Raw genomic sequence first — 57,010 nt, 5'->3', positions numbered from 1 at the left:
TTGGTTTTGGCATCCGTTATGATTCCGCTCAAAATAAATTTTTCCTGAGCGTAGGATGAAAAACAGCAAATGAAAAGGATAAGGAATGTAATGGATGTTTTCCTGAGTATCATGTTGTTACCTTTAGTATGAATTGGCTGTAAATTTCGAGTTTTTGTAGCGAAACAACTGTTAAGATGAGGTTAATAAAAAAGACGATCCTTCCGAATCGTCTTTTTTTTGTAGTCTGATAAAAAATCAGATTATGCTAATTTCTTTAAAATTGCGTTTAATGTTTCACTTGGACGCATTGCTTTTTCAGTCAGAGCGAATGAAGGCTGATAATACCCGCCAATGTTTTGCGGTTTGCCTTGTGCTCCGATTAATTCAGCATCAATCTTCGCTTCGTTTGCTGAAAGTTCTGCAGCGATAGGAGCAAATTTTGCTTGTAATTCGGCGTCTTTGGTTTGGTTTGCCAATGCTTCTGCCCAGTACATTGCCAAGTAGAAGTGCGAACCTCTGTTGTCAATCTGGCCTACTTTACGCGCCGGCGATTTATCGTTTTTAAGGAATTTATCGTTTGCTTCGTCTAAGGTTTCTGCCAATACCAATGCTTTCGGATTGTTTTGTGTTTGTCCTAAATGCTCTAAGGATGCGCCTAAAGCCAAGAATTCACCAAGAGAATCCCAACGTAAATAACCTTCTTCTAAGAACTGCTCTACGTGTTTTGGTGCAGAACCTCCGGCTCCGGTTTCGAATAAACCTCCACCATTCATTAACGGAACGATAGATAACATTTTCGCCGAAGTTCCTAATTCTAAAATTGGGAATAAGTCGGTTAAGTAATCACGCAATACGTTTCCGGTTACTGAAATAGTGTCTAAACCGTTTTTCAGTCTTTCCAATGTGAAATTCGTAGCGTCAACGATATTCATGATGCGGATGTCTAATCCGGTTGTGTCATGATTTTTTAAGTATTTTTCAACTTTTTTGATCATTTCGCGGTCGTGTGCGCGTTGATTGTCTAACCAGAAAATAGCTGGAGTATCGGATAATCTTGCTCTGTTTACGGCTAATTTAACCCAGTCCTGAATTGGAGCGTCTTTAGTCTGACACATTCTGAAAATGTCACCAGCTTCTACAGTTTGCTCCATGAAAGTCGTACCGTTTCCATCATGTACTCTGATGATTCCGTTAGCAACTGCCTGGAATGTTTTGTCGTGTGAACCGTATTCTTCCGCTTTTTGCGCCATTAAACCTACGTTTGGAACCGATCCCATTGTTTTTGGATCGAAAGCACCGTTCTTTTTGCAGAAATCTACAGTCGCTACGTATAAACCAGCGTAGTTTCTGTCCGGAATTAACGCTTTAGTATCTTGTAATTCGCCTTTAGCGTTCCACATTTTTCCTGAAGTACGTACAAAAGCAGGTACAGAAGCATCCACAATTACATCAGAAGGAACGTGGAAGTTGGTAATTCCTTTATCAGAATTCACCATTGCCACTGCCGGACCGTTGTTTAAAGCAGCTGTAAGAGCGGCTTCGATTTCAGTTTGTTGCGGGTGACCTGCGATTTTTGCATACACATCGCCTAAACCGTTTTTAGTATCGATATTTAAAGACTCGAAAACGTCTGCATATTTTGTGAAAACGTCTTCGAAATAAACATCAACGATAGCAGAGAAAATAATCGGGTCAGACACTTTCATCATCGTAGCTTTTAAATGCACGGATAACAATTGTCCTTTGGCTTTAGCATCTGCGATTTCTTTTTTGGCGAATGCTTTTAAAGCCGATAAACTCATAACTGAAGAATCAATTACTTCGCCTGCTTTTAATTTGGAAGCCGCTTTTAAATTGGTTACGTTACCGTTGGCATCAATGAAATCAATTACAAATTGAGAATCGTTTTCAACCGTAACTGATTTTTCGCTTCCGTAGAAATCACCGGCATCCATGTGCGCGATTTCTGTTATTGAATCTGAAGACCAAGCACCCATAGAATGTGGGTTTGCTTTTGCGTAGTTTTTAACTGATTTAGGAGCACGACGATCAGAGTTTCCTTCACGTAAAACCGGGTTTACAGCCGATCCTAATACTTTAGCGTATTTTGCTTTGATTTCTTTTTCAGCATCGTTTTTTGGTTCTTCCACAAAGTTCGGAATAGCGAAACCGTGTGCCTGTAATTCAGCAATAGCTTCTTTTAACTGAGGAACTGAAGCGGATATGTTTGGTAATTTGATAATGTTTGCTTCCGGAGTAGTGGCTAACTGACCCAATTCTGTCAAAGCATCTCCGATTTTCTGATCGTCTTTTAAGAATTCCGGAAAATTCGATAAAATTCTTCCAGCCAGAGAAATGTCTCTCAATTCAATATCAATATTTGCCGGAGCGGTGAAAGCCTGAACAATCGGTAAGAAAGAATGTGTGGCTAACATTGGTGCTTCATCCGTCAGGGTGTAATGGATTTTAGATTTCTGTGTCATCGTTGTGTATTTTCAGAATAAATAATTTGATGTATAAAATGCTGCTTAAAATGCAAGGCAAATATAAGAAAATCAGTCCGAAAAGCGATGTGGATTTAATCAGATTTAAGCGAATTATCAGATTGTTATTTTGGCGACTTATAATTATGAATCTGATAATTTGAGTGTATTTTTTTTGCATAAAAAAAGCCCCAATAGAATTGGAGCTGATTTTATAAACTTCGGAAAGTGAATTATCTTCTTCTTTCTTTGATTTTTGCTTTTTTACCAGTAAGTTCTCTGAAGTAGTAGATACGAGCTCTACGAACTTTACCTCTTTGGTTCAATTCAATTTTTTGTAAAGCCGGCATGTTTACAGGGAAGATACGCTCTACACCTACAGCACCAGACATTTTACGGATAGTGAACGTTTCCGTTGCACCAGCACCTCTTCTTTGGATTACAACTCCTTTGAAGAACTGTGTTCTTGTTTTTTCACCCTCTTTAATTTCGTAGTACACAGTGATAGTATCACCTGCAGAAAATTCAGGGAAATCTTTTCTTGTTACTAATTCGTCTTGAACAAATTTTAATAAACTTGACATGATTATTAATGTTAAATGTTTGAATCAGAGCAACATTCACGGTTATCGTCAGAGGTTGGGCTGAATTTGGCTGCGAAATTAATAAATAATTATGAATTATGAATTATGAATTGTGAGTTTTTTTGACTGTCCACTCCAATTTATTTCAATTTCAAAGTTTTTTTGGCTTTTGAAAGACAAGAAACAAGTTGATTTTACATCTCAAACGTTTCTTTACAGTTCTTTAGTAATTGTGTTTCTGATTTGTTCTTGCAATATGCTCACTGCTTTCTGCAATCTTACTTCTGCTCACTATTCCTCCAATAAATCCGGTCGGCGTGTTTTGGTATGTTCATACGCCATATTCTCCCGCCATTTTTCGATTTCGGCAAAATTTCCGCTCAATAAAACATCCGGAACTTTGTGTCCTTTGTATTCTGCCGGTCGTGTGTAAATAGGAGGAGAGAGTAAGTTGTCCTGAAAACTGTCTGTCAATGCCGAGGTTTCGTTACTTAAAACGCCGGGAATCAGTCGGATAATGGAATCGCATAAAACCGCTGCGCCCAATTCGCCTCCCGATAAAACATAATCGCCAATCGAAATTTCTTTGGTGATGAATAAATCACGAACGCGTTGGTCTACACCTTTATAATGTCCGCAAAGGATGATGATGTTTTTTAACATCGACATCGAATTTGCCATTTTCTGGTTCAGCGTTTCGCCATCAGGAGTCATATAAATCACTTCGTCGTACTTGCGTTCGCTTTGTAATTTTTCAATACAGGCTGCAATCGGTTCGATACTCATTACCATACCGGCACCGCCACCAAACTGATAATCATCCACATTTTTGTGTTTGTTGGTACTGTAATCGCGAAGGTTGTGCATATGTACTTCCACCAATCCTTTGGCGATGGCTCTTTTCAGTATGGAAGCTTCAAACGGACTTCGGATGAGTTCTGGTAAAACGGTAATGATATCGATGCGCATTTTTTAAAAAAGGTTCTGAGGTTCTGAGGCGCAAAGGTACAAAGTTTCTGCAAACTGACCACTGTAGACGGATTACTGAATTAAACCCCAAACTGTCTCAAATGATGATCCAAATGTTTCCATTGTGCCACATCCCATTCGTTTTCAGTCATGTGTCCGAAGAAAGGATGTTTCAGGTTTTTAATGGCTGAAGGTCCTTGGCTGAAACGGGTAACGTCTTTAATTAATTCGGCTTTTGCTTTTTCAAATTCCGGTTCGTGGGTAACGACGAATTCTTTGGCAGTAGGCAGATTATGGTCGAAAGGTTTGTTGTTTACCAAAGTTTTTTTGGCTAATTTTCCAAAAAGGAATCCCATGAGGTTTCGTTTTAAAACCAAATCGCCAAACGCTACTTTTAACGGAGCCTGACAGTGTTCCAACATTTGGCTTACCGTCATTTTACCCCATTGGGACAGTGTAGTAGGTTGTAGTTTTTGAATTCGGTCTATAATGTTTTGATTGCCTTGCGGATTGAATAAACTTTCCATAAATAGTATTATTTTTTGATTGCTGTTAAAGAATAAACCATCGGAATTTTATTTTTCAAATGTTTGATTCTGAATTTTCCTTTTTCAAATTCTTCCGTTTCGTTGAAACAGTTGTAAGGAGAATAGTCGTATTCATTAAACGACTGAATTTCCATTTTGTTACAGAGTAATGCGTTTAAAATTTCGCTCGTCGGGTGGTTCCAGGTAACAGTTTGTGTTGCAATTTCCGCATCCCTGTCTGCATACGTTCCGGATTCGGCTTCTACAATGGGTTCGACATTAAAATAACTGTAAAAAACTTCTTTGAAATTATCGTCGAACATCCAAACTACAGAATGAAAATCGGCCATGACAAATTTTCCGCCCGGTTTTAAAAAATGCGAAACCACATTGGCCCATTTGTTCAAATCGGGTAGCCAACCAATGGTTCCATAACTGGTAAAAACGATGTCGAATTGTTCCTCGAGGTGATTCGGTAAATCGTAAATATCGCAATTGATGAATGTAGCATCGAGTTGTAATTCGGTATTGAATTCACGGGCTCTTTCGATGGCTTTATCGGATAAATCCACTCCGGTTGCTTTGGCGCCTAATCGTGCAAACGAAAGTGTATCCTGCCCGAAATGACATTGCAGGTGCAGGATTTTTTTTCCCGAAACATCGCCCAATAAAGCAAGTTCAATTTCGTTTAAAGTATTTTTTCCGTTGATGAAACTTTCTGTGTCATAGAATTCGGATGCAATGTGAACGTCCGTTTTGCTGTTCCAGGTTTTTTTATTGATATCGAGATAATCTTTAGGGATTTTCATAAATGTGATTCTTTTGTTTAAAGATACAATTCCATTTGAATATCGGCACGATGGTAATCGGTTTCATCCAAAGGTGTTTCTTTAAAATTGTATTTTCGATACAGGTTCAGCGCCGGTGTTAATTTGGTGCTGGAAACCAGCATGATTTTTTCGGCATTTTTCTTTTTTGCGAAATCAATACAGGCGTCGACTAACAAATTGCTCAGTTTTTGTCCCTGAAACTTTTTATCAACCGCCAATTTTGCCATTTCATAGACCTTGTCGTTTACTTTTTGCATGGCAACAGTTCCGGCCACTTCACCATTCACCAAACAGAAAAAGATTTCACCACCCGGATTCAGAATGACTTCCTCAATATTTTCAAAAACTTTCAAATCGTGTTTTTCCACAAAGAAAAATTCTTCCAACCAGGCTTTGTTCAGTGCGATAAATTGATTTTTATATTCGGACCGGTAGGAAATTAGGGTTGCATGCATGCATTGATGATTTTCTCTTTCAAATGTAAAAAGAATCTGAATTATGCGAAAACGGAAGTCGATTATTTATGAAACTTTTTAGATTTTAAATTCGTAATTTTGCAGTTCAGAAATTTAAAGCAAAACAAAATGCAAGACGGAATTTACGCAAAATTTAATACTTCAAAAGGAGTTATTTTGATAAAACTGACTCATGATAAAACACCGGGAACGGTTGGAAACTTTGTTGGTTTAGCCGAAGGAAATTTGGAAAACGACATTAAACCACAAGGAAAACCGTATTACGACGGATTGAAATTTCACCGTGTGATTCCAGATTTTATGATTCAGGGAGGTTGTCCTTTAGGAACAGGAACAGGAGATCCGGGCTATAAATTCGACGACGAATTTCATCCGGAATTAAAGCATGATAAGCCGGGCGTATTGTCTATGGCTAATGCAGGTCCTGGTACAAACGGTTCTCAGTTTTTCATCACGCACGTTCCAACGGATTGGTTGGATAACAAACATACTGTTTTCGGACAAGTGGTTGAAGGTCAGGATATCGTGAATGAAATTGTTCAGGGCGATATTATTGAAAGTATTGAAATCGTTAGAGTAGGTGAGGAAGCGGAAAAATGGAATGCTGTGGAAGCTTTCAGAACTTTCGAAGGTTCAAGAGAAAAAAGAATCGCCGAGCAAAAAAAAATGGCCGAGGAGGCTTTGGAAAAATTAGCCGCTGGTTTCGATAAAACAGAAAGCGGATTACGTTACAAAATGATCCAAAAAGGAAACGGGAAAAAAGCTGAAAAAGGTAAAACGGTTTCGGTTCATTATTCTGGTTCATTGGAAAACGGAATGGTTTTCGATTCGTCTTACAAAAGAAAACAACCTATTGAATTCACTTTAGGTAGAGGTCAGGTTATCGAAGGCTGGGACGAAGGTATCGCGTTATTGCAAGTGGGAGACAAAGCCCGTTTTGTAATTCCGTCGTATTTAGGATACGGTTCCCGTGGTGCAGGTGGAGTTATTCCGCCGGATGCTACCTTGATTTTCGATGTGGAATTGATGGATGTGAAATAATTCGAAATCCGTTAAAAATTTATAAAAGCTCTCTTTTTGAGGGCTTTTTTTATTGGAATCATTTATTTTTGTCTGCTTAAATCCCAATTATGCGCCACTTGTTTTTTCTTTTGTTTGTTTCAGTGACTGTAAATGCACAGATTCCTGCGATGCATTGTGGCTATGATTTTACTTCATATTTGGTTTTGGACATTCACGAAGACGGGAAAAAAGAAAATATCAAGAATTTGAAAATTACAGTGGTAGACAGCTTAGGGAAAGAGGTTGTTAATCTGAACAATGTTTACAGTTTCAGAGACAGTAACAAGCCGCTTCAGTTTTCGATGAACTATCAGATTGATGAAAATGGGAATAAAATCACTACAGAAAACCCAAAGGCAAGATGGTTTTTTCCGTATGCGAAAGACAATTATCTGTTATCCATTGCGGCAACATTTCCGGCAGATAATTTCAGTGTGAAAGTGGAAGATCCGAATAAAAAGTACAAAACGCAAACCATTCAGCTTTTTGCGTTTAATATGTATGTGTTGTGTGCCTCACAAAGCGAAAAAACAGTACAGTTCGGACGAAAAGCCAACCGACCGATTGATATTGTTCTGGAGAAGAAATAAAAAAACACCTTCACAAAAATGAGGTGTTCTTAGAAAATTTAATTATCCGAAAGGTTTTCAACGGCAACAATTTTTAAGGTTTTTTTTCCTGCAGGCAATTCCCATTCTACAACATCATTTTCTTTAAAGCCAATTAGGGCAATACTTAAAGGGGCCAAAATGGAAACTTTGTTGTCTTTTACATTGGCTAACGAAGGTAAAACAATCTGAAATTTCATTTGTCTTTTGGCAGACATGTCTTCAACTGTAACAAAAGAGTTTATTCGAATGATGTTTTTTTCAATCATTCCGTCTTTTATTATAACGGCTCTGTCTAATTCACCGTTTAAAAGCGCCATGTCTTTGGCATTACTGGATGTAATACTTTTTTTAGAAAGATTGCGAAGCAATTGATATTCCGCTGCTGTAAATGTTGGAATAGGTTTCATACTATGTTGATTTAAATTAATTATTTTTTTTCCAGTAGAATTTTGGCCGATAAGTATAATCCATTAAAGCAACGGATACGATAACTATTGGAGCACCAAGGAATGCGAAGTAAGTTTTATATTGATACAACAGAGCAATTATTGCCAATAGAAATACAATGGAGAATATCCAAATAATTTGACGCACAGACGGTTTGCCAAAAAGCTTATTTCGAGCCATAATAAAAATTAGGATGTAATGAAAATTGTTGCAGAAGAATACTCTTTGCAAAAAAAAAGTGAATGTTAAAAAGAAAATCCTCCGTCTAAAGAAAAATCAGAAAGCAGACGGAGGCCTAATTGATGAAGGCCTTGTTGTGAGAAAACAATAACGTTACATCACTCTTTAAGGAAGAGTGTCCGGAAAGAACCGAAGATGTAGAGGTTATTTGCAAGGTTTGTAGATTTATGTTACAGCGCTAATGTAATAAAAGTAAATGATTTCTTTAAAATTTTAACTCCATTTTATATTACAGCCCAAACTTGGTTTCTGAATCGGATTGATACTGCGGTTGTAAATCACGCCGTCAATCGCACCGCGCAAATCACTGCCACTTAACGGAATGCCGTTTCCGGGGCGACTGTCGTCCAATTGTCCACGATAAACCAATCTGTCCTGATTGTCAAACAGATAAAAATCGGGTGTACACGCTGCATCATAAGCTTTGGCTACTTCCTGTGTAGCGTCGTAGAGATAAGGGAATTCGAAATTATGCTGAAAGGCAAATTCGGTCATTAATTCCGGTGCATCCTGAGGATAATTTACGATATCATTACTTGAAATGGCAATAATGCCCAATCCCTGCACGCGATAATCGTTGGCAATTCGAACAATTTCATCAACAACATGGTGTACAAACGGACAATGATTGCAAATAAACATGACTAGCGTACCTTTCGAACCTTTCAAATCAGCAAAGGAATAGGAATAATTGGAATTGGTGTCTTTTAGATGGAATTCCGGAGCAATCGTGCCTAGTGGAATCATATTGGAAGGTGTGCGTGCCATGGCGTGTTTCGTTTGTACCAAATTACGACAAAAATGAATTTCACGAAATTATTTTTTACTTTAGTCGGATAAAAAAATGAGTCATGAAAACATTACAGCAATGGTTTGACGAATACGAAGTCAGCCATCAGCACCCAACAAACAAAGCGATACATTTTATCTGTGTTCCGGCGATTTATTTTTCGATTATAGGTTTACTGATGAGTATTCCGACTGATTTCATCCGACGTATTTCACCACTTCAGGAACCATTAATCGACAATTGGGCAGTTGTTGCGTTGTTTTTTGTATTGTTTTTTTATTCCCGTCTTTCCCTGTTGATAGCAATAAAAATTTCGTTTTTTTCAGCGATTTGTATCTCAGTTAATTATGTTATCGGGTTTCAGTATCCGCTTTGGAAGTCGTCGTTGGTAATTTTTCTGTTGGCTTGGACCGGACAATTTTACGGCCATCAGTTGGAAGGAAAAAAGCCTTCGTTTTTAAAAGATATTCAGTTTTTGCTTATTGGTCCGGCTTGGGTAATTGAACATTTGTTTTCCACTAAAAATAGAGAATAATGCTGACTTGGGAAGAATTTGAAAAAACAGAAATGCGCGTGGGAACGATTACAGAAGTGAACGATTTTCCCGAAGCCCGAAAACCTGCTTACCAACTCACGATTGATTTTGGAGCGGAAATCGGCATCCGTAAATCATCGGCACAAATTACAAAGCGTTATACTAAAACGGAATTGCTTAACCGACAAATAGTAGCGGTGGTAAACTTTCCCAAAAAGCAGATTGGCAAGTTCATGAGCGAATGTCTGGTGCTGGGCTCCGTTGGCAATGATAACGATATTGTGTTACTCGCTCCTGATTTTAAAGTGGAAAACGGGTTGCGGATTGGGTAAATCGTTTCATTGAAAAACGCCATTATTTCAATATTCTTTTTCGTCGTCTCCATTTCAACAATTCAATCCACAATACTGAAATTCCGCTGGTTACAATGCAGTAACCCAATTGCGATACAGACAATGGTACGACTTTAAAAAACGATGCAACAGGTGGTAAATATAAAATCAGGGCCAACATGGAAAGTGTTATAACATTCAGGGTGTATATCATGTTGTTTTTGTATTTCAGTGTGGTGAAAATCGAATAGAGAAACGAACGGTTGGTTAAGGAAAGTATGCTGTTAGCAAAAACCAAAGTGGTAAAAACCATGGTGCGTGTAATTTGTTCGTTTTCATACAGATGTGCGCTGTACTGATACATGAAAAGTATTCCGATTGTAATAGCCAATCCCTGCAGAATACTAATACTCATTTCTTTAAAGGATAAAAAAGTAGTTCCCATAGCTCTCGGTGGAAGCTGCATACTGTTTTTTTCAATGGGTTCGTTTTCGTATACAATAGAGCACATCGGTCCCATAACCAATTCAAGGAAAATAACATGCACCGGAGTGAAAATATCAGGGTACTGCCACCCCAAAAATAAAGGCAGGGATACCGTTAGAATTATCGGAATATGAATGGAAACGATATATTGTACCGCTTTTTTAATATTGGCGTAAATACGTCTTCCGGCGGCAACAGCGGTAATCATTTTGGATAAATCATCGTCAATCAGAATAATATCGGCGGCACTTTTGGCAATTTCTGTTCCCTTTTTTCCCATAGCAATTCCAATATGTGAAGCTTTTAGCGCCGGGCCATCGTTTACGCCGTCGCCCACCATTGCCACCACCTGATGGTCTTTTTTCAACGCATTCACAATGGTTAATTTTGCCTCGGGAAACATGCGGGTAAGTAAAGTGGTATTGTGTATGGTGGTAATCAGTTCGGATTCGTTCAATTGCATTAAATCGGCACCATTTATAAATGCGTCTGCTTCCGGAATTCCCGCTTTTTTTGCAATGGCTCTTGTGGTGATGTTATTGTCTCCGGTAACGACTTTCACTTTAATTCCGGCATCATAAAATTGACGGATAACATGACTTATATTTTCTTTTGGAGGATCATAAAAGGCAATCAGTCCGACAAAGTGAAATGTAAATTCCTGCTGCGTTTTTGGAAAATCCATGCCTTTAAAATCCGAGAAGCCTACACCCAATAAACGAAAACCCTGCGCCGCCAATTCATCTGAAACCAATAGTACCTGTTGGCGTTGCGCTTCGTTGAGCGTTGAAGATGCTAAAAGTGCTTCCGGTGCTCCTTTGGCTGCAATAATACGTTCTCCATGATTATTTTGGAACAAATGCGTCATCATGGGAGGTTTTCCGTCAAGCGGATATTCGTGAAACATCTGAAACGATGTTCGGTCATCTGATTGGGTTATTTTTTCATACACTTGATGCAGCGTTTTTTCCATCGGATCAAAAGGAACCGGTTCACTCGCCCACATTGCCATTGTGATGACTTTTTGTATCTCGGAATCGTTCCAGTCGCCTTCCTGCGTAAGTTTGTTGTTGGCTAGTGCATATACGGCCTGAAGGCTCATTTTATTTTCGGTTAGCGTTCCGGTTTTATCGGTACAGATTACAGTCGCGCTGCCTAAGGTTTCGACGGTTCTGGTTTTTTTAACGATAATGCCTTCCTGCATCAGTCGCCAGGAACCCAATGCCATAAATGTTGTGAACGCCACCGGAATTTCTTCGGGAAGAATTGACATGGCTAGGGTTAATCCTTTTAGTAAACTGTGAAGAATATCGCGTGTTTTCCAAAAATAAACGGCCCAAACCAAAATGAAAACGGCTATTCCTATGTATGCCATTTTTTTTACAAAACGTTCTATTTGTTCTTGCAACGGAGTAGCTTCTTCTCTAATGTTGATAAGAGAGGCGCCTAATTTACCTAAAACGGTTTCCGTACCAATTTCGGTGACCTTAAAAACAGCCAAACCGGAAGCTACGAGTGTACCGCTGAAAATTTTCCGGTCTTCGGTTTTTTCAGATTTAAAAACGGAATACGCTTCACCGGTTAGTGAAGATTCGTTCACGGAAAAATCATTACTGTGCAGAATTTCGCCATCCGCATTAATCAGGTTTCCTTCTTCAACAATGACCAGATCTTTAACGACAATTTCGCTTGTGGGAATTTGTTTTATTGCTCCGTTTCGTAAAACAGTGGTTAAGGGTTCGTTCAAGGCTTCCAGTGCTTCCAAAGCTTTTCGGCTTCGGTTGTCCTGATAAAAAGAAATTCCGGAAACGGCTATAACGGCAATCAGCATAAACCAAGCTTCACTGTTTTGATCCAATATAAAATAGATTATTGCAACGGAAATGAGTAATAATAACATAGGTTCTTTAAACAGCTCCAAAAGCGCAATCCACCAGTGGTATTTTGGTTTCTGGGTTTGTGTGTTACTGCCGAATTGTTCTCGCGATTCGGTTACTTCCAGATCGTTTAAACCTTTGAAATGTTTGGGAATATTTATTTTTTCGGGCATTGTTACAGTATGTCGGATGTACTCAAATGTACGTTTTTTTGACATTATCTGCGAAAGAATCTTTAGATTTTGTAGTACTGACCGTGAGTCTTTTTGGAAGTGTTTACCTCTTTTTCCGTTTTTTTAGGGAAAGGATTAAATTCAATACCGCAATGCAAACAAGAAGCACGGATGCAATTAAGGCAATTTTCACGGAGGTATTGGGTGTGGCTTGAAATTTTTCGAAATTGTGTTTCAAAAGCCAAAGCCAAAGGATGAGGGTTGCTGAGTGAAACCAAACACCGTAGTTGTCTAAGAATTTTTTAAATGGGTTCATTCCTGTTTGATTTTAAACAAAAAGCCCAAAACCGGTTGATTTTGGACTTCTGTTTATTATTTTGAAATGCATTAAATATCATCAAAATCAATGTCGGTATAACTTCCTAAGGGTTTTGATTCGGCTTCTTCTGATTTGTCTGTGAAGTATTCCTTTTTGAAATCTTTTTGGTGTCTTTCGGAGATAACTTCTTCACCTTTATGGTTTAACACATACGAAGTCATTTCGTCTAAAATGTCTTTGAAAGCAGCAAAATCTTCTTTGTACAGGTAAATTTTATGTTTCTTAAAGTGGAAAGAGCCGTCTTCTTCGGTAAATTTTTTACTTTCGGTCACTGTGATATAGTAATCATCGGCCTTGGTTGCTCTCACATCAAAAAAATACGTTCTTCTTCCTGCTCTTAAAACTTTAGAAAAAATTTCTTCTTTTTCTAACAAATCATTTTCTCTCATAATCCTTCTGTCAAATATTAATTGTGTTAAGTAGAAACCAAAAATCTAAAAAAAAACCAAAATAACCAAGATTTTATTGCATTTCTTTTTCGGAAAGTTGTTTATAATACAATTCTTTGTAATAACCGTCCTGATTTACAAGCTGATAGTGCGATCCTTGCTGAATTATTTTTCCTTCATCCAGAATAAGGATATGATCGGCGTTTTTGGCAGAGGAAACACGATGACTGACAATGATAGTTGTTTTGTCTTTGCAAAATTCCATCAAATTGTTTAGGATTGCTTCTTCGGTCTCGGTGTCAACGGCTGAAAGACAGTCGTCTAATAATAAAATCGGTGCGTTTTTAATCATCGCACGCGCAATGGAAACACGTTGCTTTTGTCCGCCCGAAAGCGTAATGCCGCGTTCTCCCAAAATCGTTTCGTATTGGTTTTTAAACTTCACGATGTTTTTATGAACTACTGCTTTTTTAGCCGCATCAATTACTTCTTCATCAGTAGCGTCTTCTTTTCCGAATTTAATATTGTTTTTAATGGTATCCGAAAACAGGAACGCGTCCTGAGGCACAAAACCGATGTGGTCCCGAACATCATAAAGGTTGAGTTCTTTTATATTGGTTCCGTCAATTTTTACGGCTCCGTGTTGTACATCATACAATCGGCTGATGAGGGAAAGTACCGTCGATTTACCCGAACCTGTTTTTCCCAATATCGCAAGGGTTTCTCCTTTGTTTATAGTGAAGGAAACGTTTTTAAGCGCTTCTATATTGGTATCGTCATAAATGAACGAAACATTTTCAAAGGCAATTTTTCCTTGTATTTCAGATTTTTCATCGACTTCATTCTGAATTTCAGGAACTACTTTCAAAAACTCGTTAATACGTTTCTGAGAGGCTTCCGCTTCCTGTACCATAGACGAAACCCACCCTAAAGACGCTACCGGCCAGGTTAACATGTTAATGTATAAAATAAATTGCGCAATTACCCCAATATCAGGAATGGTTCCGTTAATATACATCATTCCTCCGGCGTAAATTACCACGAGGTTACTGATTCCGATCAGCAAAATCATTAAAGGACCGAATAACGACTGTACGCGTGCCAAATCAAGGTTTTTGGTTTTGCTTTCTTTGGACAGGTCAACAAAATCTTCTTGTTTTTTATTTTCAATCGCATAGGCTTTTATCACACGAATTCCGGAGAACATTTCCTGAGTGAACGTGGACAGTTTTGATAAATTCTGTTGATAGGCAGTACTGCGTTTGTTGATTTCCGAGCTGATTTTGAAAATACTGTAGGCCAGAATAGGTAAGGGTAGAAGCGAATACAGCGTCAGTTTTGGCGAAACCAGATACATCTGTACCGTAACCACAGCAAAACGAATAATGGTATTTATGGAATACATTACGGCCGGCCCAACATATTGGCGCACTTTTCCAACATCTTCGCTGATGCGGTTCATCAAATCTCCGGTACGGTTTTGTTTGTAAAAATTCTGCGTCAGTCTTTCATATTGGTAAAACACTTCATTTTTTAAATCAAACTCTATGTGGCGGGACATTACGATGAGTGTCTGGCGCATTAAGAAAGTCAGAAAACCGGCAATTAAAGTTGTGGCTAAAATGAGGAGAATGTTTTTTAACAAAGTGTCTTGCACTTCCATTGGGGATAATTTACTGTGTTCTAAAACCTTAATGGAATCGCCCACCAGTTTTGGTGTGTACAAAGTGAAGAATTGTGCTACAATCGTAATAAAGATTCCAAGAAGAAATCGGTATTTATATTTTATGAAATATTTGTTTAAATATTGAAGTTCTTTCATTGTATTTTAGATATTTTATTAAAAAACACCAAAAAGTGTTAAAAAAATGAAATAAATTTTAAAAAATCATGATTCTGATTTGAAAATAAATATTAATAAAAAATTAAAAAAAGCGATTTGTATTGAAATATTCTGAATAAAATTGTAATTTTGCGACCTGTTTTTGAATATAATTCAACCTATAAAAACAATTAAAACATGATAACAGAAGTTACAAACGCTGGTGAGCTTCATAAAATCGACCCTGTTTTCGGTCAGGTTTCATTTGATAATCATGAGCAAATCGTATTTTGTCACGACAAAGATACTGGTTTAAAAGCAATTATTGGAGTTCATAACACAGTTTTAGGACCTGCTTTAGGAGGAACGAGAATGTGGAAATATACGAACGAATGGGAAGCATTAAATGATGTTTTGCGTTTGTCTCGCGGAATGACGTTTAAGTCGGCAATTTCAGGTTTAAATTTAGGTGGTGGAAAAGCGGTTATTATCGGGGATTCCAAAACAGATAAAACTCCGGAATTGATTGCTAAATTCGGTCAGTTTGTAAATTCTTTAAGCGGAAAATATATTACTGCAGAAGATGTAGGAACAACTACAGCCGATATGGATTTAATTAAGCAGCATACCAATTATGTTACGGGTATTTCCGAATCGATTGGTGGTTCCGGAAATCCTTCTCCGGTAACAGCTTATGGTGTTTACATGGGGATGAAAGCGGCTGCGAAATACCAGTTTGGTTCAGACAATTTAGAAGGTAAAAAGATTTTGGTTCAGGGTATCGGTCACGTAGGTGAAACTTTGGTAGAGTTAATCTCTAAAGAAGGTGCTTTGGTTCAGATTGCTGATATTAATGAAGCTCGTTTACAGGAAGTTGGTGCTAAATATGGTGCTAAAGTATATTCCGGAAACGATTTGTACAGTGTTGATGTGGATATCTATGCGCCATGTGCTTTGGGTGCGACAATTAACGACGATACGATTGAAAAAATCAAAGCGAAAGTTATTGCCGGTGCTGCAAACAATCAGTTGGCTGTAGAGCAGATTCACGGTGCAAGATTACAGGAAAGAGGTATTTTATATGCTCCGGATTTCTTAATCAACGCAGGTGGAATCATCAATGTTTACGGTGAAATTGCTGGATACGGAAAAGAAGAAGCAATGCGCAGAACACAAAATATCTACAACACTACATTGGATATTTTCAATTATGCAAAAGAAAATAACATCACTACACACCAAGCGGCTTTAAGAATGGCGCAAGAGCGTATTGATGCAAGAAAAAAAGAAAACGCTGCAAAGTAGTTTTCAATAAATAATATTTCATAATTTTGCGGAGCGAAAGGCATTCTTTCGCTCCGTTAATTTTTAAAGTTCTTACAACAAGATGTTAAACAGAAGACATATCCGTGTGAAAGTGATGCAATCAATCTATGCCATGCATCAAAACAATTCCGATAATCTTGATAAGGAAGAGAAATTCCTGTTTCAAAGTATCGAAAATATTCAGGATTTATATCTTATCATGCTTTCCGCTTTGGTGGAAATCAAAAAATCGGAAGAAGATTTTATCGATAAATCCAGTAAAAAACATCTTGCCACTAAAGAAGAACGCAATCCCAATACTAAGTTTATTAAAAATAAGGTACTTGAATTATTGACAGAAAATAATTCATTAGGTATTGCTTTGGCTGACAGAAACATAACCAATTGGAAAAATAACGACGATTATATTCTGTTGCTTCTAGATGCAATTAAAAGCAGTGAACTGTATGAAAAATACATGAGCACGCCAGGAAATGATTTCGAAGCAGACAAACAGTTTGTTGTGGATATTTTTTCTGAAATCATTGCGCCAAACGAAAAATTGTACGACTATCTGGAAGATTCCAAACTAACATGGATAGACGATATTCCGTTGGTGAATACCATGATTGTAAAACAGTTGAAACAAATCAAATCGGCAGATGATACTTCGTTCTTTGTGCCGCGATTGTATAAAGATTCCGATGACAAAGAGTTTGTGAAAAATCTTTTCCGTAAAACCGTTCTGAACAATAATGAGTTAGCGAAAGAGTTTATCGATAAAACGCCAAATTGGGACGCAGAACGTATTGCCGAAATCGATACCATCATTCTGAAAATGGCTATTTGTGAATTTCTGAAATTCCCTTCGATTCCGGTAAAAGTAACTATTAACGAATATTTAGAATTAGCTAAAGAATATTCTACACCAAAAAGTAGTATTTTTATCAACGGAATTCTGGACAATTTAGTGAAAGAATACCAAAAAGAAAATAAATTAATCAAAACCGGAAGAGGTTTAATGTAATTAACTTTTTTAAAACCATGATTAGAAAAACTTTTGGAACGTTGGCAGTTGCAGCATTAGTACTGTCAACTTCTTGTAAAAAAGAAAATGCTTCGGAAAAAATTGATCCGTCAAATGTTGAGAAGGCTATGGCGGAAAGTGCAGCAACAGGAAAATTACCTGTAGTAAAATTTGATAAAGTAGAGCATGATTTCGGAACGATTGCTGAAGGCGATAAAGTAGAAACCGAATTCAAAATCACCAACGAAGGGGAAGCCGATTTAATTATCATCAACGCACAGGGAAGTTGTGGTTGTACCGTACCTGTTTGGCCAAAAGAGCCAATTAAACCAGGAGATTCTGCGCCGTTAAAAGTATCGTTTGATTCTAACGGTAAACCGGGTCAACAACAAAAAACAGTTACTTTAACAACCAATTCTAAAGAAGGTTCAGAGAAAGTAACAATTAAAGCAAATGTAACACCTAAAGCTGGCGGAGCAACTCCTGCAGCACACTAAAATAAATTATAATGGGACAAATCAGTCAGTTTTTACCGGTTATCTTAATGTTTGTGGTGGTTTATTTTTTAATGATCCGACCGCAACAGCAAAAAGCCAAAAAAGAGAAAGAATTTGAAGCCGCTGTAAAAGTTGGCGATAAAATCATAACGAAATCCGGAATCCACGGAAAAATTGCTGAATTGTATGAAGATTCAGTAGTAATTGAAACTATGGCGGGTAAAATTAAAATGGAGCGTTCTGCTATTTCTATGGAATTGAGCATGAAAGCTAACGCTGCGAAGTAATTTTCAGTAGTATATAAATAAAAAGTCCCGATTTGCGTTGGGACTTTTTTATTATCGGTATTTGTCATTCAAACCAATTCCATCTAAAATCATCGGTTTGATTTTTTCAATCCGTGTCAGTTTGGTTTTTTCCTGTTTTGCCGTTTCCACGTATTCCAAGAATTCTCGCTGTTTGTAAGGCGAAAAGGCTTCAAAAGCTTTTTTTAGTTTTGCGTCCGATTTGAATTCGTTGTTAAGCAATTCCGAAACAATCGCTTCTTTTTTTTCAGGTTTGATGGACAAACCTGCTTTTTCATTGGCTATGGCTTCGTTGATGTATTGAAAAATGTATTTTTCATTATCCTGAAGTTCTTCTTTTGATGAAAAACGCCATTGACGTAAACCTTTAGTCACTCCTTCATTGGCATTGACCAATACCTTTTTTTCGTCTTTCAGAAAGACACCATTAAAAAACCAAACGGCAACATAGGATTTAAATCCGCCAAGGCCTATTACATTTTTTTTATTAATCGTATATACAATGCCGCCCCATTTGGTCATTTCTTCCAATTCGGTCTTGGCAATGATTGACTTTATAAAATCAAGTTCTTCTGTCCACAAGTCGTTTTTTTGCCACGGATTTTTTTCTTCTTTCATGTGATTTACAATCAAAAATTAATTGATACAATTTAAAAGGAAAACCGCAGATTAGCAGATTTTAAAAGTATAATCTGCTAATCTGCGGTTAAAATTTATTAGTGTCGGTTTCTTGCAATCTGTTCACTGCCTTCTGCAATCTGTCTTCTGCTTATTTCTTATACTTTTCAGCTGTCAATTCCGCAATTTTGATGATGACATCGATAGCTTTTTGCATGCTTTCCACAGGAACATATTCGTATTTACCGTGGAAATTGTGTCCGCCGGCAAAGATATTCGGACACGGTAATCCCATAAACGATAAACGGGAACCGTCTGTTCCGCCACGGATCGGTTTGATTAATGGTTTGATGTCTAACGCTTTCATGGCTTGTTCTGCCAAATCTACAATATGTTTAACCGGTTCTACTTTCTCACGCATGTTGTAATATTGGTCTTTCACTTCAATTTCAACGATGTCGGCACCAAATTGTTTCGCGTATTTTTTGTTGAATTTATCAGCGATTTTTACCACTTCTTTTTTACGCTTTTCGAATTTCTTACGGTTGTGATCACGGATGATTAACTGCACATTCGTTTCTTCAATACTTCCATCCAAATGTACTACGTGGAAGAAACCTTCATATCCTTTTGTTCTTTCCGGCACTTCGTCTTTTGGTAATTTAGAGATGTATTTCGTAGCCAAAAGCATGGAATTGATCATTTTTCCTTTAGCATAACCCGGGTGTACACTTTTTCCTTTAAATTTCAATTTTACACCGGCGGCGTTGAAGTTCTCATACTCCAATTCACCGATTTGACTTCCGTCCATGGTATAAGCCCATTCGCATCCGAATTTCTCTACGTCAAAGAAGTCGGCTCCACGGCCAATTTCCTCATCTGGTGTAAAACCTACTTTCAGTGTACCGTGTTTGATGTGCGGATTCTGAATCAGGTATTCCATCGCGGTAACGATTTCGGTGACACCCGCTTTGTCATCGGCACCTAAAAGCGTAGTTCCGTCGGTTGTGATTAACGTCTGACCTTTGTATAATAACAAATCTTCGAAATAACTTGGTGATAAAACGATATTTTGCTCTTTGTTCAGGATGATGTCACCACCGTCGTAATTTTTAACAATTTGTGGTTTTACATTCGCCCCCGTAAAATCGGGTGTAGTATCAAAATGCGCTACGAAACCTATGGTTGGTACGTCGTAATCCAAATTACTCGGCAATGTGGCTTGTATGTATGACTTGTCGTCAATAGTTACATCCTGTAAACCGATGGCTTTTAATTCTTCGACCAATTTATTTGCTAAATCCCATTGTTTGGCGCTGCTTGGTGTTGTAGTTGAGTTTGGGTCGGATTCTGTGTCAACAGTTACGTAGCTGATGAAACGATCGATTATGTGTTGCATGTCATTTGATTTTTAAGAACACAAATATAAGGTTTATGCTTTAAAATAACGGAGTAATTATGAGGATAGAAAACAAAAAAGCCCCATTTAACGAGCTTTCTGTTTTGTGTTTTAAAAGGTGTTTTCAGGCTACCAATCGCTTTTGGCTGCGGATGATTTACTCATTTCACTTTTAATGTTTGATTTGATGGTTCCGATTTCAGCATTGATAGCACCATAGTAAGCTTTAAGATTTTCAGCTAATTTAGGTTTTTGTGCTGCTTTTTCGGAAGCAGTTTTATCAAACATTTTTTCTAAAGGTGTTTCCGAAACTTCTGTTTTGGTGAAAATGTTTTTTATTTCGTATTTGTATTTGTTGTCTTTTGACAGAATCGAAACCGTGTAAAACAATTTAACTTTTACATCGCTTCCGTTCATTTTTACAGTCATGATGGAATATTGATTGTCGCTAACCGAAAAATTAGCTTTGTCCTGTTTCAACTTATCCTGAGTTATTTTGTAAGTGTTTACAAAGAACATTTTTGAATTGTTAAACAAATCGTCTTTGGTTTTTCCGTCAGCAGAAACTACCTCTGTGAAAATAATTTGTCCGTTTTCGTTTAAAGGGAAATCGAATTTTTCCTGAGCGTTACTGCTAAAAGCAACCAATACTAATAATAAGAATATTTTTTTCATGTTCTTTTAATACTTACGTTAATAAAATTTTAATTCAATACTTTGGGTTAGGTTTATAGAATTACAATATTAATGTTTTTTTTAAATTATTTGTAAAAAAAAAGAAAGCCTTTAAAATAAAATTTAAAGGCTTTTTGTGGAGTCGGAGAGAATCGAACTCTCGTCCAAACAAGCAATCGAAGAGCTTTCTACACGCTTATTTTCTGATTGAATTTTCGACAAAAAGCAAGGCCAGAAACAGCCACTTTTTGCTTAGCTTTATCAGTGTCAGAACGGATTTAAAGCATTACCGTTCCTAGGTTTACTTTTACGGTTCCCCAAATCCAAACGCCATAAACCAAGGCTTTTGAGGAGAATCTAGCTTTCCTACCTGGTAGGAACTAGGCAAATCTTACTATAATTCAGATTAAGCAGCTAAAGCGTAATTATTTTCGCCGTGTAAAGTTGTGAAACCTTTTATTAACGAGAATTGTCCCAGTTCTCGACGTGCTTACTTCCCAATTCCACTCGCTGTCAAAACCAGTCGACCCCAGTGGTTATCACTATTAGTATAGCAAAAATCAGACCACAAAGTTAGAGTATTTAATTTTCAATTAAAACCCTCAATCGAAGAAAAATAATATTTAATTCAAATTCTTACAGAGGTTTGTAAAAACAAATAAAAAAATCGGATGAAAATTATTGCACCTCTATTCTTTAAATAGTACATTTGGGCAAGAATAAATAAAAACAAACAAAACTAACACCGAAAAGTTGCATTATTATCGGAAATTTACTCCAAATACTGATAACTTTTCAATGATTGCATAACAATGAAATTTGGAATTATCAAAGAAAGAAAAAATCCGCCGGACAGACGGGTTGTTTTCACCCCAACAGAATTAGTAAAATTAAAAGAGCAGTTTCCTCAGGCAGAGATTAAAGTGGAATCGTCTGATATTCGTGTTTTTTCGGATGAAGAATATTCAAAATTAGGTTTTGAAGTAAGTAACGATCTTACGGATTGTGATGTGTTAATCGGAGTAAAAGAAGTTCCGGTAGACGCTTTAATTCCCAATAAAAAATATTTTTTCTTTTCTCACACCATAAAAAAACAACCTTATAATAAAAAACTACTTGTCGCTTGCCTTGAAAAAAACATCCGTTTAATCGATCACGAAACCATCGTAAATGAAACCAATCACCGGTTAATCGGTTTTGGACGTTATGCCGGAATCGTTGGCGCATATAACGGTTTCAGAGCTTTCGGAATCAAATTCGAATTGTTCAATTTACCAAAAGCGGAAACTTTGGCAGACAAAGCCGCTTTAGTGGAACGTTTACGTCGTCCGATGTTACCTCCGATTAAAATCGTACTGACCGGACACGGAAAAGTAGGGATGGGCGCCAAAGAAATTTTGGATGCAATGAAAATCAAAGAAGTTTCCATCGAGGATTATTTGACAAAGACATTTGATAAACCGGTATATACTCAAATTGATGTGCTGGATTACAACAAACGCAAAGACGGAACGGTTACTACCAAAGAAGATTTTTATCAGAATCCTCAGGAATATGTGTCCGATTTTGAGCGTTTTACCAAAGTGTCGGATATTTTTATGGCGGGTCATTTCTACGGAAACGGTGCACCGGTAATCTTAACAAGAGAAATGCTGAATGCGCCGGACAATAAAATTAAAGTTGTTGCCGATATTTCATGTGATGTTGACGGTCCGATTGCTTGTACATTGCGCGCTTCCACAATTGCCGAGCCTTTATACGGCTACTATCCGAGTGAAGGAATTGAAGTTCCTGTAAGTCATCCGGGAGCTGTTGTAGTTATGGCGGTGGACAATTTACCGTGTGAATTGCCAAAAGATGCCAGCGAAGGGTTTGGAGAAATGTTCCTGGAACATGTGATTCCTGCATTCTTCAACAGTGATAAAGACGGTATTCTGGAAAGAGCCAAAATTACTGAAAACGGTCAACTGACAGCAAGATTTAATTATCTGCAGGATTATGTAGACGGAAAATAAAATAAAAAAAGCTGCTCAATTTGAGCAGCTTTTTTGTTTAAGGACGCACCGAAATGTATTTTTCAATTAATTCATCGCAAATTTTACAGTCTTTTTGAGTCAGTTTCCGGCTGTTTTGAATGTTGTCATAGGCCAGTTTAGCATCGTTGGGATTTCCATACAAAATCATGTATATCGCCGCCTGCAATCCTAAAGTATAATTGTCGAAATCCTCTTTTACCTGTCTGGAGGCCTGTTCCATGTAAAATTGTCCCAAAGAGTTTTCTAAACTGTTCGGATTGCTCATGAATTTCAAATGCGATAATAAACTCAGCGCTTCAAAATTATCCGAGTCAATTTCTCTGGCTTTTTTACACCATTCTTCCGACTGTACGAAATCATTCTCATACAAATAGAGGTAAGCCATCGATAAGTAATCGTTTATTTTTTTCTCTTCTTGCGACGATTTCAGGATTTTTTCTTTCAGTGTTTTTTTGAAATTAACGGTATCTTTTTTCAATTGATATAAACTCAACAGTAAATCATAGGTTTCATATGCATTGAATTGGATGTTTTTTTTTGATTCGGGAAATACCGCAATGGCTTTTTTTCCGTATCCAATCGCTTTGTCTTTGTTGCCAAGCATGAAATGTAAGGTGCACAAACTTTTGTTAGCGGTAAACGGATTTATTTTTCCTTTGGCTAATAATTCCTTGAATTCTTTTTCTAAGGCATTGATTTTAGTTATCTCACGCGACGAAAAATTCAGAATTATTTCATTGTCTTCATTTAAATCAAATTGATACATTCTGATAAACAATCCGAGAATTTCAGACATCTTTTTCAAATTCTGAACCTGAATACTGTTTTTGTATCTATCGGCATATTGGTAAATTAAGCTGTAGTCGACTAATTCATCATAACTTTTTTTACGGTTTGCCTCTTTTTTGGAAGGATCTAAAATGGAGTTTACATTTTCAAAAAGGATGCTCATACATAAAAAGGTGTAGGGCATTGCGGGCGATTCATTTTTTTTCTCTAAGGCGTCAATACAGATCTTCTTAGATTCGGAAAAACGATTCTGTTGTATTAAAAACATCGGATAAAATAAGATTGAAATTGAATCGTTGGGATTTATCCGTAACGCTTTTTCAATATCGGTAATAGCGCCCGACGTTTCCAGATTGGATTTCAGTATACCTCTGAAGGAATAATACTGTGCACTGTCTTTTTTTACAAATGTCTGTAACGACAAGTTGTCCAAAGATTTTTTGAAATACTTTTTGGCCAAGGGTTTGTTTCCTTTGCTAATATAATAATTCCCAAAATTGTTCAGGATTATAGCATTAAGGGAATCTTTGGATAGTTTGGTTTTTAGTTCTTTCAGATAATCATCGTTGTACTGAATTTCATCATTCATCTCTGAAAAACTCATTTCGGCATCTTTTGAGGAAAGATTGTATGAAACCTGATTGTTTATCGAGAATATTTTTTTGGTCATCCCAAGAAATGCAGTTCTTTCTTCTTTGGAGAATTTCTTTTTAAACTCGTAAGTCTGACCGAATATAAGTTGTTTTGAAAATAAAAGTACCAGAACAAGGAGTAGTTTTTGATGCATAAATAAGAATTTACAAATTTAATTCGTTTCACAAAGATGATAAAAAAACATTATGGTTATTCTTTTTTATTTCTGAAATTAAGATAAAAAAAGCCCCGATTTCTCAGGGCCTGTTGTTTTAATTGTTGTTGTTATTCCAGTCGATTTTTCTCGAGAAATACATGATTATTCCTAATATTACAAATAGTCCGATGCTTCCCACAAGTAATGCGTAATTTTCCAATTGGATGATTACATAAATGAAGGCATACAATCCGCTCAATGCTAACCCGATGAAAAGCGGGAATTTTTTGGTTTTCAGAATGGACACCGAATACAAAACAATCATTGCGATTACGGCAACCGAAGCAATCAGATAGGCCAATGAAAAACTGGAATGTTCCGTGATTGAAATCAGTAGGGTATAGAACATGATTAGTGCCAGTCCGAGCATTGTATACTGGAAAATATGAATGTTGATTTTGTTCACCGACTGAATCAGGAAAAAGATCAGAAAAGTAAGTCCGATTACCAGGAATCCGTATTTCGATGCACGTTCGTTTTGTTGGTACTCGTCTACGGTTTCAATCAGTTTCACTCCAAATGAATAATCGTTTAAATTCGGAATTTTAGAATCATATTGTTGTGAAAAAGAACGGTTAATGTGCAGAATTTTCCAATCGGCATGAAACCCTTTTTTGCTGATGGATTTTGTGGTATCGTTGGCGGCAAACATGCCTTCAAAACTTGGCGAATCCCAATCGGAATTTAAACTGATGTGCGTTGTTTTTCCAACCGGGATGAATTTCACACTGTTGCTTCCGTTGTATTTCATTGTAAAACTGAAATTCAGTTTGTTATTGTTCAGCAATGTTTTGTAATCAAAAGTGCCGGTTTCCAGCGTTCCGTAAAAATTATCCTCTTCCTCTTTGGATTCGAATGCGAACGACTGATTGTTTAATTTTACGGTTAAATCACTTTTGATGCTTTTTAAATTGGTTGTTTTTACCATTAAAGCCGCTTTCTCCCAAACCACATCTTCTTCCTTAATGCCCAGTTTTTGGAAGTTAATCTGACTGAATTCGCCATCGAATTTCATGTTGGCCGTGAAAACCACATTATTGTAAATGCCTCTTTTCAGCGAAGTGTTTTTTTTGATATCAGACGTATTGTTCAGTTTGTCCGGAAAGAAAAAAGCATAATTGATGTAGGCTCTTCGCTGTAAAGTAGTTTGTTTTGTTTTGGAATCTACAACGGCAGTTTCGGTATATGTTTTATACGGAACTTTCAGAATCGGACCATAGAAAAAGACGTCTTCGCCCCACAATTGGGTTACTTCACTAACCACTTCTTTTTTACGTTCCGATCGTTCAAAAATTAATTCCTTCACATATTGAAGCGGGATTAGCAGAACAAGCGTAAGCAGTCCTACCATTATCATTTTTGCCGTTGTTGATTGCAAAAACGAGCCTTTGTTTTGATTGTTTTGAATCGGTTGATTCTGATTTGTGTGCTCCATGGCATTGTGATTTTGAATTTCCATATTGTTTTATTGATTAGGTTAAAAGTACTTTGAATTTCAAAGTTTAAGAATAAAAAAATAGCTTACGATTGCTGTATTAATTTTTCAAGTGCTTCGATATGATTTTTAAAAGCATTGCGACCTTCTTGGGTTGCTTTGTAGCTGGTGTTGGGTTTTTTTCCGATGAATTGTTTTTCCACACTAATATAATTTTCGGCTTCCAAAGCTTTTGTGTGACTGGCCAAATTTCCGTCAGTAACACCTAAAAGTTCTTTAAGCGTACTGAAATCAGCCGATTCGTTAACCATTAAAATCGACATGATACCCAGTCGGATTCTATGGTCAAAAGCTTTGTTTATATTTTGGATGATGTTTTTCAAAATTTATACGTATCGATTACAGTTTCCAACGCTACAGCATTCGCAATTTGCGATGGGGCAATAACTTTCTCGTTATGAGGGATTGTATTGCCATATCTTTTTTTCATTATTTCCTGAACCGTTGGGTTTTCTAAATTGAAATCTTTAAGCTTTTGAAACGGACACAACTCAATTCCGGCACCTTGTTTGTAAATTTTCCAAACCAATTCAGAACAATATATTTTTTCGTCAGACCATTCAAAATACAAATCGTAGTTTTTATTTAAATAATGCTGGCCTTTTTGTTTCATCTTTAAAAGCGTGGCATCGGTTAAAACGGATTTGGCGTTTTTTAAACGTTTTACTAAAAAACTACGTTCTTTTCCTTGGGAAATCCATTCTTCCAAAGGTGTCAGTTTTACGGGCTGAACTGCTTCGAAAACATATTTTTTTCCATCGGATATGTAAAGTATTCCACAATGTGAAAATTTGGATTTTGTTGCGATGCTTACTGCTTCACTCTGTTCTGATTTAGATGTTTGAAAAATGATATCTCCTTCTTTCAGCAAACTTAAAGATTTTGTTTCTAATTCTACAAAAGCGTCATCAACTAAAATTGCATTGTAATATCCAAATGCAAAAATTGTGAGTACGGCAAGAAGTATGAAAATCAATAACTTTTTCATGTTATTTTCTATCGTATTTAAAGTGCATAAGCGAACCGTAAACGATATGACAAACACCAAATCCTAAAACCCAAAAATACAATCCGTAACCCGAAAATTCAACGGCCAGCAATCCCAAAATAATTTCGGTTATTCCAAGATAGCGAACATCTCTCAACGTATATTTACTGGCATTTACACACGCTAAACCATAAAAAATTAAGGTTACTGGAGCTACTAATCCGTAAGAACCGTTACGCAATAAAAGAAGCGCAAAAATACCACCGGTAATCAGCGGAATTAAAAAATTAATCAGCAATCTTTTTGATGCAGAATTCCACATTTTTTCACCCGCTTTGGTTGCTTTATTTACGGTCATAACATACGCTGTTACTAAAGAAGCCAAAAGGACAACCATTGCGGTAAGTACAATTAGTTTAAAAGTTTTGCTTTCCAAAGTAATGTAATACCCTTCATGGTTTTCTATTAGATAATACACCACAGCAGCGCCTATTAAGGCATAAATTCCGGCCAGAATACCCGATAAACCGCTTAAAGAAATAAACAGGGTCGATTTGTTCATCAACTCTTTAATTTCTTTTAAATCTTGTAAATAATTCTGCGTATCCATATAAAGTACTTTGAAAAACAAAGTAATGTATAATTTTTTAATTGGACAAGATTTTTTTTGAATATTTTTATAGAATGAAACCGTCTGAAGAATATATTTATAAACAACCGCAAAAGTACAAGGACATTATGCTTTGCGTTTTGGATACATTACACAAAGAAGTGCCCGAAGCAGAATTGCTGTTTAAATGGGGGATTCCTTATGTTTATTACAAAAAGAAACCGTTTGTGTATTTGGCGCCCAATCATAAAAAGGGATTTGTGGATGTTGGTTTTGCCAAGGGTTTTCAGCTCACGCAACATTTGGACAAGCTTGTTGACGAAAAGAGGAATACTGTAAAATCGCTTCGGTATTTTTCATTGGAAGAAATAGAAAATGACGTTTTGATTGCGGTACTCGAAGAGGCGAGTAGGTTGTATCCCTAAAAAAAAAGGCTCCCATTTCTGAAAGCCTTTTGTATTTGTAATCAAAAGAATTAGATTTTAAAAACGCCTCCAAAAGCAATAATATGCTGAATGAAGAAAAATTCCTGTGAAGCAGTGTCTGCACCACTGTGGGTTGTTCGGATATCGTTCATGTTAATGTAACCGCCTTTAAGCTCTGTCTGAACGAAGAAATACTTGAAAAAAGTTACATTCAGTCCGACTTTAGCTGCCACACCATATCCGGAAATATGAAAATCGTCATGGCGCGCTTTCCCTAATACTTTGGCATTTGTTTTAGGATACAAAATACCTCCGCCAATTCCTTCGGTAACATTCACCTGGATTTTATCGGTATTTCCGATGGTCAGGTATTTCGAAACATCGTCTACACGCGAAAATTCGGTATTTACATAATTTAAACCATCAGTGTGTTCAAACGTTAGGAAATCTTCGGTTAACAATACCTGTCCGTTCGGAAGGGTTTCACCATACGTTCCCGGATTTGGATAATAACCGTTATAATCAACTGCTTTGTCCTGATACATTACATATTTCATATGATCAACCCCAATAGAAATATTGTATTTGTCCGTAATGAAATAGCCTAAACGGAAGTTGGTTTGCGGAATGGTCATTCTGCCGGGATTGATATAATCGATGTGCCATCCTTTTGGTTTGTCGTGCGCTTCTACATTCTGAAGCGTGAAATTATAATCTTCTCCTTTAAAGGTAATATCCGATTTCGAATACCGTTCACGGTTTCCACCCCAATAAAAGTAGATTTTTCCTTTGTTATGCGCAGTGAATTTTTCTGGGGTAACATTTGCTTCCTGAGCAATGCTGTGCTGAGAAAAAACACTAAAAAGAAGCACAACCATCAAAAATGGATGTTTCATTAGTAGGTTAGTTTTATTTGTATTAAAATTGATTTATAGTTTGTCTTATGGCAACTAATTTGGTCATTAAACCTTCGAAAAGATCTAAATGCAACATGTTGGCACCGTCACTTTTCGCATTGGCCGGGTCAAAATGGGTTTCGATGAAAATCCCGTCAACACCTACAGCGATACCTGCTTTGGCAATGGTTTCAATCATTTCAGGACGACCACCGGTAACGCCCACCATTTGATTGGGTTGCTGTAAAGAATGAGTAACATCCAGAACGGTAGTGGCAAAATCCTGCATGGTAGGAATGCCTCTGTAATCCACAATCATATCCTGATAACCGAACATGGTACCTCTGTCGGTCACCATTACGTTATGGTTGTTGCAGTCGATTACTTTCTGAACCGCGTGTTTCATGCTTTCCGGACTCATGAATTGTCCTTTTTTCAAGTTTACGGTTTTTCCGGTATTGGCAGCAGCCACAACTAAATCTGTCTGACGAACCAAAAAGGCAGGAATCTGTAAGATATCAACATAAGCCGCAGCCATTACCGCATCTTCATTGGTGTGAATGTCGGTTACAGTGGGTACGCCGAATTCTTTGGAAACCTTTTCTAAAATTTTAAGCGCTTTCTCATCTCCGATTCCTGTAAAACTGTCAATTCGGGAACGGTTGGCTTTTTTGAATGAGCCTTTGAAAACGTAAGGAATTTTCAGTTTGTCTGTTACGGCAACTGTTTTTTCGGCAATTCGCATTGCCATTTCTTCTCCTTCGATGGCACAAGGTCCGGCTAAAAGAAAGAAATTACCGCTATCGGTATGTTTAATTTGAGGTATGTTCTGTAAATTCATAGTTGTATCTAAAAAGTGATGCAAAGATATAATAAAAAAACCTTCTAATGAACGGGTTAGAAGGTTTGAAATCTTATAAAATTCTTAAAATTGTTAACGATTTTGTGGAACATTTTTAATTTTAAAGCCAATCGGGCAAACAATCTTACCTCTTTCATAAATATTGAAGTACAGTTGTACCGGTTTTGACTGTCCTTTCCAGGTAACTTCATAAATGGATAATAAACCACCGCCCAATTTGTTAAACTTTGTTGGAAACGGGCAACAGCTGTCGGTTTTTTTGTAAGTCAGCGCTTCACCGTTTGGACCGGTTATTCCATTGAAAAAATAACCCACGTAAACACTTTCACTTTTATCAGTAAGGACACCAATGTTGATGGGGTAATCCTGATCGTAACCGTATTTTTTGGTGTCGGCATATTCTTTCAGAACGTACGCTTCATCTTTTACTACAGGTTTGATAGCCGAACTATCGATGTTTTTAATAGTTGACTTTGTGCTGATACAGGATGCAAAACACAATAAAATCAAATGGAATAGCAGTGCTTTTTTGAACATAATTATTTTGATTTTGTGAAGAATGCGGTTAGCGCTGAAAAAATAATCCCGAACGATAAACTATCGGAAACCCCTTGTATGATATAACTTTTCAAGTTGAAACGCGTTGCAGCGTCAATAGCGGTCATTTTTCCGCTTTGCGTATATAAAGCGATTGTTTTGGAGAAAAAATCCGGATTGATTACCTCGTACGTCAGATATTGTAATAAAGGTACGAATAACGTTGCCATAACAATGATGATTCCACCGGAAATAAAACCTTGTTTCCAGCTCATTTTTCCGTTCAGGAAATTCTTTTTTTTGTCGGTTTGCGCCAACAGGAACAAAGGAATCAGAATGATAACAATCAGTACGGAAAAGAAGAGATGCATTGAAATATTCTCATCAAAAAAGCCTAAATACTTTTGGATAAATATCCAGATAAAAGATATTATAACATAAACAAGGGCCCATTTGATTTCAATCGTATAGTTTTTCATTCAGTACTTGATTTAATGCATCAAAATTAAAAGATTATTTATTGAAACCCACATCAAAAAAGTATTTTTTCTGATAAAATAAAAAACAGGTTATTGATGCTGAAAAATTAGATAGTTCTTCGGAAGAAACAAAAATCTTTCGGTTTGTTACGCAAAATAGCTGTTCAATAATTACTTTTGTGAAAAACAAAATTATTGCTATGTATTCATTTTACGGAACCTGGCCTTGGTATATTTCAGGGTTTTTAATTGGTGCAGTGATGCTCACACTTATTTTTTTCGGAAAATCTTTTGGAATGTCTTCGAATTTAAGAACACTTTGTACCATTGCGGGAGCCGGGAAGAATGTTGATTTTTTTAAATTCGACTGGCGCGAGCAGAAATGGAATCTTGCCGTTGTTTTTGGTGCGATTTTAGGCGGATTTGTAGCGGTACATTTTTTAAGTGACGGAAGCGGTGTACAATTGAATCCCAAAACTATCGAACAATTGGCAGCCATGAATATTGAAGCGCCAAACGGAAAGTTAGGACCGGATAGTTTGTTTGGATGGGAAGCGATTAAAACACCTAAAACAATTTTAATTTTGTTTTTTGGAGGATTGTTGATTGGATTCGGAACGCGTTACGCGGGAGGTTGTACTTCCGGACATGCGATTTCGGGATTGAGTAACTTTCAAAAACCTTCCTTAATAGCTGTAATCGGCTTTTTTATTGGAGGTCTGATTATGGCACATTTCCTTTTACCTTTAATTTTTTAATAGCAGCGTATGAAATTTTTCAACTTAATAAAATTTGTTCTGGTTGGTTTTGTTTTCGGAATTGTGCTGACAAAATCAGAAGCGGTTTCGTGGTACAGAATCTATGAGATGTTCCAGTTTCAGTCGTTTCATATGTATGGAATTATTGGCGTGGCAGTTTGTGTCGGAACAATTGGTGTACAGCTCATAAAAAGAAAGAACCTTAAAAACATTAAAGGATTTCCAATTGAGATAGAAGATAAGGAAAGAGGTTTTGCCCGATATGTAATTGGCGGAACTTTGTTCGGATTGGGATGGGGATTGGTTGGTTCGTGTCCGGGACCTATTTTCATTTTACTTGGAGCAGGTTTTTACGGAATCGTAATAGTTTTGGCTGGAGCATTGCTGGGAACCTATCTTTATGGGGTGTTTAAAAATAAGCTACCTCATTAATAACAATTTGTTGTGTTTTTTGAGTAAGACTTTTCTTTTGTTAAATATTTACTATAAGATTTTTCTTTTACTTTTTTATTGTTATTATTGCTGTAATATTAACTCTATCAATTAAAAAATGAAAAAAATCACAATTTTGTTTGCTTTTGCATTAGTATTAGGTCTTTCATTTGCATCTTGTAATAAAGATGACGATTCGTCAAGTTCATCTTCATCCGCGTCATTAGAAGGTAAATGGAATTTTTCTAAAGAGGATACTACTGTTGATGATACTGAAATATTAGTAGATTATAACGGTAATGAAAGTGGTTGTTCTAAAGATTACATCATGATTAATGCAAACGGAACAATCAGTAGTGTAGATTATGATTCTTTTAATTCTCCTTGTGAAGTGTTTACAGATAACGGAACTTGGGTTCGTAGTGGTAATAGTCTTTCAGTAACATTGGGAGGAGAAACGTTTACTTCAGAGATTTTAACTTTAACATCATCTGAACTTAAAGTTAGAGATTTTGATGGGGAAATAACTGTATTCACAAGAGGATAATCGATTGAATAGTAAATAAAAAAAGCCCCGAATATTTCGGGGCTTTTTTTATTACTGTATTTCTGCACTCAAATCAGCCTGAAGTAATTTGCTGCATAAGGGCTCTAATTCTTTATAGGAACCGGTTTTAACCGCACATTTTCCGGTGTAATGAACCAAAAGTGCACATTGTTCAGCTTGTAACGGTTCGTGATTGCAAACGGCCATTAAGGTGTCGATTACATGATCAAAGGTGTTTACATCGTCATTAAATAAAATGATTTCATAGTTGGAAGACAAAAGCTCTTCAACGGATACCTGTTCTTTTATTTTTTCCTTTACGCTCATAATCAAATAATTGATGTGAAATAAAATGCTAATTTACGTATTTTAAAGCAACCCAATTGTTCTTTTGGAACTTTTTAACATAGGTTAGCCCTTTCTCAGTGCAGGAAGCATCGATAACCGGAATGTCTTCATTATAAAATCCGCTTAACAATAAAATTCCTCCTTTGTTCAGGCAGTTTACATACACTTGCATGTCATTCAGCAGAATATTTCTGTTGATGTTGGCAATAATCAAATCGTATTTTTGTCCTTGGTTTAACAACGACGCATCACCCTCGTAAACAGAAATATATTTACAGTTATTACGTTCTGCGTTTTCGATGGAATTCAAGTAACACCAATTGTCGATATCAATGGCATCGATTGGTTTGGCGCCTTTCATTTCGGCTAAAATTGCTAAAATCGCCGTTCCGCAACCCATGTCGAGTGTTTTCATTCCGGTTACATCCATTTCTAAAAGATGCTGAATCATCATGTGGGTGGTTTCATGATGTCCGGTTCCGAAACTCATTTTAGGTTCGATAACGATGTCGTATTTCGCATCGGTTTTTTCATGAAACGGAGCGCGAACATGGCAAATGCCGTCCACATCAATCGGGTCGAAATTCTTTTCCCATTCTTCATTCCAATTCACCGGTTCGATTTCTTCAAAAGTATATTCGATTTTAAAGTCATCCGAGTGTAAAATCTGAATATCATCCAGAATATTTTCGTTCCAAAGCTCTTTCTGAACGAATGCGGAAACTCCGTTTTCTGTTTCAACAAAGCTCTCAAAGGCCGTTTCGCCCAATTCGGCCACTAAAATTTCAGAGCCTAATTGCTTTGCCTGTTCGCGATTGCTCGGGTCTTTGGGTTCCACTTTAAAATGATATCCGATATATATGTTTTCCATAACACTAATTTTCCGCAAAGGTAACAATTACTTAATATTGACTGAAATTAATAACATTAGTTTTGCAACCGAATAACACACAACTTACATTTTCTTAACATGAAAAAAATTATTACACTTTTGTCATTGTGTATTGTTGCTGTTTTGCAGGCACAAGACATAAAACTAACTACTAAAGATAACGATTTAAAGTTAACATCGCTTCCGTATTATAACTTCGGTAAAGGGGTGGGGCTTACTTCATCCGACAGTCTTTTTCAGTTCAATGTGCGTTTTAGAATGCAAAACCGTTTGAGCTATGTGGATAACGAAGGTGTTGATCCTTTTTATGAAGCTCAGGTGCGTCGTTTGCGTTTGCGTTTTGACGGTTACGTTGGAAATCCTAAAATTCTTTACGTTTTACAACTTTCATTTGGAGTAGGTGATGTTGGGGCGGTTAAGCCAAACGAAAACCTGAACGTGGTTCGTGATGCGATTTTATATTACAAACCAAGTCAGCATTGGCAAATCGGGTTCGGATTATCGAAATTGCCGGGAACCAGACAAGCAGTAAATTCCTCTGGCGCAATTCAGTTAACCGACCGTTCTATAAACAACACGCGTTTTAATATTGATCGTGATTTTGGATTGCATTTGGCCAATATTAATGAATTTGCAGATAAATTCTCCTATAACTTTAAAGGAGCTGTAACGCTTGGCGAAGGAAGAAACTGGACGAGTACGAATAAAGACAATAACGGATTGTCGTTAACCGGAAAAGTAGAATTGCTTCCGTTTGGAAAATTTAAAAAAGACGGTCATTATTTCGAAGGGGATATTTTGAGAGAAGAAAAACCAAAGCTGATGGTTTCAGGGGTTTATAATTTTAATAATAAAGCCAGAAAATCGCAAGGACAAACCGGCGATATTTTGTTTGAAAATAAAGACATGTCTTCTGTTTTATTGGATGCGATTTTAAAATACAGAGGTTGGGCATTTATGACGACTTATATGCAAAGAAGTTCACACAACCCGATAACGGTGAATCCTTTGGATGCTACACAAACAAAAGCGGTTTTTACCGGTAACGGTCAGGATTTTCAGTTGAGCTATGTTTTCAAAAGTAAATATGAGCTAATCGGTCGTTTTTCACAACAAAACGTGAATAAAGACATTAAGGCATATGCACCAGACACCAACCAATACAGTTTTGGTGTAAACAAATACATTTGGGAACATGCGCTTAAATTGCAGGGTGAGTTTACTTATGAAAATCAGTTTTACGATGCTGCACCTACGAAAAACAATTGGTATGTTCGTTTCCAGATTGAAATCGGAATTTAATTATAAAAGAATATAGCTTACCAAGCCTGATTGAAACTTTCAATCGGGCTTTTTTATTTCTTAAAATACGTTAAAAAGCGTTAACAAAACGTTGTTTTTAAGTATCTTCGCGGTAATTTGTAAAAACCACTTTCCGTCATGGATAAAAAAATATTTTCCTTCCTGTTTTCTACCCGTTTAATGGCTGTTTTATTTATCGTTTTTGCAGTAGCAATGGCAGCCGGAACCTTTATTGAGAGTGAATATAATACCGATACTGCCCGAATAATGGTGTACAATGCCCGTTGGTTCGAAGTCATCATGGTGTTTTTCGTAATTAACTTTCTCGGAAATATCAAAAGATATAAATTACTCCAAAAAAGCAAATGGGCGTCATTATTGCTGCATTTGTCTTTTATCTTAATAATTGTGGGGGCTTTCATAACTCGATACATCAGTTTTGAAGGGATGATGCCGATTCGCGAAGGTGAAGTTGCCCATCAGATTTTTTCCGATAAAGTCTATCTGAATGTTTTTGTGGATGGAAATTATCAGGGAGAAATGAAACGTCGCACTTTCGAAAAACAATTATTGATGTCACCGGCTACTGATAATCATTTTTCGATTAATGAAAAATTTGATGCCATTCCGTTTGAAATCGAATACAAGGATTTCATAATGGGTGCCAAAGAAACCATCAAAGAAGATCCTAACGGCGTTTTATATTTGAAATTAGTCGAATCCGGAGACGGAACAAGACACGAACATTACCTGAAAGAAGGAGAAGTGCAAAACATTCACAATGTGCTTTTTGCATTAAATAAATATACCGAAGGAGCCGTTAATATTACCAAAATCAGTGAAGCTTATACGATTCAATCGCCTTTTGATGGAAATTTTATGCGAATGGCAGACAAGTTTCAAGGCACTGTTGAAAAAGATAAAGTTCAGGCATTAATGCTTCGTTCGCTTTATAACATGGGCGGAACGCAATTTGTAATTCCTGAACCGGCCATGAAAGGAAAAGTTGTTTTCGAATCGAACGGAGATTATAAAGACAAAAATACTGACGATGCTTTAGTGTTGAAAGTCAGCAATGAAGGCAAAGAAAAAGAAGTAACCCTTATGGGATCCAAAGGAAAAATGGGTGTGCCGCAATCGTTTAAATTAGGCAATCTGGAATATACCTTAATGTATGGAAGTAAGGTTTATGAAACACCGTTTACAGTGAAATTAAATGATTTCGTTGCTTCAAAATATCCGGGAACAGAAAAAAGTTATTCGGCTTTCGAAAGTAAAGTAACTGTTGAGGATAAGGAAATGAAAACAAAATTTGACGCCCGCATTTTTATGAACCATATTTTAGATTACCGTGGATACCGACTTTTTCAGGCTTCATTTGATCCGGATGAAAAAGGAACCATCCTTTCGGTAAACCACGATTTCTGGGGAACCTGGGTTACGTATATCGGCTATTTCTTATTATTCGCAGGATTACTTGGAATTTTATTTACGAAGAATTCCCGTTTTGGTGAATTAAAACAAAAATTGGAAAAAGTAAAAGCTAAGAAATCAGCGTTACTGGCAATTGCATTCTTTTTCAGTTTAGGAGCGGTAGCACAGCATACGGAACATCAACCAACAATGCCTTCGGGAAAACAAATTGATTCGTTGCTATCCAGATTTAAGGTTTCAGAAGAGCATGCCGCGAAATTCGGAAGACTGATTGTTCAGGATCAGGGCGGACGTATGAAACCGGTAAATACATTTGCATCAGAATTACTGCGAAAAGTGAGTAAAAGTGATACTTACAAAGACATGAATTCCGATCAGGTTTTCCTTTCGATGACGCAGTTTCCTCAGGTTTGGTATAATGTTCCGATTATCTATATCAAAAAAGACAACGATAGTATTCACAACCTTATCGGTGCAGAAAAAGGCACTAAATATGTTTCCTTAATGAAATTTTTCGATGAAAGAGGAAATTACAAATTATCACCTTATTTGGACGAAGCCTACAAAGCTCCGGTGCCCAATCAGTTTCAGAAGGATTTTATTGAAACCGATAAAAAAGTAAACTTATTATATTCGGCGTTAAGCGGACAAATATTAAAAGTGTTCCCGATTCCGTTTGATAAGAACAACAAATGGGTGTCGCATCTGGAATTGAATGAAACCGGATTAACCGGAATTGATTCTTTGTTTACCAAAAATGTTTTACCGTTGTATTTGTCGTCTTTGGATGAAGTTCCAACCAAAAAAGATTACAAGGCCGCAGAAACCTTCCTTGACGGCTTAATCAAATTCCAGAAGAAATACGGAAAAGAAGTGTATCCGAGTGAAGAGAAAATTAATTCGGAAATTTTATACAACAAGTACGATATTTTCAAAAAACTATATTCATGGTACATGATTGCCGGTGTTTTGATGTTTTTATTCGTAATCATCAAAATTTTCAATTCCGGAAAAGTGGTAAATGTTTTGGTTAAAGTCAGCCATGCTTTTATTGCTTTGTTCTTTGTACTGCATACGGTTGGATTGATTGCCCGTTGGTATATTTCCGGTCACGCGCCGTGGAGTGATGCCTACGAATCGATGATTTATGTAGGATGGGCAACCATGCTTTTCGGTTTGGTTTTCGGAAGAAAATCCGAGTTAACGGTGGCTTCCACTGCTTTTGTGGCCTCGATGATTTTAATGATTGCGCATTGGAACTGGATGGATCCGGCTATTGCCAATTTACAGCCGGTATTAAATTCCTATTGGTTAATGATTCACGTAGCGGTTATTGTAGCGAGTTACGGACCGTTTACGTTGGGAATGATTCTCGGATTGGTTTCCTTATTACTGATTTTGTTAACCAACGAGAAGAACAAAAAGAAAATGGAACTCAACATCAAAGAGATTACCATAATAAATGAGATGTCGTTAACCGTAGGATTGGTGATGCTAACCATAGGAAACTTCCTTGGAGGACAATGGGCCAATGAAAGTTGGGGACGTTATTGGGGCTGGGATCCTAAAGAAACTTGGGCGCTGGTAAGTATTATGGTCTATGCTTTTGTAATTCACATGCGATTTGTTCCTGCTTTACGCGGAAAATGGATATACAACCTTATGAGTGTCTTGGCGTTCTATTCGATTTTGATGACCTATTTCGGAGTGAATTTCTACTTAACCGGTTTGCATTCGTATGCGAAAGGTGATAAAGTGGTAACGCCAAACTTTGTCTATATATCGGTTGCCTTGGTGGCGCTACTGGGAATAGCATCGTATTTTCAATACCGAAAGCATTATAAAAAATAATATTAAGAACCCATAATCTTGTGATTGTGGGTTTTTTGTTTAACAAAACTTTAATCGAAAAAAGTATTGTAAAACTTACAATTTCAGTAATTTTATAAAAAATAGTGGAAATGAAGAACTTAATTTTGGTGCTTGGGGTGCTTTTTTTAACGGCATGTCAGGGACAGACACAAAAGAAAAAAAATATGGAAACAGCCGAAAAAAATAAGGTTATGAAAACACAAAACATCTATCAGTTTAAAGTGAAGGACATTGAAGGAAATGAATTCGATTTCGCCACTTTAAAGGGAAAGAAAATCATGGTAGTAAACACCGCTTCAGAATGCGGATTAACACCACAATACGAACAATTGCAAAAAGTATATTCCGAGTATAAAGATAAAAACTTTGTAATCGTAGGATTTCCTGCGAACAACTTCGGAGCTCAGGAACCGGGAAATAATAAAGAGATTAAAGCATTCTGTACCAAAAATTATGGAGTAACGTTCCCGATGATGGAGAAAATTTCGGTAAAAGGAGCCGACATGCATCCGTTATACCATTTTCTTACTGAGAAATCCAAAAACGGTTTGGAAGACAATCAGGTGGAATGGAATTTCCAAAAATATCTGATTAACGAAAAGGGTGAATTGGATAATGTTATCAGTCCGCGTGTTCTGCCAAACGATAAAGAAATAACCGACTGGATTAAAGGGTAGTATTCAGTGATCAGTGAACAGTATCTTAATAAATATAAAATCCCAAAATTGAGTTTTCAGTTTTGGGATTTTTTTAATGTGAGTTTTGTTAAACCGTTTTTAGCTGCTGGCATTAGATTTTGAACGATACTATTTTAGCAGTTCATCCAACACGGTTAACATCTTCTCAAATTCATCTGAAGTATAACCCATCGATGAGTATACAACTTTTCCGGTTTTGTCGACTAAATAATTTCGTGGGATATATTTTGTGGCGAAAAGAGAATAAATCAGCTTTGATTTATCTGGATACATAGGCAGGTCGAATTTGCGTTTCGTCTTGAAGGCAAGTATTTCGGATTCGGTATGATCTCGACCAATTACAAGTAGGTAAAAGTTTGGATTTGACTTGTATTTGTTCCATACCTTTTCTTCAAGCACTGGAAGTTCAGCCAGACATGGGCCGCACCAGGTAGCAAAGAAATTAATTAATACTACTTTCCCATTTAACGACTTTGAACTGATTGTTTGCCCGTTTTGCGATAAAACATCAAATGAAGGGAATTGTTGTCCAACTTTCACGATGTCATCTTGAGCTGCTACCCGTACGAATAGTAATATGAAGAATCCTAAGATAAACTGTTTTGTCATAATCATAATTTATTTACCATTTTTTTATGCTTGCTGCTAACTACTTATTGTTATCTGGTTATTTCAGAATTAGCTGTACGAAAACCGAATCCAGCCATCTTCCGAATTTAAACCCGGTTTCTTTCAGATGTCCGCTTACTTTAAAGCCCATACGTTCGTGAAACGAAATACTGCCTTTGTTTTCTGAATCGATTACGCCAATCATCGTGTGTAACTGATTTAGTTTTGCCAATTCAATCAATTCTTTCAATAATGTCGAACCTATCCCGTTTCCGGTATAATCCTTATGAACATAGACCGAATGTTCCACCGTAAATTTATAAGCCTCCTTAAATCGAAACGGACCATAAGTTCCGAAACCAACAATTACCCCGTTTTTTTCGGCCACGATAAACGGAAAATTACGCTCGGTTTTTTCGTGAAATAAGGCGTTCTGTAAAGCTAGCGTTCGAGGTTCATAATCGTAAATCGATGTGGAATGCAAAATTTCATGATTGACAATCTCCAAAACGGAAGGCATGTCTTCAACGGTGGCCTGACGTATGATAATGGACATAATTTTGAGTGTTTTGGTTAAATTCACTATATTTATTTCAACGTAAAAAATGAAGGGGCCTGATGAAAATTATAGGAATAACAAAATTATTAATAATTCTTTACTTTATAAATCTTTTCTTATACAGTTTTTTTTCTTTGCTGAATAAAGAAGAAGTAACAGAAATATTTTGGTTTATAAGGGTTCCTATTTTGTTGCTTTTGTATTTTGTAAGTTCAGAAAAAAGAAACATTCTCTATTTTGGCGGACTGATTTTATACCAACTGGCATCGGTATTTTATCGTTTGGAATTACCGCATGCGTTTATTTATGCCACAGTTTTTTCGATGTTGTTTAAACTTTGTCTTGTGCTATTGGTATTGGATCTGGTTCGTAAATCCAATTATAAGGCAATTTGCATCGCCTTTATTCCCTTTTTTGTTATTTACCTCTACATCATTGAATTTGTGGTACATGAGTTGGGAGACAGTTATTACATTTGGATTGTAAACGCTTTACTGACCTCGTTTATCGGCAGTGTGGCAATCATCAATTATGTCAACGAACCAAAGCACAGGAACTATTGGCTGCTGATAAGTTCTGTTTTATTCATCATTCAGATTGGCGCTTTTTTCATTAATAAATTTTACATCAGAAATGAAGGCATTTATCAGATGGTAATTTTGGCCTACGGAATTTCACATTATACCTTCTATAAATTCATGATTTTAAAAGAAATGGAAATGGAGTAGTCTTATTTTATTGATTTTTAACGAATTATGATTTTTAATCGGGGTTGGTTTCGAAAAAAAATCATAACTTTAAGTATGGATTTTCAACGAAAACATACTGTTATTCAAGGTTTTAGTATCTGTTACTTTACAATTATCATACTTTACAGTATCTGTGTTTACTTTGATTTTCAGCCGTTAAAATTCAGCTTAGGCTTTTTAAGGATTCCGGTTTTAATGCTGCTGTACTTTTATGCTTCCAGAGAACGGAATCTTATTTATTTTTCGGCGTTGTTATTTTATCAGATTACTTCCGTTCTTTTTAATGTAAATACCGAAATAGCATTGTTCTGGGCCGTACTCTTCTCAGATGTTTTTCGTTTTTTACTGGTGGTTTTGGTTTTTAAAACCATAGAAGATAAAAGATGGTGCATCACCATTATGACTTCCATACCTTTTCTGATTATTTATTTTTATCTGATTGATTTAATAAAAGATTCTTTGGGAAAAGGTTATATTCCCTGGATTGTCAATGGTTTTTTAACTGCGTATCTGGGCGGATTGGCAGTAACAAATTATGCCTTCAAAGACGACAGGAAAAGTTTTTGGCTGGTATTGAGTGCTTTGCTTTTCGTAATTCAGATTGCTTTGTTTTTCATGAACAAATTCTATTTAAAACAACAGGTTTTCTTGCAGCTTGTCATTTTGCTTTACGGAATTTCACATTACACGTTTTATAAATTTATGATTATTAAAGAAGACGAAGGGATGGAATAACCATTCGATGTAACTTTATATATTTCTGACTTTCCGACTTCCTAATATTTGTATCTTTGTGTCTTACCGATTTTAAAAATGATTTACCCAAAAATACCTTTAGCCCAAAGTTTGCTTGAAATCTGTAACGCTAAAGACATTCATGATATCGTAATTTCTCCAGGATCCAGAAATGCACCTTTAACAATAGGTTTCGCAAGTAATCCCGCATTTCAGTGCTACAGTATTGCCGACGAACGTTGTGCCGCTTTTTTTGCCTTGGGAATCGCGCAACAGAAACAGAAACCTGTTGTCTTAGTCTGTACTTCCGGTTCGGCTTTACTGAATTATTATCCGGCTGTTGCCGAAGCGTTCTACAGTCAGATTCCGTTAATTGTACTATCGGCAGATCGCCCGAAAAGTAAAATCGACATCGGTGACGGTCAAACCATTCGTCAGGAAAACGTATTTGCCAATCATATTTTGTTCAATGCAAATTTACATGAGGATGCTTCGGAAGAAAACGATCTGAAAGTCAACGAAGCAATTGCGATAGCGGTAAACCAAAAAGGTCCGGTACATATTAATGCGCCTTTTGAAGAACCTTTGTATGAAACCGTCAGCGAACTTTCCGTACAACCGTTACTTGTTGAATCAAAGCAGCAGAAAAAGGAAATTCCAGCGCTTGATGTTTTTGTGCAGCTATGGAATTCAGCCAAAAAGAAACTGATTTTGATAGGAGGAAATTATCCGGATGCCATTGATGCTGCTCTGGTGAATCAATTGGCAAATGATGCTTCTGTTGTGGTGATGACCGAAGTAACGTCCAATCTGCATCATCCGAATTTTATTTCCAATATCGATACCCAGATTACTCCGTTTACCGACGATGATTTTAAGGCATTTCAACCCGAAATTCTGATTACATTGGGCGGAATGGTGGTTTCTAAAAGAGTTAAAGCCTTTTTGCGAAAATACCAGCCCAAACAGCATTGGCATATCGATGCACTTCGCGCCTACAATACTTTCGGTTGTCTGACGCATCATTTTGAAACGACTCCGAATGCATTTTTCAGTGTTTTTTTGCCGAAAACTATGGCAATTGAAAGCGATTATCTGCAAAACACATTGAAGGTGAAAGCCTTGCGTAAAATAAAACATGCTGATTATTTAAAAACAATTCCGTTTTCCGACATGAAGGTTTTTGAAACCATCCTTCCTATGCTTCCTGAAAATTGCCAGCTGCAAATCAGTAACAGTTCGCCCATTCGTTATGCGCAGTTATTTGATATTCATCCGAGTATTGAAGTGTTTTGTAACAGAGGAACAAGCGGAATCGACGGCAGTACGACAACCGCAATCGGAGCTGCTTTTGCATCGGGGAAACCAACGATTATGATTACCGGAGACGTAAGTTTCTTTTACGACAGCAACGCGCTTTGGAACAGTTATATTCCGAAAAATTTCAAAATCATTCTGATAAATAATGGCGGTGGCGGGATTTTCAGAATTCTTCCGGGACATCAGGAAACACCGGTTTTCAATACGTTTTTTGAAACCTCACATTCCTTAACTGCGGAACATTTGGCGAAAATGTACGGATTTGAGTATTTCAAAAGTGATGATGAAATTAAATTGCAAACAGCAATGAAGGTATTTTTAGCGGCCGACAAACCTGCAATAATTGAAATTTTTACGCCAACGGAAATCAACAATCAGGTGTTGCTGAAGTACTTTAAAAATCTGGTTTAGTTTTAGTTTGCAAGTTTGTTCAGAAGCACTTTTCCTTCTTCATCAAATACGATAAGCCGCATTTTAACATCGGGTAAGGTTGCTGAAAAAGAATTGTTTTTTGCTAACAAAAAGCTGCGAAACGGTACTTTTTTGGCATAATCGGATGGTTTTTTCAATTCGTCTTCAAAATAAAGCGCAACCTGAACCTGATTGTAATCGGCATTTTTATAGCTGAAAGCTCCTTTTTCGTCTTTGAAATTTAAGTTGTTGATGATGTTATAATCGGTTGCTTCATATTTTTTGGCCAAATATCCGTTTTTTAAAAGCGCAACAGATTCGGTCGCTTTTCGATTGGAATTCAAATGCGTTTGTGAAAACGTCAGCGGATCAATGTTGTATGTTTCTTTAAAAAGCTGTGCCATCCATTTTTTACCATTTATATCCGGTTGTTCCGTAATGTGCGAAATCCCCGCCAATACGATTACTTTGGCAGAAGAGTCTTTCGCAAAAGTATTGTTGTAAAGGTTCTCGGCCTGACCCATTTCACGGTCTTTGGATTTGTCCTGATTTTCATAAGCTACAAACTGAAATCCTAAGGATTGCGCAGTTCGGATGAGCTCGGCAAAATATTGTTCCCTAGTATAAAAACCGGTTTCCATATCCAGTTTTCCACCGTGATTTAAAATACTGTCTTTTTTTTCATCCAGTGTTTCCAATGCAAGGTAGCGGAAACCGGATTTTTTTAATTCGGGTAACAGTTTGGTTAACAGTACTCTGTGATTTGGATAAAAATGATTTTCATTGAACATCACCAGTTTTTCTTTATTGGCCTTTTCGAGAATTTCACGTTTTACATTTTCCAAACCTTTCGTAGCGTGGTTTTTAATCACCGAGGCAATCGTATCATTTATTTTGCTTGGATTCCACTGTTGAATAAGTTCTTCATAAACGCTGTTTTGTCCTAAAAAGGAAGCGTAGGTGAGTTGCATTTGCAGTTTATTCCACTTTTCCTGTTTGGTATACGCCGGAAAATGGGTGAATTCGGTTAGGCCTTTCAAAAACTGATTGGATGATTTATTGGATTCGATTATATCGTAAATCGAAGGAAGCTTTTGCGCATAATTTTCACCTGAAATAATGTTTGCAGACAATTTTTCAAAGTCTTCTTTAGGATTCGATTTATCAAGAGGAATTCCGATGAACGTAAAAGTATGATTACCGATTAAAGTGTCTTTCTGAAATTGATTTTTGCTTTTGAATCTCTTTTTTGAATCGGCTAGAATGTAATATTCATAAATGGGATCGATGTATGTTTTTCCGTAAAGTAAAACGTTATCAAACGGAATTCGATTTTCTTTTAAATGTTTTTTCAGAGAAGGTTTGCTTTTGATGAATTTTACATCACCATACGATTTATGAGAAAATTTCAAACTGTCGTTGATAACAGAACTGTTTTCGTTGATAAAGGTATTCGATTCAAAATACGGACTGATTTTATCGGAACAGCCATACAAAACAATCAGAAGTAAAAAAGATATTGTTTTTCTCATGCACTAAAAGTACTAATTTTCTGCAAAAACGAAATATTGTTACGATTATTGCTTCTTCAAAACAGATGTTAAAACTACTTCGTATCTTTGCCGTTCATAATACAGTGCTGAAATGATCGAAATAGGAAAATACAATACGCTTACAATATTAAGAGATACCAAGGTTGGTTTGTTTTTAGGTAACCCAACGGAAGACCCGGAAGGAACTCACGATGTGCTGTTACCCAACAAATATGTTCCGAACGATTTCCAAATTGGAGATGAAATTACGGTTTTCATTTATCTCGATCATGAAGAGCGACCGGTTGCCACTACTTTAGAACCCTATATTTTTCTGAATGAGTTTGCGTTATTGCGCGTAAATTATGTAAACCAGATTGGTGCGTTTATGAATTGGGGAATGGAAAAAGATCTTCTGGTACCTTTCAAGGAGCAGGCCCGCCCGATGGAGCAGGGGAAACGTTACCTGGTGTACATGTACATGGATGAGAAAACCAATCGTTTGGTGGCTTCCAGTAAATTGAACCAGTTTTTAAATAACGATGTTATCACGGTTGAAGTAGGCGAGGAAGTCGATCTAATCGTTTCCCACATTACCGATTTGGGTATCAACGTTATCATCAACGAAAAACACAAAGGATTACTCTATAAAAACGAAGTGTACGATGATTTGCGTACCGGCGACCGTATTGTAGGTTTCATTAAAAACATCCGCCCCGACGGTAAAATTGATGTTTCTACCCGTAAATTAGGTTTCGAGAGCATCGAACCAAGTTCACAGGTAATTTTAGACGAACTGAAAGCCAGCAGAGGTTTTCTGCGTTTAAATGACGATTCGCATCCGGAAGACATCAAAACCGTTTTAAAGATGAGTAAAAAAACGTTTAAGAAAGCCATTGGATTGCTGTACAAACAAAAACTCATCGATATCAAAGACGACGGAATTCATTTGTTGTAAATCAATTACTTATTGTTAAAAAAGCCTAAATTTATTTTTAAATTGGTTTTTATTCATACATTTGTATATACAATTATTGTATAGATATGAAAAGATCGGATTTTATCAAAACTATATTAGGAGGAGCAGCTATGGCAAGTTTACAACCGTTTTACAATTGGACTAAAGATTTAACAGAAGAAGATATAAAACTTCCGGTGTTGTTTATCGGACACGGTTCGCCCATGAATGGGATTGAAGACAATCAGTTCTCACAAACCTGGCGAAAAATGGGAATGGAAATACAAAAACCCAAAGCGGTTTTGGTAATTTCAGCGCATTGGTTAACCCGAGGCACTCACATCACGGCAATGAACAATCCGAAAACGATTCACGATTTTGGTGGTTTTCCACAGGAATTATTTAACGTACAATATCCGGCACCCGGAAATCCGGAATTGGCACAAGCTACAAAACAATTGATTACCACAACTGATGTTGGTTTGGATCACGATTGGGGTCTGGACCACGGCACCTGGACGGTGGTTCGCCATATGTATCCCGATGCTGACATTCCGGTATTACAGTTAAGTATCGATTACAGTAAACCCCCGCAATATCATTACGATTTGGCGAAACAATTGGCCGCACTTCGTAAAAAAGGAGTGTTAATCATTGGAAGTGGTAACATGGTTCATAATTTACGAATGGTGGCATGGGATAAACTGAGCGAACCGGAATACGGTTTTGATTGGGCCAACGAAATGAATACCATTTTCAAAGCTAAAATTACCGACGGAAATCACAAAGCATTAATCGATTACGAAACCTTGGATAAAGCAGCCAAATTAGCGATTCCGACACCGGATCATTATTATCCGATGCTTTACAATCTTGCGTTACAGGATGCTAAAGACGATATCAGTTTCTTTAATGATAAAGCGGTTGGAGGTTCTTTGACGATGACTTCGGTGAAAATCGGGTAAACGGAACGCGATTAAATCGAACGTGGATAATACGGATGCTGGCAACGCGGATTTTTACGGATTTCTCGAATAAATCTTTGCAAACCTTGCGTTAAACTTTGCGCTCTTTTCGGTTACTTTAACTGAATATTTGGGTTGATTTTCAACAATTCGGCTATGAAATCTTCTTTGTTTTTAGGAGAAATGTAAATATCATCGAATCGGTTATAGGTTATTGTCAAACCATAACTGCCAAGTGCCGGTTTCAGAATCGAAGTCACATACCAGGTTTTTACACTTTCAATTTTATTGATTTTTAAGATATCGATTTTTCCCCGTATCGGTCCTGAACAGTAATAAAGTTTATTTTCCTTGATTTTATATTTGGTATCGAAAACTATCCATAAAAATAAACAATCAATTAATCCTAATAGAATCATTATAGGTATGGGCATTCCTTCAATGCTCTCATTTTCAATGATAAAAAATAAAGCAATTGTCCCAAAAACAAAAAGAACTAAAATCGTAATAAAGATATAGCTTTGCGTTGAAGGATAGGTTTTCATGGGTAAATTAAGCACTTTTATTATTCCGCTCCAATCACCGCATCCTTAAATTTGAATGGATAATCACCAAAATGCGGTGCCAGTTTCTTAGTCTGATACGTTTTATGGGTGTATTTGTTCGAAAGCGAAATAATGGTCACATTTTCTTTACGCAACGTCACTAACGAAGACGTGTTTCCATGCCACCAGCCATTATGGAAGAAGTAAGTTTGACCGGTTTCAAATTCCATCATTCGGATGCCTAAACCATAATTGCGTTGTCCCTTGGTCTCGTAGCTGTAGCCTTTGAACATTTCAGCTTTCATTTTATTACTTAAGAATTCATCTGAATAGGTCGCGGTTTCAAATTTCAGTAAGTCTCTCGGAGTCGAATAGATGTTTTTATCGCCATACACCTGATCCAAAAATTCAAAGGCTAAACGCAGATAATTGTTTTTGTAAGACTGACTCACTTCGTCTTTCTTTTCCAGATTGTCGAAAACGAAAGTGTTTTTCATTCCCAAAGGTTCGAAAATCATTTCTTTCATAACATCGGCATATTTTTTACCGGTAACTTTTTCGATAATTAAAGCCAATAAAGCATAATTGGTATTGCAATATCCAAAACGCGTGCCTGGTTTCGATTCCAATCCGATTGGTTTTGTCGCTAAAAGATCCAAGACATCTTGGTTGGTAAGTGTTTTATGTTTGTCCCAAACGCCTTTGTCGTCTGTAAAATAGGCGTAATTACGCAACCCGCTTCGGTGGTTCAATAGCATACGAACAGAGGTTTCCTCATGTGGGAAAGTCGGCAAATACGTTTTTACGGATTTATCCAGTTCGATTTCGCCTTCATCCACCAGTTTTAAAACGCAAACGGCTGTCAGCATTTTACTTACTGATGCAATGTGAATGGGTTTCTCGGCAGTAATTTTATCGCCTTTTTCCTTGTAAGCGAAACCGCTGTAATTTTCATAAATAATCTGACCGTTTTTAGCGACCAGAAAACCACCGCTAAAGTCTTTCGGATTATAGTATTTGTTGTAGAAATTTTCTACATAGGTTTTGTTTTCGGACGTGAATTTTGGACTCAATTTCGGAAAACTTACTTCGTATTTATCGGCTAAAAGAACGGTGTCGTTCGAGTCGTTTCCGTTTTTTCCGGATTTGTCTTTATTGCAGCTTAAAAATAGAAATAGTGAAAGTATAGGGATATATCTTGAAATTCTCATTGTAAATTTTGGTAAAAAGCAAATATAATTAACCAATATTGTTTTCAAAATGCTGAAGCGAAATAATTTCTGTTAAAATTCACAATTGCTTTATATGTATGGATTTGGAGAATAAGAATTGGCCATAAAAAAAGGCTAACCTTTCGATTAGCCTTCATTATTTTTACATTAAAAAATAAATTTCTGACAATCAGATCAGCTGAAAAATAGCACTGAACACCAATTGCCTTAAAATTTCTTTGTCTTTAAATGGATAGCCAAAACCTCATTTCATTAATCCAATATTCGCTTCATTACCTGTGGTATCCTAAAATAACTTAAAAGAAATTGACTTATTTTTTTGTCAATGTATCTTTCGCTGCTTCCATAGGTGCTACTTCATCAGTCTTAATGCTGTCAGTTGCAACAGAATCCACTTGCTCTTCCATTACTGTTTCAGTTGTTTCTTCAGGTTTAACTTCAGAATTATTTTTACAACTTGCAAAAAATACTACAGACAAAAGAGCGACAAAAATTACAGATTTTTTCAAAGAATAACGTTTTTAATTAATAAATCAGTGAACCAACTTCTTGATAAAGAAGTAGTTAAATTTACAAAAAATACAATTCAAATCATAAAGGAAGCCCAATGATTTTTGTTAAAGTTTTGATTGCCTGTTTTTAACCTTTTTTGTTGCCGTTTGATTACCGTGAACCGCTCAAATTGTTTTATTTTTACATTTTAAATTTGAAAAATATGAGCAAAATCAATTGGCAGACTGTAAAAGAGTTTGAAGATATCACCTATAAAAAATGCGATGGCGTAGCTCGAATCGCCTTTAACCGCCCGGATGTGCGCAACGCGTTCCGTCCAAAAACCACAAAAGAATTATTGGAAGCCTTTCACGATGCGCACGAAGATACTTCTATCGGAGTGGTTTTGCTTTCTGCTGAAGGACCTTCAACGAAAGACGGCATTTGGGCGTTTTGCAGCGGCGGCGATCAGAAAGCCAGAGGAAAACAAGGTTACGTGGGCGACGATGGTTACCACCGATTAAATATTTTAGAAGTACAACGATTAATCCGTTTCATGCCAAAAGCCGTTATTGCCGTTGTTCCGGGATGGGCTGTTGGGGGCGGACACAGTTTACACGTGGTTTGTGATTTAACACTAGCCAGTAAAGAACACGCGATTTTCAAACAAACCGATGCGGATGTAACGAGTTTCGACGGCGGTTACGGTTCGGCGTATTTAGCAAAAATGGTCGGACAGAAAAAAGCCCGCGAGATTTTCTTTTTAGGCAGAAACTATTCGGCACAAGAGGCTTACGATATGGGCATGGTAAACGCCGTAATTCCACATGAAGAACTGGAAGATACTGCGTACCAATGGGCACAGGAAATTCTTGAAAAATCGCCAATTTCCATCAAAATGCTGAAATTCGCTATGAATTTAACCGATGACGGCATGGTAGGACAACAGGTTTTTGCAGGTGAAGCAACACGTTTAGCCTACATGTCAGACGAAGCAATCGAAGGTCGTAACGCGTTCCTTGAGAAACGTAAACCGAATTTTGAGAAAAAATATATTCCTTAATCAGAAGTAATTGATGCAAGATTTTACCAACGAAACGATTAACATAGCGGAGCTTCCCAAATTTGAGGAAGTTCAGTTTCAGCCTTTGCACAAGGATTACTGGAAAATAATACTGATTGGTAATTTTATTTTACTGCTGATCTTACTGTTAGCTGCCGGATTTTTGCTTGTTTTCGCAGAAGAAAGACGTGAGAACTGGTATTTTTTTCCAATAGTAATTATCATTGTGTTTTTGCTGTCGGTCGTTTTGGGAAGAATCAGTTTTAAAAAACGAGGGTATGCTTTTCGTCAGCACGATGTTTTGTATCGAAGCGGAATTATATCCGAAACCACTACAATCATTCCGTATAGCAGAATTCAGCATGTGGCTTTGCATGAAGGTGTAATTTCAAGAATGTTTGGTTTGGCTTCCGTGGAAATTTTTACTGCAGGCGGTGGCGACAGCGATATCGAAATTCCTGGAATCGAAAAAGAAAAAGCGCAAAGTCTCAAGCAATTGTTGTTGACAAAACTTTCAATGGAAATGGCTAATTCTACTTTGGAAAATGAGTAGTGTATCCGATTTTAATCAACCGCAAAGGCAATCCTTAATTGGCGTTCTGGTGATGTTTACCGACACGTTCCAGAAAATTGCACGTGGTTTGTGGCCTATTCTGGTGGTTTGGATTTTCAAATTCAACGAACTGAATAAGCTGTATGTTGGTTTGGGGGTGATTGGAATTGTGTCTGTTGTCGGAATCATTGCTTACCTGCAATATCTGAATTTCACATTTTACATTGATGAGGAAAACGACGAATTCATCATCAATAAAGGAGTACTGAATAAGTCCAAAATAGCAATTCAGCTGCATAAAATACAACAGGTAAATATCAATCAGTCGTTAGTTCAGAAAATTATCGGAGTTCACGCACTCGATGTCGACACGGCCGGAAGCCACAAAAAGGAAGTTTCCATTCGAGCTATTTCGCATGATTTGGCAATTGCTTTAAAAACAAAATTGCTTAGTGAGGCAAAGTCGGCTTCCGTAACGAACGAAATTACTGAAATGGTTGCCTCTGAAAAAGATGAACCGTTCATCGCTATCAGTTTTCTGAGTCTGATTAAAATCGGAATTACGTCCAATTATGTACGCAGTTTCGGTTTATTGTTGGCCTTTTTCTTTACGATTTATGAGAATGTACAAAACCTGATGCGTAATTCGGATGCATTGGATAATGTCGATCAGAAAATCGGTACTTATATCAATGAAAGCGTAGCGATGTATTCGGCCATGTTATTCATCGGTACTATTTTTTTGGTAATCATGATTATCAATTTGGTACGAACGCTTGTTAAGTATTTCGATTTCAAAATTGCAAAACAAAATCGTTCGTTATTGCTTTCTTTCGGATTGCTGAATACCAAAAATACCATCATCAAACCGGAAAAAGTGCAGATTGTGGCGTTAAGTCAGAATTGGCTGCAAAAGAAAATGGACGTGCTGAATTTCAAAATCAAACAAGCTTCCGGAAGCGAATCGGAAAAGGAAAGTAAAAAATCAGCCATTGAAATTCCGGGTTGTAATGCCATCGAAAAAGACCAGATTCTCAAATTATTATTTGCAGAATTTCCTCAAAAAGGAACCATGTTTAAACCTAATTTGCGAAAATTACTGTTTCCAACGCTGTTTCTGATTGTAATTCCGGTTTCGGCATTATTACTTTATGGGTTTAATGTTGATAACAAGATTTTTGAGTATATCTTTTTCTTACCGGCCTATCTGATTTTTGTTGGTTTGCTGTTGTTTTTCAGTTTCAGAAATTACCGTTTGTTCGTTAACCAAAAGTATATTATCAAGCAAAGTGGTGCTTGGGATATTGATAATGAAATCATTGAACCGCATAAAATTCAGGCGATTAAAGTGAGTCAGTTTTTCTGGCATAAACCGGCAAACATTGGCAGTGTTACAATTGCAACTGCCGGAGGTACTATTTCGTTTCATTTGGGGAATTTTACTAAGGTTAAAGAATTGGTCAATTTGTGGTTGTATCAGGTGGAAACTACGGAGAAAAACTGGATGTAAATTAGTGGTCAGTAATTAGTGATTTGATGATGATTTTAAAATTTTAATGCTATATAAAAATCGGATTTTCCGGTGTTAAAGAATTTAGAATGAAAAAATGGATAGAAGCCGCAAGGCTCAGAACGTTACCGTTGTCGGTTTCGGGAATAATAGTAGGAAGCAGTTATGCTTATTATCAGGGATTTGAAAACTGGAAAATCTTGGTTTTGGCATTGCTGACAACGCTTGGTTTTCAGGTGCTTTCCAATTTTGCAAACGATTATGGCGACGGTGTAAAAGGAACCGATAACGAAAACAGAGTAGGGCCACAACGTGCGATTCAAAGCGGCGCTATTACGGTTCAGGAAATGAAAAAAGGAATAATCATTACGGCTTTGTTGTCATTGCTTTCGGCGGTTTCATTGATTTATGTATCCTTCGGAAGCGAAAATTTTCTGTATTCACTTTTGTTTTTTGTATTGGGAATTGCTTCCATTGTAGCGGCCATTAAATACACGGTAGGAAAAGGCGCTTATGGTTACAGCGGCTTTGGCGATGTTTTCGTGTTTGTTTTCTTCGGATGGGTTAGTGTTTTGGGATCAAATTTCCTTTTCACCAAACAATTCGACTGGTTTTTAGTACTGCCTGCAACGGCAATCGGATTGTTAAGTGTAGCGGTGCTGAATTTAAACAACATGCGCGATATCGAAAACGATAAAAATTCGGGTAAGAATACCATAGTGGTGAAAATGGGATTGAAAAATGCCAAAGGTTACCATTATTTTATCGTTTGTACTGCGATTCTTTTAATGGTTGCTTTCTCAGTTATAGTTGAGGTTTCGGTATTTCCGCCTTTGTTCCTGACAATATTGATGTTACGTCATTTAAAAACCGTTTATAAAGCGGAAACTTACAAGGATTTCGATCCGGAGTTAAAAAAAGTGGCTTTGGGAACCTTTGCCTTAGCCATCTTATTCCTTGTTTTTTTAGTAATTTAGAGTTATAAGTTTAAAACACACTATCATGAAAATCACATTTTACGGTCACGCCTGTGTCGGAATTGAAGTCAGCGGTAAACACATTTTAGTTGACCCGTTCATTACCGGAAACCCAGCCGCTTCCCATATCGATATCAATACTTTAAAAGCCGATTACATTTTGGTAACGCACGCGCACCAAGATCACGTTTTAGACGTCGAAGCCATTGCAAAACGTACCAATGCCGTGGTGGTTTCCAATTATGAAATCGCGATGCATTTCGGTCATAAAGGTTTGCAATACCACCCAATGAACCACGGCGGAAGCTGGAAATTCGACTTCGGAACCGTAAAATATGTACCGGCAATTCACACGAGTTCCTTCGCAGATGGAAGTTACGGCGGACAGCCGGGCGGATTCGTAATCGAAGGCGAACACAAAAACATCTACATCGCCGGTGATACGGCTTTAACGATGGATATGAAACTCATCCCAATGCGCACCAAACTCGATTTAGCGATTTTACCCATTGGTAGCAATTTTACAATGGACGTAGACGATGCCATCATTGCGTCTGATTTTCTGGATTGCGACAAAGTGTTGGGCTACCACTACGACACGTTCGGATTTATCGTAATCAACCACGAGGAAGCCATTAAAAAGTTCTTCGATAAAGGAAAAGATTTGATGCTGCTGGAAATTGGAGCGTCCATCGAATTATAATTTTTGGAGCAAAAGGCTTGGCTTTTTTTGTCGTCCCTATTCCCGCTTTCGGCTATATCTTTTTGCGGCTTCGAGAGCCTCAGCCACCAAAAGGATATCGCCTCAAATGCAAAGCATTCACTGAACTCCTATGAAAATAATAGTCTAGTGAAGTAATCGGGGCTAGGGGAGAAACCATTTTTATTTCTGTAAAGTTTTGTAATGATTAAAGCAAGTTATCAACAATACGTACTCAATTTCAAACGCCCATCGGGTACGTCGCGCGGCGTTTTAACCGAAAAGGAAACCTGGTTTATTATTCTGGAAAAAGAAGATAAAAAGGGAATCGGCGAATGCGGCATCTTACGAACGTTAAGTATTGATGACCGACCGGATTATGAAGAAAAACTACAATGGGTTTGTGAAAACATCCATTTGGGAAAAGACAAACTTTGGGAAATGTTACTCGAATTTCCATCCATCCAATTCGGAATCGAGCAGGCATTTTTATCGTTAGAATCTGAAAATCCGTTGCTATTATTTCCTTCGGAATTTACTAATGGTCAAAAAAGTATTTTCATAAATGGTTTGGTTTGGATGGGCGACGAAGCGTTTATGAAGCAGCAAATTGATGAAAAATTAGCGAGCGGATTCAAGTGTATTAAACTCAAAATCGGCGCCATCGATTTTCAGAAAGAATTGGATTTACTGCGTTTTATCCGAAGCAATTTTGATGCAGAAACCATAGAAATCCGTGTCGATGCAAATGGTGCTTTTGGTTTAAATTCAGCTTTAGATAAATTAAATCAACTAACTGGTTTTGAGTTACATAGTATTGAACAGCCAATAGCAAAAAACAATACTGACAGAATGGCGGAATTGTGCAGATTGACACCTTTCCCAATCGCTTTGGATGAAGAGTTAATCGGTGTATTTTCATTGGCAGAAAAAGAAGCGCTGCTTGAAAAAATTAAACCCCAATACATCATTTTAAAACCAAGTTTGGTTGGAGGTTTTCGCGGTACAAAAGAGTGGATTGACTTAGCTGAAAAACACAATATCGGTTGGTGGATCACTTCGGCTTTGGAAAGCAACATCGGTTTAAATGCCATTGCCCAATGGACCTACACGCTTAAAAATTCAATGCCGCAGGGTTTGGGTACCGGAGCATTATATACCAATAATTTCGATTGTCCTTTAGAAGTTGATAAGGGGCAATTATGGTATCGGAAAAATTTAAAATGGGATATTTCTCCTTTACAATTTTAATCTCCGTAAAAATTAAGAAACTGCTTTACGTGGTTTTTTTTATTCCTTTTGTCGAATAAGTAACGCTTTGTTGAGGTTACCACAAATCATAGTTATAAATTAGTCTTCAGTTTCAATAGAACTTCAATTGTTTAAGATTGCTTAAATACCACAACAAAGCACTTAAACTTCCAATGCAATTTCCCTCAGAGTAATTTTAGGATTAAATGGAAGAAATATATTCCGTTTGATTCCACAGATGTTATTTTTCTATGGCATTCCGTCATGGATCAGTATATAAATTATTGTTTAAAAAATACTCTTACTATGGAAACATCATTACTAAAAAAAGGGTTCTGGAGTAATTTAATACTCCTCTCGAGTTTGTTACTTATTACGTTGACGTTTGGTTACTCAAAATTGCCGACAAATTTCAAGGCAGATAAATCTACTTTAGCAAGTATCTCTTCAGACAAAGCGGATTATCAGCCAGGTGATACTTTGCGATTGTCGGGCACAGGTTTTTTGCCTGGAGAAACGGTAACGCTACATTTCGATGAAACGCCAACCGTTTGTCCTAATGGACACAACAGGTCAACTGTTGCCGACAGTAACGGGAATATTTTTTATGATCAGTTCTATTTTAACATCAATCATGTTGGGGTTGCTTTTGTGGTAACGGCAACCGGACAATCTTCCGGAATTATTGCCCAGACAACCTTTACCGACGCGAATACGGCATTAACAAGTCCATCGCCAACAACAGTGGCTTATGGTTCTACCATCACTGTTTCGAGTACTTTAAAACAACAGGGAGGTAGTGCAGGATGTGCTTTGTGTGTGGGGAACGGTAATCCAATTCCAAATAGAACGTTAACGTTTAGTGTTAATGGCGGTACTTCCTTAGGAAGCGGTGTTACCAATGGTTCAGGAGTGGGATCTTCAACGGCAGTTATTGCACTTAATGTGGGCGCTTATAACGGTGGTAACGGATTGAAAGTGAGCTTTGCAGGCGATAGTACGCCCTATGCAGCGCAATCAGCAACAGTTAATTTTACGGTTACAAAGGCAACGAGTTCGATTTCGGCCGTTTCCGGAAGCGGGATTTACGGTTCAAGTGCTACATTAACCGCAACTGTAAATTTGAATGTTGCCGGTATACCAATTAATTTTTCTTTGGATGGTACTTCAGTTGGAAGTGCAAATACAAATGCTTCAGGTGTGGCTACATTAGTCGTTCCTTTTGCTTCAATACCTTCATCGGTTAGAGGTGCTAACACATGGGCAGGTAAAGTTGTCGCTGGTATCGCTAATACAGCCAATTATTCGGCAACGAATGCGGCGGGTAATCTGGTGATAAGTAAATTAGATATTACAGGTGCGTTTACGGCATCCAATAAAATATATAACGGAGATAATTCTGCTTCTGTTCTTACACGATCTTTGAATGGTGTTTTAGCGGGAGATACTTCTAATGTTAGTCTGTTAGGAGGAACTGCAAGTTTTGCAGACGCTAACGTAGGTGCTGCTAAAGTAGTTGCACTTGTTGGTGCTAGTCTTGCTGGTAGTGCAGTAGGAAATTATAATCTGACTTCGGTTTCCACAACAACGGCCAATATTGTGGCTAGACCAATTACTGTTACCGCCGATGCGAAATCAAAAACGTATGGAGATTCTGACCCGACTTTTACCTATCAGCTTAGTGAAACTTTGATTGCAGGAAATGCTTTCAGCGGAAGTTTGTCCCGTGTTGCAGGTGAAAATGTCGGACCTTACGGCATTACGCAAGGCAGTTTAACA

Annotated in this window: 60 protein-coding genes and 1 other RNA gene (1 of these 61 cut by a window edge); 28 read left to right on the top strand and 33 right to left on the bottom strand. The window is 37.0% G+C overall.

Translation table 11 applies throughout. The annotated features are described in order from the left end of the window. The 7 genes from FCR2A7T_RS03070 to FCR2A7T_RS03040 all read right to left on the bottom strand — a co-directional run. Positions 1–113, bottom strand: the 5' portion of a protein-coding gene (locus FCR2A7T_RS03070) for a TonB-dependent receptor (protein ID WP_023569807.1). 2,266 nt of this gene lie to the left of the window's left edge; the window shows 113 of its 2,379 coding nt (coding positions 1–113); it begins with the start codon at positions 111–113; the stop codon falls past the left edge of the window. A 129-nt stretch (positions 114–242) separates the two neighbouring features. Then, positions 243–2,465, bottom strand: coding sequence for an NADP-dependent isocitrate dehydrogenase (locus FCR2A7T_RS03065; RefSeq protein ID WP_023569806.1), 2,223 nt, complete (start codon positions 2,463–2,465; stop codon positions 243–245). Positions 2,466–2,698: 233 nt separating this feature from the next. Next, positions 2,699–3,049 carry a 50S ribosomal protein L19 gene (gene rplS / locus FCR2A7T_RS03060; protein WP_023569804.1) on the bottom strand — a complete coding sequence of 117 codons (351 nt, stop codon included), beginning with the start codon at positions 3,047–3,049 and terminating at the stop codon, positions 2,699–2,701. A 291-nt stretch (positions 3,050–3,340) separates the two neighbouring features. Further along, complete coding sequence (gene trmD, locus FCR2A7T_RS03055; RefSeq protein WP_023569803.1) at positions 3,341–4,018, bottom strand: tRNA (guanosine(37)-N1)-methyltransferase TrmD; 678 nt, start codon at positions 4,016–4,018, stop codon at positions 3,341–3,343. Positions 4,019–4,098: 80 nt separating this feature from the next. Then, on the bottom strand, positions 4,099–4,545 hold the full coding sequence (locus FCR2A7T_RS03050; protein WP_023569802.1) for a DUF1569 domain-containing protein: 447 nt from the start codon (positions 4,543–4,545) through the stop codon (positions 4,099–4,101). Between the two features lie 8 nt (positions 4,546–4,553). Then, entirely contained in the window at positions 4,554–5,354 is an 801-nt protein-coding gene (locus tag FCR2A7T_RS03045) for a class I SAM-dependent methyltransferase (RefSeq protein WP_023569801.1), read from the bottom strand. Between the two features lie 17 nt (positions 5,355–5,371). Next, positions 5,372–5,830, bottom strand: coding sequence for a GNAT family N-acetyltransferase (locus FCR2A7T_RS03040; protein ID WP_023569800.1), 459 nt, complete (start codon positions 5,828–5,830; stop codon positions 5,372–5,374). Between the two features lie 129 nt (positions 5,831–5,959). Here FCR2A7T_RS03040 and FCR2A7T_RS03035 point away from each other — a divergent pair, with 129 nt between their 5' ends. Next, the gene (locus FCR2A7T_RS03035; protein ID WP_023569799.1) at positions 5,960–6,892 is read left to right on the top strand and encodes a peptidylprolyl isomerase; all 933 of its coding nucleotides are present in this window, start codon (positions 5,960–5,962) and stop codon (positions 6,890–6,892) included. 89 nt (positions 6,893–6,981) lie between these two features. Continuing rightward, positions 6,982–7,503: a hypothetical protein gene (locus FCR2A7T_RS03030; RefSeq protein ID WP_023569798.1), complete on the top strand. Its 522-nt coding sequence runs from the start codon at positions 6,982–6,984 to the stop codon at positions 7,501–7,503. Positions 7,504–7,541: 38 nt separating this feature from the next. On the opposite strand, the gene FCR2A7T_RS03025 is transcribed toward FCR2A7T_RS03030, so the two are convergent. Continuing rightward, positions 7,542–7,931: a GreA/GreB family elongation factor gene (locus FCR2A7T_RS03025; RefSeq protein WP_023569797.1), complete on the bottom strand. Its 390-nt coding sequence runs from the start codon at positions 7,929–7,931 to the stop codon at positions 7,542–7,544. Between the two features lie 493 nt (positions 7,932–8,424). Continuing rightward, the gene (locus FCR2A7T_RS03015; protein WP_023569796.1) at positions 8,425–8,979 is read right to left on the bottom strand and encodes a thioredoxin family protein; all 555 of its coding nucleotides are present in this window, start codon (positions 8,977–8,979) and stop codon (positions 8,425–8,427) included. An 83-nt stretch (positions 8,980–9,062) separates the two neighbouring features. On the opposite strand from FCR2A7T_RS03015, the gene FCR2A7T_RS03010 reads away from it, so the two are divergent. Together FCR2A7T_RS03010 and FCR2A7T_RS03005 are read left to right on the top strand one after the other, a co-directional pair. Continuing rightward, positions 9,063–9,536 (top strand): Mpo1 family 2-hydroxy fatty acid dioxygenase, encoded by a 474-nt coding sequence (locus tag FCR2A7T_RS03010; protein ID WP_023569795.1) that lies wholly within the window; start codon positions 9,063–9,065, stop codon positions 9,534–9,536. Beyond that, entirely contained in the window at positions 9,536–9,868 is a 333-nt protein-coding gene (locus tag FCR2A7T_RS03005; protein ID WP_117614379.1) for a tRNA-binding protein, read from the top strand. The genes FCR2A7T_RS03010 and FCR2A7T_RS03005 overlap by 1 nt, the downstream gene beginning before the upstream one ends. Positions 9,869–9,890: 22 nt before the next feature. On the opposite strand, the gene FCR2A7T_RS03000 is transcribed toward FCR2A7T_RS03005, so the two are convergent. From FCR2A7T_RS03000 to FCR2A7T_RS02985, 3 genes are all read right to left on the bottom strand, one after another. Next, positions 9,891–12,404 carry a cation-translocating P-type ATPase gene (locus FCR2A7T_RS03000; protein ID WP_023569793.1) on the bottom strand — a complete coding sequence of 838 codons (2,514 nt, stop codon included), beginning with the start codon at positions 12,402–12,404 and terminating at the stop codon, positions 9,891–9,893. 387 nt (positions 12,405–12,791) lie between these two features. Beyond that, a complete protein-coding gene (locus FCR2A7T_RS02990; protein ID WP_023569791.1) occupies positions 12,792–13,172 on the bottom strand; it encodes a PUR family DNA/RNA-binding protein in 381 nt (126 codons plus the stop codon). Positions 13,173–13,245: 73 nt separating this feature from the next. Continuing rightward, positions 13,246–14,994 carry an ABC transporter ATP-binding protein gene (locus FCR2A7T_RS02985; protein WP_023569790.1) on the bottom strand — a complete coding sequence of 583 codons (1,749 nt, stop codon included), beginning with the start codon at positions 14,992–14,994 and terminating at the stop codon, positions 13,246–13,248. 198 nt (positions 14,995–15,192) lie between these two features. On the opposite strand from FCR2A7T_RS02985, the gene FCR2A7T_RS02980 reads away from it, so the two are divergent. The 4 genes from FCR2A7T_RS02980 to yajC all read left to right on the top strand — a co-directional run bounded on the left by FCR2A7T_RS02980 (position 15,193) and on the right by yajC (position 18,110). Next, entirely contained in the window at positions 15,193–16,299 is a 1,107-nt protein-coding gene (locus tag FCR2A7T_RS02980) for a Glu/Leu/Phe/Val dehydrogenase dimerization domain-containing protein (RefSeq protein ID WP_023569789.1), read from the top strand. 82 nt (positions 16,300–16,381) lie between these two features. Then, positions 16,382–17,326, top strand: a complete 945-nt coding sequence (nusB, locus tag FCR2A7T_RS02975) for a transcription antitermination factor NusB (protein ID WP_023569788.1) — start codon at positions 16,382–16,384, stop codon at positions 17,324–17,326. A gap of 17 nt (positions 17,327–17,343) precedes the next feature. Beyond that, the gene (locus FCR2A7T_RS02970; protein WP_023569787.1) at positions 17,344–17,823 is read left to right on the top strand and encodes a DUF1573 domain-containing protein; all 480 of its coding nucleotides are present in this window, start codon (positions 17,344–17,346) and stop codon (positions 17,821–17,823) included. 11 nt (positions 17,824–17,834) lie between these two features. Further along, positions 17,835–18,110 (top strand): preprotein translocase subunit YajC, encoded by a 276-nt coding sequence (yajC, locus tag FCR2A7T_RS02965; RefSeq protein WP_023569786.1) that lies wholly within the window; start codon positions 17,835–17,837, stop codon positions 18,108–18,110. Positions 18,111–18,161: 51 nt separating this feature from the next. Here the strand turns inward: yajC and FCR2A7T_RS02960 are convergent, their stop codons facing one another. From FCR2A7T_RS02960 to ssrA, 4 genes are all read right to left on the bottom strand, one after another. After that, a complete protein-coding gene (locus tag FCR2A7T_RS02960) occupies positions 18,162–18,746 on the bottom strand; it encodes a YdeI/OmpD-associated family protein (protein ID WP_023569785.1) in 585 nt (194 codons plus the stop codon). Between the two features lie 151 nt (positions 18,747–18,897). Next, positions 18,898–20,145, bottom strand: a complete 1,248-nt coding sequence (pepT, locus tag FCR2A7T_RS02955; protein WP_023569784.1) for a peptidase T — start codon at positions 20,143–20,145, stop codon at positions 18,898–18,900. Between the two features lie 129 nt (positions 20,146–20,274). Then, on the bottom strand, positions 20,275–20,820 hold the full coding sequence (locus tag FCR2A7T_RS02950) for a DUF4468 domain-containing protein (RefSeq protein WP_023569783.1): 546 nt from the start codon (positions 20,818–20,820) through the stop codon (positions 20,275–20,277). 134 nt (positions 20,821–20,954) lie between these two features. Next, positions 20,955–21,351, bottom strand: a transfer-messenger RNA (tmRNA) gene (ssrA, locus tag FCR2A7T_RS14945). Positions 21,352–21,632: 281 nt separating this feature from the next. Here ssrA and FCR2A7T_RS02945 point away from each other — a divergent pair. Next, complete coding sequence (locus FCR2A7T_RS02945; RefSeq protein WP_023569782.1) at positions 21,633–22,835, top strand: NAD(P)-dependent oxidoreductase; 1,203 nt, start codon at positions 21,633–21,635, stop codon at positions 22,833–22,835. A gap of 37 nt (positions 22,836–22,872) precedes the next feature. Here the strand turns inward: FCR2A7T_RS02945 and FCR2A7T_RS02940 are convergent, their stop codons facing one another. The 5 genes from FCR2A7T_RS02940 to FCR2A7T_RS02920 all read right to left on the bottom strand — a co-directional run bounded on the left by FCR2A7T_RS02940 (position 22,873) and on the right by FCR2A7T_RS02920 (position 27,588). Further along, complete coding sequence (locus FCR2A7T_RS02940; protein WP_023569781.1) at positions 22,873–24,432, bottom strand: hypothetical protein; 1,560 nt, start codon at positions 24,430–24,432, stop codon at positions 22,873–22,875. A 118-nt stretch (positions 24,433–24,550) separates the two neighbouring features. After that, positions 24,551–25,930 (bottom strand): cell envelope integrity protein CreD, encoded by a 1,380-nt coding sequence (creD, locus tag FCR2A7T_RS02935; RefSeq protein WP_051369493.1) that lies wholly within the window; start codon positions 25,928–25,930, stop codon positions 24,551–24,553. Between the two features lie 86 nt (positions 25,931–26,016). Continuing rightward, positions 26,017–26,313, bottom strand: coding sequence for a winged helix-turn-helix domain-containing protein (locus FCR2A7T_RS02930; RefSeq protein ID WP_035117113.1), 297 nt, complete (start codon positions 26,311–26,313; stop codon positions 26,017–26,019). Further along, on the bottom strand, positions 26,310–26,978 hold the full coding sequence (locus tag FCR2A7T_RS02925; RefSeq protein WP_023569778.1) for a YiiX family permuted papain-like enzyme: 669 nt from the start codon (positions 26,976–26,978) through the stop codon (positions 26,310–26,312). The genes FCR2A7T_RS02930 and FCR2A7T_RS02925 overlap by 4 nt, the downstream gene beginning before the upstream one ends. Position 26,979: 1 nt before the next feature. Next, a complete protein-coding gene (locus tag FCR2A7T_RS02920; RefSeq protein ID WP_023569777.1) occupies positions 26,980–27,588 on the bottom strand; it encodes a hypothetical protein in 609 nt (202 codons plus the stop codon). Between the two features lie 74 nt (positions 27,589–27,662). Here FCR2A7T_RS02920 and FCR2A7T_RS02915 point away from each other — a divergent pair, with 74 nt between their 5' ends. After that, entirely contained in the window at positions 27,663–28,013 is a 351-nt protein-coding gene (locus tag FCR2A7T_RS02915; protein WP_023569776.1) for a DUF1801 domain-containing protein, read from the top strand. A 50-nt stretch (positions 28,014–28,063) separates the two neighbouring features. Here the strand turns inward: FCR2A7T_RS02915 and FCR2A7T_RS02910 are convergent, their stop codons facing one another. The 4 genes from FCR2A7T_RS02910 to FCR2A7T_RS02895 form a co-directional block, all read right to left on the bottom strand. Then, complete coding sequence (locus FCR2A7T_RS02910) at positions 28,064–28,909, bottom strand: hypothetical protein (protein ID WP_023569775.1); 846 nt, start codon at positions 28,907–28,909, stop codon at positions 28,064–28,066. Positions 28,910–28,931: 22 nt separating this feature from the next. Beyond that, positions 28,932–29,750, bottom strand: coding sequence for a 3-deoxy-8-phosphooctulonate synthase (gene kdsA, locus FCR2A7T_RS02905; protein WP_023569774.1), 819 nt, complete (start codon positions 29,748–29,750; stop codon positions 28,932–28,934). A 93-nt stretch (positions 29,751–29,843) separates the two neighbouring features. Then, a complete protein-coding gene (locus tag FCR2A7T_RS02900) occupies positions 29,844–30,308 on the bottom strand; it encodes a hypothetical protein (RefSeq protein WP_023569773.1) in 465 nt (154 codons plus the stop codon). Positions 30,309–30,310: 2 nt separating this feature from the next. Next, positions 30,311–30,787: a DUF4199 domain-containing protein gene (locus FCR2A7T_RS02895; RefSeq protein WP_023569772.1), complete on the bottom strand. Its 477-nt coding sequence runs from the start codon at positions 30,785–30,787 to the stop codon at positions 30,311–30,313. Between the two features lie 200 nt (positions 30,788–30,987). Here FCR2A7T_RS02895 and FCR2A7T_RS02890 point away from each other — a divergent pair, with 200 nt between their 5' ends. The 3 genes from FCR2A7T_RS02890 to FCR2A7T_RS02880 all read left to right on the top strand — a co-directional run bounded on the left by FCR2A7T_RS02890 (position 30,988) and on the right by FCR2A7T_RS02880 (position 32,524). Beyond that, positions 30,988–31,545, top strand: a complete 558-nt coding sequence (locus tag FCR2A7T_RS02890; RefSeq protein WP_023569770.1) for a YeeE/YedE family protein — start codon at positions 30,988–30,990, stop codon at positions 31,543–31,545. Between the two features lie 9 nt (positions 31,546–31,554). Further along, positions 31,555–31,977, top strand: a complete 423-nt coding sequence (locus tag FCR2A7T_RS02885) for a DUF6691 family protein (protein ID WP_023569769.1) — start codon at positions 31,555–31,557, stop codon at positions 31,975–31,977. Positions 31,978–32,095: 118 nt separating this feature from the next. After that, a complete protein-coding gene (locus FCR2A7T_RS02880; RefSeq protein WP_023569768.1) occupies positions 32,096–32,524 on the top strand; it encodes a lipocalin-like domain-containing protein in 429 nt (142 codons plus the stop codon). A gap of 51 nt (positions 32,525–32,575) precedes the next feature. On the opposite strand, the gene FCR2A7T_RS02875 is transcribed toward FCR2A7T_RS02880, so the two are convergent. Beyond that, the gene (locus FCR2A7T_RS02875; RefSeq protein ID WP_023569767.1) at positions 32,576–32,851 is read right to left on the bottom strand and encodes an ATP-dependent Clp protease adaptor ClpS; all 276 of its coding nucleotides are present in this window, start codon (positions 32,849–32,851) and stop codon (positions 32,576–32,578) included. A gap of 28 nt (positions 32,852–32,879) precedes the next feature. Next, complete coding sequence (prmA, locus tag FCR2A7T_RS02870; protein WP_023569766.1) at positions 32,880–33,743, bottom strand: 50S ribosomal protein L11 methyltransferase; 864 nt, start codon at positions 33,741–33,743, stop codon at positions 32,880–32,882. 99 nt (positions 33,744–33,842) lie between these two features. Between prmA and FCR2A7T_RS02865 the strand changes: the two genes are divergently transcribed. The 3 genes from FCR2A7T_RS02865 (at position 33,843) to FCR2A7T_RS02855 (ending at position 39,049) form a co-directional block, all read left to right on the top strand. Then, positions 33,843–35,066 (top strand): porin, encoded by a 1,224-nt coding sequence (locus tag FCR2A7T_RS02865; RefSeq protein WP_023569765.1) that lies wholly within the window; start codon positions 33,843–33,845, stop codon positions 35,064–35,066. Between the two features lie 138 nt (positions 35,067–35,204). Then, entirely contained in the window at positions 35,205–38,351 is a 3,147-nt protein-coding gene (gene ccsA, locus FCR2A7T_RS02860) for a cytochrome c biogenesis protein CcsA (protein ID WP_023569764.1), read from the top strand. Positions 38,352–38,461: 110 nt separating this feature from the next. Beyond that, on the top strand, positions 38,462–39,049 hold the full coding sequence (locus FCR2A7T_RS02855) for a glutathione peroxidase (protein WP_023569763.1): 588 nt from the start codon (positions 38,462–38,464) through the stop codon (positions 39,047–39,049). Between the two features lie 129 nt (positions 39,050–39,178). Here FCR2A7T_RS02855 and FCR2A7T_RS02850 read toward each other — a convergent pair whose 3' ends face one another. Continuing rightward, positions 39,179–39,679, bottom strand: coding sequence for a TlpA family protein disulfide reductase (locus tag FCR2A7T_RS02850; RefSeq protein WP_035117149.1), 501 nt, complete (start codon positions 39,677–39,679; stop codon positions 39,179–39,181). Positions 39,680–39,737: 58 nt separating this feature from the next. Further along, on the bottom strand, positions 39,738–40,235 hold the full coding sequence (locus FCR2A7T_RS02845; RefSeq protein WP_023569760.1) for a GNAT family N-acetyltransferase: 498 nt from the start codon (positions 40,233–40,235) through the stop codon (positions 39,738–39,740). A gap of 137 nt (positions 40,236–40,372) precedes the next feature. Between FCR2A7T_RS02845 and FCR2A7T_RS02840 the strand changes: the two genes are divergently transcribed. The 3 genes from FCR2A7T_RS02840 (at position 40,373) to menD (ending at position 43,453) form a co-directional block, all read left to right on the top strand. Further along, positions 40,373–40,966 (top strand): hypothetical protein, encoded by a 594-nt coding sequence (locus tag FCR2A7T_RS02840; protein ID WP_131473137.1) that lies wholly within the window; start codon positions 40,373–40,375, stop codon positions 40,964–40,966. A 75-nt stretch (positions 40,967–41,041) separates the two neighbouring features. Next, positions 41,042–41,722, top strand: coding sequence for a hypothetical protein (locus FCR2A7T_RS02835; RefSeq protein ID WP_023569758.1), 681 nt, complete (start codon positions 41,042–41,044; stop codon positions 41,720–41,722). Between the two features lie 78 nt (positions 41,723–41,800). After that, a complete protein-coding gene (menD, locus tag FCR2A7T_RS02830) occupies positions 41,801–43,453 on the top strand; it encodes a 2-succinyl-5-enolpyruvyl-6-hydroxy-3-cyclohexene-1-carboxylic-acid synthase (protein WP_023569757.1) in 1,653 nt (550 codons plus the stop codon). Positions 43,454–43,455: 2 nt separating this feature from the next. On the opposite strand, the gene FCR2A7T_RS02825 is transcribed toward menD, so the two are convergent. Next, on the bottom strand, positions 43,456–44,985 hold the full coding sequence (locus tag FCR2A7T_RS02825) for a hypothetical protein (RefSeq protein ID WP_023569756.1): 1,530 nt from the start codon (positions 44,983–44,985) through the stop codon (positions 43,456–43,458). Positions 44,986–45,097: 112 nt separating this feature from the next. On the opposite strand from FCR2A7T_RS02825, the gene FCR2A7T_RS02820 reads away from it, so the two are divergent. Both FCR2A7T_RS02820 and ygiD read left to right on the top strand, forming a co-directional pair. Next, on the top strand, positions 45,098–45,943 hold the full coding sequence (locus FCR2A7T_RS02820; protein WP_023569755.1) for a CvfB family protein: 846 nt from the start codon (positions 45,098–45,100) through the stop codon (positions 45,941–45,943). Positions 45,944–46,074: 131 nt separating this feature from the next. After that, the gene (gene ygiD / locus FCR2A7T_RS02815; protein ID WP_449267226.1) at positions 46,075–46,908 is read left to right on the top strand and encodes a 4,5-DOPA-extradiol-dioxygenase; all 834 of its coding nucleotides are present in this window, start codon (positions 46,075–46,077) and stop codon (positions 46,906–46,908) included. Positions 46,909–47,021: 113 nt separating this feature from the next. Here ygiD and FCR2A7T_RS02810 read toward each other — a convergent pair whose 3' ends face one another. The 3 genes from FCR2A7T_RS02810 to FCR2A7T_RS02800 all read right to left on the bottom strand — a co-directional run bounded on the left by FCR2A7T_RS02810 (position 47,022) and on the right by FCR2A7T_RS02800 (position 49,194). Then, positions 47,022–47,453: a PH domain-containing protein gene (locus tag FCR2A7T_RS02810; protein ID WP_023569753.1), complete on the bottom strand. Its 432-nt coding sequence runs from the start codon at positions 47,451–47,453 to the stop codon at positions 47,022–47,024. Between the two features lie 20 nt (positions 47,454–47,473). After that, positions 47,474–48,664, bottom strand: coding sequence for a serine hydrolase domain-containing protein (locus FCR2A7T_RS02805; RefSeq protein ID WP_023569752.1), 1,191 nt, complete (start codon positions 48,662–48,664; stop codon positions 47,474–47,476). Between the two features lie 332 nt (positions 48,665–48,996). Continuing rightward, on the bottom strand, positions 48,997–49,194 hold the full coding sequence (locus tag FCR2A7T_RS02800) for a hypothetical protein (RefSeq protein WP_023569751.1): 198 nt from the start codon (positions 49,192–49,194) through the stop codon (positions 48,997–48,999). Between the two features lie 206 nt (positions 49,195–49,400). On the opposite strand from FCR2A7T_RS02800, the gene FCR2A7T_RS02795 reads away from it, so the two are divergent. The 7 genes from FCR2A7T_RS02795 to FCR2A7T_RS02765 form a co-directional block, all read left to right on the top strand. After that, positions 49,401–50,240 (top strand): 1,4-dihydroxy-2-naphthoyl-CoA synthase, encoded by an 840-nt coding sequence (locus tag FCR2A7T_RS02795; RefSeq protein ID WP_035117146.1) that lies wholly within the window; start codon positions 49,401–49,403, stop codon positions 50,238–50,240. 13 nt (positions 50,241–50,253) lie between these two features. Beyond that, positions 50,254–50,793 carry a PH domain-containing protein gene (locus FCR2A7T_RS02790; protein WP_023569749.1) on the top strand — a complete coding sequence of 180 codons (540 nt, stop codon included), beginning with the start codon at positions 50,254–50,256 and terminating at the stop codon, positions 50,791–50,793. Further along, positions 50,786–52,303 carry a PH domain-containing protein gene (locus tag FCR2A7T_RS02785; RefSeq protein WP_035117107.1) on the top strand — a complete coding sequence of 506 codons (1,518 nt, stop codon included), beginning with the start codon at positions 50,786–50,788 and terminating at the stop codon, positions 52,301–52,303. The genes FCR2A7T_RS02790 and FCR2A7T_RS02785 overlap by 8 nt, the downstream gene beginning before the upstream one ends. Before the next feature lie 89 nt (positions 52,304–52,392). Continuing rightward, entirely contained in the window at positions 52,393–53,280 is an 888-nt protein-coding gene (locus tag FCR2A7T_RS02780; RefSeq protein ID WP_023569747.1) for a 1,4-dihydroxy-2-naphthoate polyprenyltransferase, read from the top strand. A 25-nt stretch (positions 53,281–53,305) separates the two neighbouring features. Continuing rightward, the gene (locus tag FCR2A7T_RS02775; protein WP_023569746.1) at positions 53,306–53,983 is read left to right on the top strand and encodes a metal-dependent hydrolase; all 678 of its coding nucleotides are present in this window, start codon (positions 53,306–53,308) and stop codon (positions 53,981–53,983) included. 201 nt (positions 53,984–54,184) lie between these two features. After that, positions 54,185–55,231, top strand: coding sequence for an o-succinylbenzoate synthase (locus tag FCR2A7T_RS02770; protein ID WP_023569745.1), 1,047 nt, complete (start codon positions 54,185–54,187; stop codon positions 55,229–55,231). 306 nt (positions 55,232–55,537) lie between these two features. Further along, positions 55,538–57,010 (top strand): MBG domain-containing protein (locus FCR2A7T_RS02765; protein WP_131494798.1); only part of this gene is annotated, 1,473 nt, incomplete at its 3' end.

Origin of the sequence: Flavobacterium cauense R2A-7, from assembly GCF_000498475.1 — a bacterium.
Classification (GTDB): domain Bacteria; phylum Bacteroidota; class Bacteroidia; order Flavobacteriales; family Flavobacteriaceae; genus Flavobacterium; species Flavobacterium cauense.
This window is presented reverse-complemented; position numbering and strand designations above follow the sequence as displayed.

Coding starts and splice junctions, on each gene's coding strand:
- FCR2A7T_RS03065 (WP_023569806.1), bottom strand. CDS start 2,465: ATGACACAGAAATCTAAAATCCATTACACCCTGACGGATGAAGCACCA.
- rplS (WP_023569804.1), bottom strand. CDS start 3,049: ATGTCAAGTTTATTAAAATTTGTTCAAGACGAATTAGTAACAAGAAAA.
- trmD (WP_023569803.1), bottom strand. CDS start 4,018: ATGCGCATCGATATCATTACCGTTTTACCAGAACTCATCCGAAGTCCG.
- FCR2A7T_RS03050 (WP_023569802.1), bottom strand. CDS start 4,545: ATGGAAAGTTTATTCAATCCGCAAGGCAATCAAAACATTATAGACCGA.
- FCR2A7T_RS03045 (WP_023569801.1), bottom strand. CDS start 5,354: ATGAAAATCCCTAAAGATTATCTCGATATCAATAAAAAAACCTGGAAC.
- FCR2A7T_RS03040 (WP_023569800.1), bottom strand. CDS start 5,830: ATGCATGCAACCCTAATTTCCTACCGGTCCGAATATAAAAATCAATTT.
- FCR2A7T_RS03035 (WP_023569799.1), top strand. CDS start 5,960: ATGCAAGACGGAATTTACGCAAAATTTAATACTTCAAAAGGAGTTATT.
- FCR2A7T_RS03030 (WP_023569798.1), top strand. CDS start 6,982: ATGCGCCACTTGTTTTTTCTTTTGTTTGTTTCAGTGACTGTAAATGCA.
- FCR2A7T_RS03025 (WP_023569797.1), bottom strand. CDS start 7,931: ATGAAACCTATTCCAACATTTACAGCAGCGGAATATCAATTGCTTCGC.
- FCR2A7T_RS03015 (WP_023569796.1), bottom strand. CDS start 8,979: ATGGCACGCACACCTTCCAATATGATTCCACTAGGCACGATTGCTCCG.
- FCR2A7T_RS03010 (WP_023569795.1), top strand. CDS start 9,063: ATGAAAACATTACAGCAATGGTTTGACGAATACGAAGTCAGCCATCAG.
- FCR2A7T_RS03005 (WP_117614379.1), top strand. CDS start 9,536: ATGCTGACTTGGGAAGAATTTGAAAAAACAGAAATGCGCGTGGGAACG.
- FCR2A7T_RS03000 (WP_023569793.1), bottom strand. CDS start 12,404: ATGCCCGAAAAAATAAATATTCCCAAACATTTCAAAGGTTTAAACGAT.
- FCR2A7T_RS02990 (WP_023569791.1), bottom strand. CDS start 13,172: ATGAGAGAAAATGATTTGTTAGAAAAAGAAGAAATTTTTTCTAAAGTT.
- FCR2A7T_RS02985 (WP_023569790.1), bottom strand. CDS start 14,994: ATGAAAGAACTTCAATATTTAAACAAATATTTCATAAAATATAAATAC.
- FCR2A7T_RS02980 (WP_023569789.1), top strand. CDS start 15,193: ATGATAACAGAAGTTACAAACGCTGGTGAGCTTCATAAAATCGACCCT.
- nusB (WP_023569788.1), top strand. CDS start 16,382: ATGTTAAACAGAAGACATATCCGTGTGAAAGTGATGCAATCAATCTAT.
- FCR2A7T_RS02970 (WP_023569787.1), top strand. CDS start 17,344: ATGATTAGAAAAACTTTTGGAACGTTGGCAGTTGCAGCATTAGTACTG.
- yajC (WP_023569786.1), top strand. CDS start 17,835: ATGGGACAAATCAGTCAGTTTTTACCGGTTATCTTAATGTTTGTGGTG.
- FCR2A7T_RS02960 (WP_023569785.1), bottom strand. CDS start 18,746: ATGAAAGAAGAAAAAAATCCGTGGCAAAAAAACGACTTGTGGACAGAA.
- pepT (WP_023569784.1), bottom strand. CDS start 20,145: ATGCAACACATAATCGATCGTTTCATCAGCTACGTAACTGTTGACACA.
- FCR2A7T_RS02950 (WP_023569783.1), bottom strand. CDS start 20,820: ATGAAAAAAATATTCTTATTATTAGTATTGGTTGCTTTTAGCAGTAAC.
- FCR2A7T_RS02945 (WP_023569782.1), top strand. CDS start 21,633: ATGAAATTTGGAATTATCAAAGAAAGAAAAAATCCGCCGGACAGACGG.
- FCR2A7T_RS02940 (WP_023569781.1), bottom strand. CDS start 24,432: ATGCATCAAAAACTACTCCTTGTTCTGGTACTTTTATTTTCAAAACAA.
- creD (WP_051369493.1), bottom strand. CDS start 25,930: ATGGAGCACACAAATCAGAATCAACCGATTCAAAACAATCAAAACAAA.
- FCR2A7T_RS02925 (WP_023569778.1), bottom strand. CDS start 26,978: ATGAAAAAGTTATTGATTTTCATACTTCTTGCCGTACTCACAATTTTT.
- FCR2A7T_RS02920 (WP_023569777.1), bottom strand. CDS start 27,588: ATGGATACGCAGAATTATTTACAAGATTTAAAAGAAATTAAAGAGTTG.
- FCR2A7T_RS02915 (WP_023569776.1), top strand. CDS start 27,663: ATGAAACCGTCTGAAGAATATATTTATAAACAACCGCAAAAGTACAAG.
- FCR2A7T_RS02910 (WP_023569775.1), bottom strand. CDS start 28,909: ATGAAACATCCATTTTTGATGGTTGTGCTTCTTTTTAGTGTTTTTTCT.
- kdsA (WP_023569774.1), bottom strand. CDS start 29,750: ATGAATTTACAGAACATACCTCAAATTAAACATACCGATAGCGGTAAT.
- FCR2A7T_RS02900 (WP_023569773.1), bottom strand. CDS start 30,308: ATGTTCAAAAAAGCACTGCTATTCCATTTGATTTTATTGTGTTTTGCA.
- FCR2A7T_RS02895 (WP_023569772.1), bottom strand. CDS start 30,787: ATGAAAAACTATACGATTGAAATCAAATGGGCCCTTGTTTATGTTATA.
- FCR2A7T_RS02890 (WP_023569770.1), top strand. CDS start 30,988: ATGTATTCATTTTACGGAACCTGGCCTTGGTATATTTCAGGGTTTTTA.
- FCR2A7T_RS02885 (WP_023569769.1), top strand. CDS start 31,555: ATGAAATTTTTCAACTTAATAAAATTTGTTCTGGTTGGTTTTGTTTTC.
- FCR2A7T_RS02880 (WP_023569768.1), top strand. CDS start 32,096: ATGAAAAAAATCACAATTTTGTTTGCTTTTGCATTAGTATTAGGTCTT.
- FCR2A7T_RS02875 (WP_023569767.1), bottom strand. CDS start 32,851: ATGAGCGTAAAGGAAAAAATAAAAGAACAGGTATCCGTTGAAGAGCTT.
- prmA (WP_023569766.1), bottom strand. CDS start 33,743: ATGGAAAACATATATATCGGATATCATTTTAAAGTGGAACCCAAAGAC.
- FCR2A7T_RS02865 (WP_023569765.1), top strand. CDS start 33,843: ATGAAAAAAATTATTACACTTTTGTCATTGTGTATTGTTGCTGTTTTG.
- ccsA (WP_023569764.1), top strand. CDS start 35,205: ATGGATAAAAAAATATTTTCCTTCCTGTTTTCTACCCGTTTAATGGCT.
- FCR2A7T_RS02855 (WP_023569763.1), top strand. CDS start 38,462: ATGAAGAACTTAATTTTGGTGCTTGGGGTGCTTTTTTTAACGGCATGT.
- FCR2A7T_RS02850 (WP_035117149.1), bottom strand. CDS start 39,679: ATGACAAAACAGTTTATCTTAGGATTCTTCATATTACTATTCGTACGG.
- FCR2A7T_RS02845 (WP_023569760.1), bottom strand. CDS start 40,235: ATGTCCATTATCATACGTCAGGCCACCGTTGAAGACATGCCTTCCGTT.
- FCR2A7T_RS02835 (WP_023569758.1), top strand. CDS start 41,042: ATGGATTTTCAACGAAAACATACTGTTATTCAAGGTTTTAGTATCTGT.
- menD (WP_023569757.1), top strand. CDS start 41,801: ATGATTTACCCAAAAATACCTTTAGCCCAAAGTTTGCTTGAAATCTGT.
- FCR2A7T_RS02825 (WP_023569756.1), bottom strand. CDS start 44,985: ATGAGAAAAACAATATCTTTTTTACTTCTGATTGTTTTGTATGGCTGT.
- FCR2A7T_RS02820 (WP_023569755.1), top strand. CDS start 45,098: ATGATCGAAATAGGAAAATACAATACGCTTACAATATTAAGAGATACC.
- ygiD (WP_449267226.1), top strand. CDS start 46,075: ATGGCAAGTTTACAACCGTTTTACAATTGGACTAAAGATTTAACAGAA.
- FCR2A7T_RS02810 (WP_023569753.1), bottom strand. CDS start 47,453: ATGAAAACCTATCCTTCAACGCAAAGCTATATCTTTATTACGATTTTA.
- FCR2A7T_RS02805 (WP_023569752.1), bottom strand. CDS start 48,664: ATGAGAATTTCAAGATATATCCCTATACTTTCACTATTTCTATTTTTA.
- FCR2A7T_RS02795 (WP_035117146.1), top strand. CDS start 49,401: ATGAGCAAAATCAATTGGCAGACTGTAAAAGAGTTTGAAGATATCACC.
- FCR2A7T_RS02790 (WP_023569749.1), top strand. CDS start 50,254: ATGCAAGATTTTACCAACGAAACGATTAACATAGCGGAGCTTCCCAAA.
- FCR2A7T_RS02785 (WP_035117107.1), top strand. CDS start 50,786: ATGAGTAGTGTATCCGATTTTAATCAACCGCAAAGGCAATCCTTAATT.
- FCR2A7T_RS02780 (WP_023569747.1), top strand. CDS start 52,393: ATGAAAAAATGGATAGAAGCCGCAAGGCTCAGAACGTTACCGTTGTCG.
- FCR2A7T_RS02775 (WP_023569746.1), top strand. CDS start 53,306: ATGAAAATCACATTTTACGGTCACGCCTGTGTCGGAATTGAAGTCAGC.
- FCR2A7T_RS02770 (WP_023569745.1), top strand. CDS start 54,185: ATGATTAAAGCAAGTTATCAACAATACGTACTCAATTTCAAACGCCCA.